The 56915-nt window shown below is 66.7% G+C and carries 50 protein-coding genes, 1 tRNA gene and 2 rRNA genes (2 of these 53 only partly in view); 26 read left to right on the top strand and 27 right to left on the bottom strand.

Going from position 1 to position 56915, the window contains the following annotated elements:
- The 5 genes from NUW51_RS11075 to NUW51_RS11095 all read left to right on the top strand — a co-directional run.
- A 23S ribosomal RNA gene (locus NUW51_RS11075) occupies positions 1–1032 on the top strand (it extends 1762 nt beyond the left edge of the window).
- 103 nt (positions 1033–1135) lie between these two features.
- A 5S ribosomal RNA gene (rrf, locus tag NUW51_RS11080) occupies positions 1136–1250 on the top strand.
- A gap of 143 nt (positions 1251–1393) precedes the next feature.
- A tRNA-Met gene (locus NUW51_RS11085) sits at positions 1394–1470 on the top strand.
- A 177-nt stretch (positions 1471–1647) separates the two neighbouring features.
- Positions 1648–2118, top strand: a complete 471-nt coding sequence (locus NUW51_RS11090) for an MAPEG family protein (RefSeq protein ID WP_265587579.1) — start codon at positions 1648–1650, stop codon at positions 2116–2118.
- Between the two features lie 58 nt (positions 2119–2176).
- Positions 2177–2821: a YceI family protein gene (locus tag NUW51_RS11095; protein ID WP_265587580.1), complete on the top strand. Its 645-nt coding sequence runs from the start codon at positions 2177–2179 to the stop codon at positions 2819–2821.
- A 47-nt stretch (positions 2822–2868) separates the two neighbouring features.
- On the opposite strand, the gene NUW51_RS11100 is transcribed toward NUW51_RS11095, so the two are convergent.
- The 12 genes from NUW51_RS11100 to NUW51_RS11155 all read right to left on the bottom strand — a co-directional run bounded on the left by NUW51_RS11100 (position 2869) and on the right by NUW51_RS11155 (position 14326).
- Entirely contained in the window at positions 2869–3117 is a 249-nt protein-coding gene (locus tag NUW51_RS11100) for a hypothetical protein (protein ID WP_265587581.1), read from the bottom strand.
- A complete protein-coding gene (gene hemN, locus NUW51_RS11105; RefSeq protein WP_265587582.1) occupies positions 3107–4426 on the bottom strand; it encodes an oxygen-independent coproporphyrinogen III oxidase in 1320 nt (439 codons plus the stop codon). The genes NUW51_RS11100 and hemN overlap by 11 nt, the downstream gene beginning before the upstream one ends.
- An 8-nt stretch (positions 4427–4434) precedes the next feature.
- Entirely contained in the window at positions 4435–4623 is a 189-nt protein-coding gene (ccoS, locus tag NUW51_RS11110) for a cbb3-type cytochrome oxidase assembly protein CcoS (RefSeq protein WP_265587583.1), read from the bottom strand.
- Positions 4620–6755, bottom strand: a complete 2136-nt coding sequence (locus NUW51_RS11115; RefSeq protein ID WP_265587584.1) for a heavy metal translocating P-type ATPase — start codon at positions 6753–6755, stop codon at positions 4620–4622. Before NUW51_RS11115 ends, ccoS begins: the two co-directional genes overlap by 4 nt.
- On the bottom strand, positions 6755–7201 hold the full coding sequence (locus tag NUW51_RS11120) for a FixH family protein (protein ID WP_265587585.1): 447 nt from the start codon (positions 7199–7201) through the stop codon (positions 6755–6757). Before NUW51_RS11120 ends, NUW51_RS11115 begins: the two co-directional genes overlap by 1 nt.
- Positions 7202–7203: 2 nt before the next feature.
- Positions 7204–8691 (bottom strand): cytochrome c oxidase accessory protein CcoG, encoded by a 1488-nt coding sequence (ccoG, locus tag NUW51_RS11125; RefSeq protein ID WP_265587586.1) that lies wholly within the window; start codon positions 8689–8691, stop codon positions 7204–7206.
- Complete coding sequence (gene ccoP, locus NUW51_RS11130) at positions 8672–9637, bottom strand: cytochrome-c oxidase, cbb3-type subunit III (protein ID WP_265587587.1); 966 nt, start codon at positions 9635–9637, stop codon at positions 8672–8674. Before ccoP ends, ccoG begins: the two co-directional genes overlap by 20 nt.
- On the bottom strand, positions 9630–9803 hold the full coding sequence (locus tag NUW51_RS11135; protein ID WP_322597091.1) for a cbb3-type cytochrome oxidase subunit 3: 174 nt from the start codon (positions 9801–9803) through the stop codon (positions 9630–9632). The genes ccoP and NUW51_RS11135 overlap by 8 nt, the downstream gene beginning before the upstream one ends.
- Positions 9803–10537 (bottom strand): cytochrome-c oxidase, cbb3-type subunit II, encoded by a 735-nt coding sequence (gene ccoO, locus NUW51_RS11140; RefSeq protein ID WP_265587588.1) that lies wholly within the window; start codon positions 10535–10537, stop codon positions 9803–9805. Before ccoO ends, NUW51_RS11135 begins: the two co-directional genes overlap by 1 nt.
- 10 nt (positions 10538–10547) lie before the next feature.
- Complete coding sequence (gene ccoN, locus NUW51_RS11145) at positions 10548–12188, bottom strand: cytochrome-c oxidase, cbb3-type subunit I (RefSeq protein ID WP_265587589.1); 1641 nt, start codon at positions 12186–12188, stop codon at positions 10548–10550.
- 75 nt (positions 12189–12263) lie between these two features.
- Entirely contained in the window at positions 12264–13115 is an 852-nt protein-coding gene (locus NUW51_RS11150) for an aldo/keto reductase (protein ID WP_265587590.1), read from the bottom strand.
- 35 nt (positions 13116–13150) lie between these two features.
- A complete protein-coding gene (locus NUW51_RS11155; protein ID WP_265587591.1) occupies positions 13151–14326 on the bottom strand; it encodes an acetyl-CoA C-acetyltransferase in 1176 nt (391 codons plus the stop codon).
- Between the two features lie 124 nt (positions 14327–14450).
- On the opposite strand from NUW51_RS11155, the gene hppD reads away from it, so the two are divergent.
- Positions 14451–15548 carry a 4-hydroxyphenylpyruvate dioxygenase gene (gene hppD / locus NUW51_RS11160; RefSeq protein ID WP_265587592.1) on the top strand — a complete coding sequence of 366 codons (1098 nt, stop codon included), beginning with the start codon at positions 14451–14453 and terminating at the stop codon, positions 15546–15548.
- Between the two features lie 4 nt (positions 15549–15552).
- Here hppD and NUW51_RS11165 read toward each other — a convergent pair whose 3' ends face one another.
- Positions 15553–17064 carry an SLC13 family permease gene (locus NUW51_RS11165; RefSeq protein WP_265587593.1) on the bottom strand — a complete coding sequence of 504 codons (1512 nt, stop codon included), beginning with the start codon at positions 17062–17064 and terminating at the stop codon, positions 15553–15555.
- A 29-nt stretch (positions 17065–17093) separates the two neighbouring features.
- Here NUW51_RS11165 and NUW51_RS11170 point away from each other — a divergent pair, with 29 nt between their 5' ends.
- The 5 genes from NUW51_RS11170 to NUW51_RS11190 all read left to right on the top strand — a co-directional run bounded on the left by NUW51_RS11170 (position 17094) and on the right by NUW51_RS11190 (position 24454).
- Positions 17094–17519 carry a VOC family protein gene (locus NUW51_RS11170; RefSeq protein ID WP_265587594.1) on the top strand — a complete coding sequence of 142 codons (426 nt, stop codon included), beginning with the start codon at positions 17094–17096 and terminating at the stop codon, positions 17517–17519.
- 91 nt (positions 17520–17610) lie between these two features.
- Positions 17611–19635, top strand: coding sequence for a M13-type metalloendopeptidase (locus NUW51_RS11175; RefSeq protein WP_265587595.1), 2025 nt, complete (start codon positions 17611–17613; stop codon positions 19633–19635).
- A gap of 142 nt (positions 19636–19777) precedes the next feature.
- The gene (gene katG, locus NUW51_RS11180) at positions 19778–21997 is read left to right on the top strand and encodes a catalase/peroxidase HPI (protein WP_265587596.1); all 2220 of its coding nucleotides are present in this window, start codon (positions 19778–19780) and stop codon (positions 21995–21997) included.
- A gap of 170 nt (positions 21998–22167) precedes the next feature.
- Positions 22168–22797: a hypothetical protein gene (locus tag NUW51_RS11185; protein WP_265587597.1), complete on the top strand. Its 630-nt coding sequence runs from the start codon at positions 22168–22170 to the stop codon at positions 22795–22797.
- A gap of 115 nt (positions 22798–22912) precedes the next feature.
- The gene (locus NUW51_RS11190; protein ID WP_265587598.1) at positions 22913–24454 is read left to right on the top strand and encodes an alanine/glycine:cation symporter family protein; all 1542 of its coding nucleotides are present in this window, start codon (positions 22913–22915) and stop codon (positions 24452–24454) included.
- A 76-nt stretch (positions 24455–24530) separates the two neighbouring features.
- Here the strand turns inward: NUW51_RS11190 and NUW51_RS11195 are convergent, their stop codons facing one another.
- Complete coding sequence (locus NUW51_RS11195) at positions 24531–24956, bottom strand: Lrp/AsnC family transcriptional regulator (RefSeq protein WP_265587599.1); 426 nt, start codon at positions 24954–24956, stop codon at positions 24531–24533.
- A gap of 101 nt (positions 24957–25057) precedes the next feature.
- Here NUW51_RS11195 and NUW51_RS11200 point away from each other — a divergent pair, with 101 nt between their 5' ends.
- On the top strand, positions 25058–26440 hold the full coding sequence (locus tag NUW51_RS11200; protein WP_265587600.1) for a pyridoxal phosphate-dependent decarboxylase family protein: 1383 nt from the start codon (positions 25058–25060) through the stop codon (positions 26438–26440).
- Here NUW51_RS11200 and NUW51_RS11205 read toward each other — a convergent pair.
- Complete coding sequence (locus tag NUW51_RS11205) at positions 26431–27633, bottom strand: ammonium transporter (protein ID WP_265587601.1); 1203 nt, start codon at positions 27631–27633, stop codon at positions 26431–26433. The genes NUW51_RS11200 and NUW51_RS11205 overlap by 10 nt on opposite strands.
- A gap of 106 nt (positions 27634–27739) precedes the next feature.
- On the bottom strand, positions 27740–28618 hold the full coding sequence (locus NUW51_RS11210) for an arginase family protein (protein ID WP_265587602.1): 879 nt from the start codon (positions 28616–28618) through the stop codon (positions 27740–27742).
- A gap of 40 nt (positions 28619–28658) precedes the next feature.
- On the opposite strand from NUW51_RS11210, the gene hutI reads away from it, so the two are divergent.
- The 5 genes from hutI (at position 28659) to NUW51_RS11235 (ending at position 35325) form a co-directional block, all read left to right on the top strand.
- Complete coding sequence (gene hutI / locus NUW51_RS11215) at positions 28659–29858, top strand: imidazolonepropionase (protein WP_265587603.1); 1200 nt, start codon at positions 28659–28661, stop codon at positions 29856–29858.
- Positions 29859–29867: 9 nt separating this feature from the next.
- Positions 29868–31538 (top strand): urocanate hydratase, encoded by a 1671-nt coding sequence (hutU, locus tag NUW51_RS11220; RefSeq protein WP_265587604.1) that lies wholly within the window; start codon positions 29868–29870, stop codon positions 31536–31538.
- Positions 31535–33034 (top strand): histidine ammonia-lyase, encoded by a 1500-nt coding sequence (hutH, locus tag NUW51_RS11225; RefSeq protein ID WP_265587605.1) that lies wholly within the window; start codon positions 31535–31537, stop codon positions 33032–33034. The genes hutU and hutH overlap by 4 nt, the downstream gene beginning before the upstream one ends.
- 165 nt (positions 33035–33199) lie before the next feature.
- On the top strand, positions 33200–34264 hold the full coding sequence (locus NUW51_RS11230; RefSeq protein WP_265587606.1) for a serine hydrolase domain-containing protein: 1065 nt from the start codon (positions 33200–33202) through the stop codon (positions 34262–34264).
- Positions 34261–35325: a serine hydrolase domain-containing protein gene (locus tag NUW51_RS11235; protein WP_265587607.1), complete on the top strand. Its 1065-nt coding sequence runs from the start codon at positions 34261–34263 to the stop codon at positions 35323–35325. The genes NUW51_RS11230 and NUW51_RS11235 overlap by 4 nt, the downstream gene beginning before the upstream one ends.
- On the opposite strand, the gene NUW51_RS11240 is transcribed toward NUW51_RS11235, so the two are convergent.
- The 6 genes from NUW51_RS11240 to serS all read right to left on the bottom strand — a co-directional run bounded on the left by NUW51_RS11240 (position 35322) and on the right by serS (position 44179).
- Complete coding sequence (locus tag NUW51_RS11240; RefSeq protein WP_265587608.1) at positions 35322–38780, bottom strand: error-prone DNA polymerase; 3459 nt, start codon at positions 38778–38780, stop codon at positions 35322–35324. The two genes, NUW51_RS11235 and NUW51_RS11240, sit on opposite strands and share 4 nt — an antisense overlap.
- A gap of 125 nt (positions 38781–38905) precedes the next feature.
- Entirely contained in the window at positions 38906–40504 is a 1599-nt protein-coding gene (locus NUW51_RS11245) for a DUF6504 family protein (RefSeq protein WP_265587609.1), read from the bottom strand.
- Positions 40404–41195: an ImuA family protein gene (locus NUW51_RS11250; RefSeq protein WP_265587610.1), complete on the bottom strand. Its 792-nt coding sequence runs from the start codon at positions 41193–41195 to the stop codon at positions 40404–40406. The genes NUW51_RS11245 and NUW51_RS11250 overlap by 101 nt, the downstream gene beginning before the upstream one ends.
- A gap of 110 nt (positions 41196–41305) precedes the next feature.
- A complete protein-coding gene (locus NUW51_RS11255; RefSeq protein ID WP_265587611.1) occupies positions 41306–42151 on the bottom strand; it encodes an alpha/beta hydrolase family protein in 846 nt (281 codons plus the stop codon).
- A 59-nt stretch (positions 42152–42210) separates the two neighbouring features.
- On the bottom strand, positions 42211–42930 hold the full coding sequence (locus NUW51_RS11260; RefSeq protein ID WP_265587612.1) for an alpha/beta fold hydrolase: 720 nt from the start codon (positions 42928–42930) through the stop codon (positions 42211–42213).
- Complete coding sequence (gene serS, locus NUW51_RS11265; protein ID WP_265587613.1) at positions 42917–44179, bottom strand: serine--tRNA ligase; 1263 nt, start codon at positions 44177–44179, stop codon at positions 42917–42919. Before serS ends, NUW51_RS11260 begins: the two co-directional genes overlap by 14 nt.
- Positions 44180–44295: 116 nt before the next feature.
- Between serS and NUW51_RS11270 the strand changes: the two genes are divergently transcribed.
- The 6 genes from NUW51_RS11270 (at position 44296) to crcB (ending at position 50729) form a co-directional block, all read left to right on the top strand.
- Positions 44296–44694 carry a hypothetical protein gene (locus NUW51_RS11270; RefSeq protein ID WP_265587614.1) on the top strand — a complete coding sequence of 133 codons (399 nt, stop codon included), beginning with the start codon at positions 44296–44298 and terminating at the stop codon, positions 44692–44694.
- Positions 44695–44699: 5 nt separating this feature from the next.
- Positions 44700–48200 carry a DUF4132 domain-containing protein gene (locus NUW51_RS11275; protein WP_265587615.1) on the top strand — a complete coding sequence of 1167 codons (3501 nt, stop codon included), beginning with the start codon at positions 44700–44702 and terminating at the stop codon, positions 48198–48200.
- 68 nt (positions 48201–48268) lie between these two features.
- Positions 48269–49078 carry an alpha/beta hydrolase gene (locus NUW51_RS11280; RefSeq protein WP_265587616.1) on the top strand — a complete coding sequence of 270 codons (810 nt, stop codon included), beginning with the start codon at positions 48269–48271 and terminating at the stop codon, positions 49076–49078.
- Positions 49079–49084: 6 nt separating this feature from the next.
- Positions 49085–49315, top strand: coding sequence for a BLUF domain-containing protein (locus tag NUW51_RS11285; protein ID WP_265587617.1), 231 nt, complete (start codon positions 49085–49087; stop codon positions 49313–49315).
- A 77-nt stretch (positions 49316–49392) separates the two neighbouring features.
- Positions 49393–50373, top strand: a complete 981-nt coding sequence (locus NUW51_RS11290) for a DUF808 domain-containing protein (protein ID WP_265587618.1) — start codon at positions 49393–49395, stop codon at positions 50371–50373.
- The gene (crcB, locus tag NUW51_RS11295; protein ID WP_265587619.1) at positions 50373–50729 is read left to right on the top strand and encodes a fluoride efflux transporter CrcB; all 357 of its coding nucleotides are present in this window, start codon (positions 50373–50375) and stop codon (positions 50727–50729) included. Before NUW51_RS11290 ends, crcB begins: the two co-directional genes overlap by 1 nt.
- Here crcB and NUW51_RS11300 read toward each other — a convergent pair.
- From NUW51_RS11300 to NUW51_RS11315, 4 genes are all read right to left on the bottom strand, one after another.
- A complete protein-coding gene (locus NUW51_RS11300) occupies positions 50726–51835 on the bottom strand; it encodes a DUF3616 domain-containing protein (RefSeq protein WP_265587620.1) in 1110 nt (369 codons plus the stop codon). The two genes, crcB and NUW51_RS11300, sit on opposite strands and share 4 nt — an antisense overlap.
- 35 nt (positions 51836–51870) lie before the next feature.
- Positions 51871–52380 carry a flavin reductase family protein gene (locus tag NUW51_RS11305; protein WP_265587621.1) on the bottom strand — a complete coding sequence of 170 codons (510 nt, stop codon included), beginning with the start codon at positions 52378–52380 and terminating at the stop codon, positions 51871–51873.
- The gene (locus tag NUW51_RS11310) at positions 52358–53182 is read right to left on the bottom strand and encodes a phenylalanine 4-monooxygenase (RefSeq protein WP_265587622.1); all 825 of its coding nucleotides are present in this window, start codon (positions 53180–53182) and stop codon (positions 52358–52360) included. The genes NUW51_RS11305 and NUW51_RS11310 overlap by 23 nt, the downstream gene beginning before the upstream one ends.
- A gap of 251 nt (positions 53183–53433) precedes the next feature.
- Positions 53434–53679, bottom strand: a complete 246-nt coding sequence (locus NUW51_RS11315) for a 4a-hydroxytetrahydrobiopterin dehydratase (protein ID WP_265587623.1) — start codon at positions 53677–53679, stop codon at positions 53434–53436.
- 80 nt (positions 53680–53759) lie between these two features.
- Here NUW51_RS11315 and pcaF point away from each other — a divergent pair, with 80 nt between their 5' ends.
- Genes pcaF through NUW51_RS11330 form a run of 3 tightly spaced genes read left to right on the top strand, consistent with a single transcriptional unit; the run spans position 53760 to position 56609 of the window.
- Positions 53760–54962, top strand: a complete 1203-nt coding sequence (gene pcaF, locus NUW51_RS11320) for a 3-oxoadipyl-CoA thiolase (protein ID WP_265587624.1) — start codon at positions 53760–53762, stop codon at positions 54960–54962.
- Complete coding sequence (paaD, locus tag NUW51_RS11325) at positions 54959–55414, top strand: 1,2-phenylacetyl-CoA epoxidase subunit PaaD (RefSeq protein ID WP_407696342.1); 456 nt, start codon at positions 54959–54961, stop codon at positions 55412–55414. Before pcaF ends, paaD begins: the two co-directional genes overlap by 4 nt.
- 16 nt (positions 55415–55430) lie before the next feature.
- Positions 55431–56609, top strand: a complete 1179-nt coding sequence (locus tag NUW51_RS11330; protein WP_265587626.1) for a cation:proton antiporter — start codon at positions 55431–55433, stop codon at positions 56607–56609.
- 134 nt (positions 56610–56743) lie between these two features.
- On the opposite strand, the gene NUW51_RS11335 is transcribed toward NUW51_RS11330, so the two are convergent.
- Positions 56744–56915 carry the final stretch of a chorismate synthase gene (locus NUW51_RS11335; protein ID WP_265587627.1) on the bottom strand. Its footprint extends 848 nt past the window's final position, so the window shows 172 of its 1020 coding nt (coding positions 849–1020); its start codon lies beyond the right edge, outside the window; it ends in the stop codon at positions 56744–56746.

The following is a 56915-nucleotide window of genomic DNA, read 5'->3' on the forward strand; positions in this document are numbered from 1 at the left end:
CTTGAAGGTTAAAAGGAGGAGTGCAAGCTCCGAATTGAAGCCCAAGTAAACGGCGGCCGTAACTATAACGGTCCTAAGGTAGCGAAATTCCTTGTCGGGTAAGTTCCGACCTGCACGAATGGCGTAACGACTTCCCCACTGTCTCCAACACCTGCTCAGCGAAATTGAATTCTCCGTGAAGATGCGGAGTACCCGCGGTTAGACGGAAAGACCCCGTGCACCTTTACTGCAGCTTCAGAGTGGCTGTGGGAAACATTTGTGTAGGATAGGTGGGAGGCTTTGAACTTTCGGCGCCAGTCGGAAGGGAGCCATTGGTGAAATACCACCCTGATGTTTTCTACAGTCTAACCTCGAACCGTTATCCGGTTCAGGGACCCTCTGTGGCGGGTAGTTTGACTGGGGCGGTCGCCTCCTAAAGAGTAACGGAGGCGCGCGATGGTAGGCTCAGGACGGTTGGAAACCGTCTGCAAGAGTGCAATGGCATAAGCCTGCCTGACTGCGAGACTGACAGGTCGAGCAGAGACGAAAGTCGGTCATAGTGATCCGGTGGTCCCTCGTGGAAGGGCCATCGCTCAACGGATAAAAGGTACGCCGGGGATAACAGGCTGATAACCCCCAAGAGCTCATATCGACGGGGTTGTTTGGCACCTCGATGTCGGCTCATCACATCCTGGGGCTGGAGCAGGTCCCAAGGGTTTGGCTGTTCGCCAATTAAAGTGGTACGTGAGCTGGGTTCAGAACGTCGCGAGACAGTTTGGTCCCTATCTGCCGTGGGCGTCGATACTTGAAAGGAGTTGCCCCTAGTACGAGAGGACCGGGGTGAACATACCTCTGGTGGACCTGTCATCGTGCCAACGGTGCAGCAGGGTAGCTATGTATGGACGGGATAACCGCTGAAAGCATCTAAGCGGGAAGCCTCCCTTGAGATAAGGTATCATCGAGTCGTGGAAGACCACCACGTTGATAGGCCGGGTGTGGAAGCGCAGTAATGCGTGGAGCTAACCGGTCCTAATTACTCTTTTCGCGCTTGAGAGTCCCACCATCATCGACAGCCCTTTGGCTGGACATGATTGCGGTATCGCTCAGCAAGATAACGCCCCAAGATTTCTAGATACTCCATACGACGATCCCATAGCTTGGTGACCATAGCGTCCGTGACCCACCCGATCCCATCTCGAACTCGGCCGTGAAACCGGACAGCGCCGATGGTACTTCAGCTTAAGCTGCGGAAGAGTAGGTCGTCGCCAGGCTTTGCGATCGCCGTGTGGAGTGCCCATTCTCAATGTTATACGAAACCGCTGCTGGATCCCTGGCGGCGGTTTTCGTGTTTAAACGCTAGGCCAACGAATCAGCCCGCATGAAGCGTGCCGATTTGACAGCTCAGCTGGTGTGCCGCGGGGTGGAGCAGTCCGGTAGCTCGTCAGGCTCATAACCTGAAGGTCGTAGGTTCAAATCCTACCCCCGCAACCACCACAAGACCCGCCCTTGAGGCGGGTTTTTGCGTTTTGGGCCGCGCCAGCGCCCACGCTCGGATCTTGAGCCACACTTGAACGGACACGCCGTTTCCCCACGCCCCACGCCCGTTCGACCCGGCCACTTGCCTTCCCTGCCCCCATGATTCAGGCTCTCTTTCTGGGGGGACAAACCATGCATCAATTGACGTTCGACAATCCCGTGTTCGCGACCTTCGCGGCAAGTGCGGCCGCGCTCTCGCTGCTCGCGATCCTGACCGCGTGGATCGTGGTGTTGCAGACGATGCGGCACAAGGGCGGCTTTCGTGCCCCCGAGGACCTGAAGCGCACCCCACTCAATCTCCGGCCCAACGCGAACCAGACCGCGCCGATCGAGGCGGTCGAGCGCTATCGGCGCATCATGCTCAATCATCTCGAGAACTTGCCCTTCTTCTTCATCTTGGGCTTGCTGTTCGTCCTCACCGGCCCATCGCTCGGCCTCGCGCAATGGTTGTTCTGGGGTTATGTCGCCAGCCGTATGGCGCACTTCCTCGCTTATGCGACCGCGCAGATCCACGATGTGCGCGCGACCTTCTGGACGATCGGATCGGTCATCCTCGTCGCCATGGCGCTGATGGTCCTGCAGGCAGCGATCGCCGCGCTGTAGGAACAAGCGGGCCGCCCAAACCCTTGTTGTTTCATCTGATGATCAAAGGGGACGGTCCATGAAATCCATTGTCACATTCACCATCGTCGGCGCGAGCGCGCTGATCGCTTCGACGCAGCTCGGGGCGCAGCCTGCCGGTGCACCGGCGAGCCCGACCGAGGCGGCAGCAGTCGCCGCCGGCACCTATGCCACCGACCCCGCCCACACGCTGGTGCGCTGGTCGGTCAGCCACTTCGGCTTCAACCCCTATTGGGGCAGCTTCGGCAATGTCGCGGGGACGCTCGAGATCGATCCGTCGAACGTGGAAGCCGCGCGGCTCGACGTCTCCATTCCGATCGACAGCCTGTCGGTGGTGAGCGAGGGCCTGCGCGAGCATATGCTGCGCCCGGGAAGCGATGGGGCAAGCCCCGACTTCTTCGGCCCCGACGCGGGCGAAGCGCGCTTCGTGTCGACAAAGGTCCGCCGCACCGGGCCGACGAGCGCGCTCATTCATGGCGAGTTGACAATGCTCGGCACGACGCAGCCTGTGGCCATTGCCGCGCAATTCACCGGCGCCGGCGCCAATCCGATGAGCCAGGCGGAGACGATCGGCTTTACCGGGCGCGCGCGTATCCTGCGCTCGCAATTCGGCCTCAACTTCGCGGTCCCCGCCATTTCCGACGAGGTCGACCTCGAGATCAGCGCGGCGTTCGAACGTCAGTAGGGCGCGCGCGCATCCCTCCGACGCATCGGCGGCAGGCAACATCGTGGTCAAGCGACCGGTTCGTCATCCTCGTCGTCATGCGCGCGCGCCGGTCTCTCCTCGTCGCGGCAGCACACGGCGTGACAGGCCGAGGGCGATTTGACCGGGTGGGGCGCCTGGTCGGGCATCGGCGGGCCATGGCGACCCGCCTCCTCGCCCTGCGCCATCGCCCCGCAATGCTCGGGCGCCATGCCATAGGGCGATAGCGCGAGCGCGACGCTGACGAGGCTCGCGCCGAAGGATCGATCACACAGCACTGGAAAATTTCCGCTGCGATTGAAGTCGCCACGGGTCGAGCAGCGCCGCCATCGCGCGTGCATAGGGCCAGCCGTCCTTGCCGATGACCAGCCGCCCGCCGTCGAGCCGGGCCAGACCGTGCGCGACGAAGGGGCAAAGCGCCGAGGTAATCCGCGCCCAATCGGGGAGCAGCTCGAGCCGGGTCGATCCGGTGCACAGGAACCGTTCGATCACGCGGGCCCGAAGGCTGTCGAGCGGCCCGAGTGCGATCCCGCGATTGCCCGAAAGCAGACCGTTGGCGGCGCGCAGCCCGTAACGCCCGCTGTTCTTCTCATTCTGGACCAGCAAGCCGGGCAGGCGGCTGATCGCGCTCGCACCCATGCCGATCAGCGTGTCGCATGGATCGTCGGTATAGCCCTGGAAATTGCGACGAACGCGGCCGAGATCGGCGGCCTTGGCGAGCGCATCGTTCGGGCGTGCGAAATGGTCGAAGCCGATGGCACGATACCCCGCCTCAACCAGCTGGTCGCGGGCGGCCTCGGCCTGTTCGAACCGGGCCAGCGGTCCCGGCAGTCGATCGGCAGGGATGGCGCGCTGGCGCGGGACGATATGGGGGACATGGGCATAGCCGAACACGGCGAGCCGGTCGGGACCCATTGCGACCGCACGCCCGATATTGTCGGCGAGCATGGCGGCGTCCTGCCCCGGCAGCCCGTACATCAGGTCGAAATTGAGACTGGTGACGCCCGCCTCGCGCAGGGACGATGTCGCCACAGCGATCATCGGCTCGGGCTGCACGCGCCCGATCGCCGCCTGGATGGCAGGATCGAACGTCTGGACCCCGAGGCTGGCGCGCTCGAAGCCGATGCGCGCCATCGCTTCGGCAAAAGCGGGGGTCAGCGATCGCGGGTCGATCTCGATGGACCAGCTCGCATGATCGCCGCCGAACGCATCGGCCAGGTGCTGCGCGAGCGCCTCGAGCTGTTCGGGGGAAAGGGCGTTGGGGCTGCCACCGCCGAGCGCGACGCGGACCACGCGGCCCCTTCCCTCGAGCGCGGCCGCGACGAGATCGATCTCTGCATGGAGCCCGGCCATATAGCGGTCGAGCCGCGCGCTCCTGTTGGCCGCGCCGGTGTTGCAGCCGCAGTAGAAACAGATTTTCTCGCAAAAGGGGATGTGGAGGTAGAGCGAGACGGGATCATGTTCGCGGACCCGTGCGAGCGCGGCGCGCTGCTGCTCGGGCGTCATGTCGTCGTGAAATTCGGCGGCCGTCGGATAGCTGGTGTAGCGCGGGACGGGCGTGGCGAGGAGGTCGGGAAAGTAGGGCATGGACCGCGCTATGCCTCGCGCGACGGGGCCTCGCCTTGATCGTCGTCAAAACTATCCTCCTCCTCGTCGATGAGGATGCGCGCGGCGGCGCCGTCGAGGTCGTCATATTGCCCGCTGCGCAAGGTCCAGAAGAATGCCGCGAGCCCGGCAAGACCGGCGAGCAACGCGATGGGCAGGAGATAGCCAAGCGCCGTCATCGCGCCGCCCGCGCGAGCCGCAACGAATTGGCGACGACGATGAGACTCGATCCCGACATGGCGATGGCGGCGACGAGCGGGGTGACCTTGCCCGCCAGCGCGAGCGGCACCGCGCAGACATTGTAGATGATGGCGAGCGCGAAATTCTGGCGAATGACGCGCATCGTGGCGCGCGCCCCGCGCACCGCGCGCGGCACTGCGTCGAGGCCCTCGCCGAGGAAGAGGAAGTCGGCGGCGGTCTGGCCGACGTCGCTGGCCGAGGCGGGCGCCATGGACACGTCGGCGCGTTTCAATGCCGGCCCGTCGTTGAGACCGTCGCCGACCATCAGCACGCCGTGGCCATCGAACTGGAGCGCAACGATGCGCGCCTCCTTTGCCCCCGGGTCGACCCCGCCACGCGCCGGAATGCCGAGCGCGCCCCCGACGCGTTCGACGCTCGCGGCTCGGTCCCCCGACAGCATCTCGCTCGCCACCCCGAGCCGCGACAGGCTGGCGAGGCTGGCGCGCGCTTCGGGGCGCAGCTGGTCCTCGAACCTAATGAGCGTCGACGCGCCGCGGGGCAGTTCGGCGAAGGCGGCCAGCGCCTGTGTCTCGCTGTCGGCGACGCGAAGGCCGACCCAATCGGGTCGACCGAAACGGTAGAGGCGCCCCCCGATGCGCGCTTCCAGCCCCTGTCCGACATGCTCGTCGATGCTGTCGAGCGTGGCGGGAACCACGTCTTCGAGGCGACAGCGGATGGCGCGGCTCAAGGGGTGGGTGCTGGCCGCGACCATGGCGGCAAGAACGGCGCGATTCTCTGGACCCAGCGGCAGGCTGAGGGGGCGCAGGTCGCCCCGCGTCAGCGTCCCCGTCTTGTCGAACAGCGCCCGCGTGACGCCGGCGAGCCGCTCGAATGCGCTGCCTTCGCGCACGAGGATGCCGCTGCGCATGAAGGCGCCCGCCGCGACGACCTGCGCGACCGGCACGGCGAGGCCGAGCGCACAGGGACAGGTGATGATCAGTACCGATACCGCGATCAGCAGCGCCTGATGCGCCCCCACGCCCGCCAGCATCCAGCCGATGAAGGCGAGCAGTGCGAGGCTATGCACCAGCGGTGTGTAGAGGCGCGCGGCGCGGTCGGCGATGCGGACATAGGCCGAGCGGCTCTCGCTGGCGCGCTCCATCAGGCGCGCGATCTCGGCGATGGCGGTGGCCTCGCCCGCAGCGGTGACACGCATCTCGATGGGAGCGGCAAGGTTGATGGTGCCGGCGAGCAGGTCGGCGCCGCGGTCTACCGTAACAGGCAAGCTCTCGCCGGTGACAAGCGAACGATCGACCTCGCTATGGCCTTTCTGGAGCCTACCGTCGGCGGGGATGCGCTCGCCCGCGGCGACGAGAAGGCGGTCGCCGGGGGCCAAGGCCTCGACCGCGACGATGCGGGTCGCGCCGCCGGTTTCGAGGAGCAGCGCCTCGCGTGGGATCCGGCGCATCAGCGTGGCGACCGCGCTTTCGGCGCGCGCGCGCATAATGCTGTCGAGCACGCGCCCGATCAGGAGGAAGAAGAGCAGCATGACGGCGCTGTCGAAATAGGCGTGGGGCGCGTGGGTTGCAGTCTCGTAGAGGCTCATGCCGGTCGCCAGCAGGACGCCGATCGAGATGGGCACGTCCATGTTGGTGCGCCCCCGCTTCAGCGCGGCAAGCGCGGAGGAGAAGAAGGGGCGGCCTGCATAAGCGACGGCGGGCACGGCGATGAGCGCGGAGAGCCAATGGAACAGGCTGCGCGTGATCCCCTCGGCTCCGGCCCAGACCGAGACCGAGAGGAGCATGATGTTCATCATCGCAAAGCCTGCGACCGCGAGCGCCTTCACCAGCGCGCGGGTCTCGGCGATGCGCGGGCTCTCGATGGTCTCGCCGGCATAGGGGTGGGCGTCGAAGCCGGTACGGGCGAAGGCGTCGGCGATGGCGTCTTCGGGAAGATCGGCCTCATGCTCGACCCGGACGCGGCGCGCCGACAGGTTGACGCGCGCGCCCGTGATCCCCTTGGTCGCGGGCAGCTCGCGCTCGATCCGCGCGATGCAGGCCGCGCAGCGCATGCCCTCGACCGACCAGAGCGAGCTGGCGGTGGGGATGAGCGAGGCGCGCGGTGCGTCCATCAGGCGCCCAGCGGCAGGAGGAAGCGCGCGCCGCCGCGGGGGCCCTCGGCGGTAACGCGCACGCTCCACCGGCCCTCGCCGACCGCTTGCTCGCTGAGGAAGAGATTGTCGCCCAGCGGGACGAAGGTCAGCGCGACATCCTCGCTCTTGCGCAGCCGATGCTCGGCGCGGCCTTCGAGCCCGCTGGCATCGGGGCCGGTGATGCGCACTTCGACACGGCCATCGCTACGCCAGGTCGCGCCTGCGTCCCAGCCCAGTGCGTCCTGGCGTTGCTGCGCCTCGGCCCACTCGTCATGCGCCTGGCCCGCGACATAGCTGTTGTCGACGACCGTACCGCCGAAATTGCCGATCGCGAGGCGCGCCATGGTGAAATTGACCGCCATGACGACCCCGAAGAAGGCGACGAGCACCAGCGCCATCTTGCGTCCGGTAAAAGGTGTTTTCATCGCTATCGCCCCTCGCGGTTGAAGTTGGTTGCAGCGCTGGCGGTGCCGCCCTCCTCGTCGAGCGCGGTGGCTTCGAAGAGGATGTCCTGCCGCGCGGGCCCCTCGCCGGGTGCGGCGAGATAGACGGTGGTGCGCTGGACCGCATCGGCAGGCACCTCGACAGTGAAGCGGGTCGCCGCCTCTTCGCGAGTCTGGCGGTCGGTCCACAGCTCGACATCCTCGAGCCCCGACACGCCGACCGAGAAGATGCGCGGGCGCTGCTGCATATTGCGCAGCTTGACGACATAACCGTTGCGCACGTCACCGTCGGACAGGGTCATGCTGAGCGGATTGCGGATCTGCCCCGCGTCGAGCTCGATGCGGGTGCGGTTGGAAACGGCGAACAGCATGGCGAGTCCGATCGCCGCCCAGATGCCGAAATAGAGGAAGGTGCGCGGGCGCAGCAGGCGCTTGAGCGGCGGCTCGGCTGGCTGGCCCGATGTCGCCAGCTTCTCGTCCTCCACGGTGGTGTAGCCGATGAGCTTGTCGGGCCGCCCGACCCGCCGCATGACCTCGTCGCAGGCATCGATGCACAAGGCGCAGGTGATGCAACCGATCTGCGGCCCTTCGCGAATGTCGATGCCGGTCGGGCAGACCGCGATACAGGCCTTGCAGTCGATGCAGTCGCCCTGCGGCAGGAGCGCGGCGGGATCGTCGGCCTCGAGCGCGGCGGCTTTCGCCCGCTTGACCCCGCGGGTCCGCGGTTCGCCGCGCCAATGCTTGTAGGTGACGAGCAGGCTCTTGTCGTCCATCAGCGCGGTCTGGATGCGCGGCCAGGGGCACATATAGATGCACACTTGCTCGCGCATGAAACCGCCGAAGATGAAGGTCGTCATCGTCAGGATGAAGATCGAGAAATAGGCGGTGGTGGGCGCGCTGCCATCGACGAGCTGGAGCGCGAGCGTCGGCGCATCGGCGAAATAGAAGACCCAGGCCCCGCCCGTCAGCACCGCGACGAGCAGCCACAGGCTCCACTTGGTCAGCCGCTTGGCCGCCTTGCGCGGTCCCCAGGGCGCTTCGTCGAGCTTATATTGCTCGCGCCGCCCGCCATCGACGAAGCGCTCGATGTGCATATAGAGGTCGGTCCACACCGTTTGCGGACAGGCATAGCCGCACCAGGCGCGCCCCACAGCCGAAGTGACGAGGAACAGCCCCAGCGCGGCCATGATGAGGAGCCCCGCGACATAATAGAATTCATGCGGCCAGATCTCGATCTGGAACATGTAGAAACGCCGGTTGGCGATATCGACGAGCACGGCCTGGTCGGGCGCATAGGGGCCGCGGTCCCAGCGGATCCACGGGGTCACATAATAGATCGCCAGGGTGACGATCATGATCGCCCATTTCAGCCGCCGGAACGACCCGTCGATGCGGCGCGGGAAGACCTTTTTGCGCGCCTCGAAGAAGCGGTTGGTCTCGCGGTCGGTGAGATTAGCCGGCTGGTTGTTCATTCTGGATCACCGGGTCGGGGGCATCGCTGCCGGTGGATTGGACTTCTGCATCGGAGACTTGCGGCACGAAGGCCTCGCCCCCGCCCAGCGAATGGACATAAGCGGCGAGCATCTTGACCGTGACGGGGTCGAGGCGCCCCGACCAGCTCGGCATGATGCCGTAGCGGCTGTTGGTCACGGTTTCGGTGAGGCTCGCGCGGTCGCCGCCGTAGAGCCAGATGGCGTCGGTCAGGTCGGGCGCGCCCATCGAGCGGTCGCCGCTGCCGGTCGCGCCGTGGCAGGCGGCGCAATTGTCGGCGTAGAGCTGGCGCCCGCGCAGGCTGCTCTCGCTCGAGCTTTCCGCGCCGGAAATGAAGCGGACATGGCTCACCACATCGGCGATCTGGGTGCGGTTGAGGATGCCCATCTTCCCGAAGGCGGGCATCTCGCTGTAGCGCGTGTCGTCATTGCCGGGCTCGCGGATGCCGACCTCGAGCGTCTCGTGGATCGACTGGAGGTCGCCGCCCCACAACCAGTCATCGTCGTTGAGGTTGGGATAGCCCTTCGAGCCCGCCGCACCCGAACCGTGGCACTGAACGCAATTGACCTTGAAGGCCGAGCGCCCGCCCTCGACCGCAAATTGGAGGAGGCGGCTGTCTTCCGGAAGGCGCTCCAAGGGGATTTGCGCCAGCGCGGCGGTCATCGGCGCCTTGCGCGCGGTCTCGGCGGCCATTTCCTCGGCCAGCTCGCCACGGCTCGACCAGTCGGCGGTGCCTTGCGAAAAGCCGGTGATGCCGGGCCAGGCGGGATAGACGACGGTGTAGCCGATGGCCCAGATGATGGTCGCATAGAGCGTCCACAGCCACCAGCGCGGCATCGGCGTATCGAGCTCTTCGATGCCGTCCCATTCATGGCCGACGGTCTCGGTGCCGGTCGGCTCGTCGATGCGCTTCTTCTCGTCAGCCATGGGTGCGGCCTTCCTGTTCGTCGTCATGGTCGAAGATGCTATGCTTGGCGTCATGCGCGGCAGCCTTGCCGCCCGGGCGCCAGCCCCAGCCGATCAGGCCGAGGAAGAGGAGCGTCATGAAGAGGAGCCCCCAGCTGTCGGCGAAGGTGCGGAGGAACTGGTACATCAGCGCTCCACCTCCTGCGCTTCGACCTGGCTGAAGTCGACATGGGTGCCGAGCTGCTGGAGATAGGCGACCAGCGCGTCCATCTCGGTGATGACGCTCGGCTGGAGGTCATAGTCGCGCGCCTCGGCGTCGGGGTAGCGTGTCGTCAGCCCGGCGACATCGCCGCGCCCCGTCGCCTGCGCGCGAAGGTCGGCCACCGCGCTGGCGATATGTTCCTCGCCATAGGGAACACCGACCGCCGCATTGGCCTCGAGATGGCCCTCGATCGACTTGGGATCGAGCAGCTTGTCCCTGAGAAAGCCATATTGCGGCATGATCGATTCCGGCACGACCGACTGCGGGTCGGCGAGATGCTGGACGTGCCATTCGTCCGAGTAGCGTCCACCGACGCGGGCGAGGTCGGGCCCCGTCCGCTTGGAGCCCCACAGGAAGGGATGGTCGTACTTGCTCTCGGCGGCGAGGCTGTAATGGCCGTAGCGTTCGACCTCGTCGCGGAACGGGCGGATCATCTGGCTGTGGCAGGTATTGCAGCCTTCGCGGATGTAGATGTTGCGCCCTGCCAGCTCGAGCGGCGCGAGCGGGCGGACCCCGTCGACATCCTCGACCGTGGAGTCGAGATAGAAGAGCGGGGCGATTTCCACGATACCACCGATCAGGACGGCGACGAGGGAGAAGCCGGCGAGGAGCGTGATATTCTTCTCGAGCTTCTTATGCTGCTGAACGATTTTTCGCATGGGTCTTTCCTCAGGCGCGTACGCTGGCGGGGATGGGGCGGTCCGCGACGGGGTCGTAGGCGGCATCGGTCATCGGCGCTTCGTCGCGCAGGCGGCCCTTCACGGTCATCCAGATGTTGAAGACCATGATGAGCGCGCCGGCGAAGTAGATGAGCCCGCCGCCCATGCGCATGATGTAATAGGGGTTCATCGCGGCGACGACGTCGGCGAAGGCGTAGACGAGATAGCCGTCGGCCCCATATTCGCGCCACATCAGGCCCTGGGTGATCCCCGCCACCCACATCGAGGCGGCGTAGATGGCGATGCCGAGGATGGCGAGCCAGAAGTGCCAGTTGATCATGCGCAGCGAATACATCCGGCTGCGGCCCCACAGGCGCGGCACGAGATAATAGAGGCAGGCGAAGGTGATCAGCCCGTTCCAGCCGAGCGCGCCCGAGTGGACGTGGCCGATGGTCCATTCGGTATAGTGCGACAGGCTGTTCACCGCCTTGATCGACAGCATCGGCCCTTCGAAGGTGCTCATGCCGTAGAAGGCGAGCGCGGCGACCATCATGCGGATAATGGGGTCGGTGCGGATCTTGTCCCATGCCCCGTTGAGGGTCATCAGACCGTTGATCATGCCGCCCCAGCTGGGCATCCACAGCATCACCGAGAAGACCATGCCGAGCGTCTGCGCCCAGTCGGGCAGCGCGGTGTAATGGAGGTGATGCGGGCCGGCCCAGATGTAGAGGAAGATTAGGCTCCAGAAGTGCACGATCGACAGCCGGTAGCTGTAGACCGGGCGCTCGGCCTGCTTGGGCACGAAGTAATACATCATCGCGAGGAAGCCCGCGGTCAGGAAGAAGCCGACGGCGTTATGGCCATACCACCATTGCGTCAGCGCATCCTGCACGCCGGCGAACGCGGCATAGCTCTTCGACCCCAACAGGCTCACCGGAACCGCGAGATTGTTGACGATGTGCAGCATCGCGATCGTCAGGATGAAGGCGAGGTAGAACCAGTTGGCGACATAGATATGCGGCTCGGAGCGCTTCACGATGGTCCAGACGAAGACCACGGCGTAGGCGACCCAGACCACGGTCAGCCACAGGTCGACATACCATTCGGGCTCGGCATATTCTTTCGAGCTGGTGGCGCCGAGGAGGTAGCCTGTCGCCGCCATCACGATGAACAGCTGGTAGCCCCAGAAGACGAAGCGGGCGAGGCCGGGGAAGGCGAGCCGCGCGCGGCAGGTGCGCTGGACGACGTAGAAGCTGGTCGCGAGCAGGGCATTGCCGCCAAAGGCGAAGATCACCGCGCTGGTGTGCAAGGGGCGCAGCCGCCCGAAGTTGAGATAGGGCTCGATATTGAGCCAGGGGAAGGCGAGCTGGGCGGCGATGAAGACGCCCGCGAGCAGCCCCGCGATGCCCCAGAAACTCGTCGCGATCACGCCCCAACGGACGACCTGATCGTCATAGCGAGATGCAAGATCGCGCGCGGTCGGCTGGAGAATGCCGACCTGCCCCGCCGCCACGAAAGTGGCGATGAACGCGGCGGTCGCGAGGACCAGCATGTGAAACGAAAAGATCGAATCCTTCGCCGCCGCCGCAGCGATGACGAGAAGGACGCCGGCCCAGAGCCAGGCGAAGCTGCGTTGAAAAGCGGTATCCATAAATGCCTCCCGGAATGGAAAGGCATTAGGTCAGGCGCGCCGACAGCGAATTGACCGCGGTCAAAGCCGCTTGGCTCAGCGGATGGGCAGCGGGGTGCCGGGGTCGGGGAGGGGCGCGGTGGCGGTGATCGCCTGCATCATGGCGGGAGGCAACGGCGCGGCGCGCACGGCGGCGGCAAGATCGTCGAGATGCGCCTTGTTCGCGGACTTGGGAATGGGCGCGGCGAGGCCGAGGCTGACGTGCCAGGCGATGGCGAGCTGGGCGAGGGTCAGTCCGGCCTCCTCGGCAACGTCCTCGAGCCCGTCGATCTGGCGCATCGGGCCGACCTCGAGCGGCGAATAAGCGATGGCGGCAATCTCCCGCTCCGCCATGAAGGGGAAGAGACCGGCTTCGGCGGCGCGATGCGGGATATTGTGCATCACCTGGTTTGCCGCGACCAGGTCGAGGAGCTGGCGGTCGGCAAGGTCGGCGAGCGCGTCCTCGTCGAAATTGCTCACCCCGAAGGCACGGATCCTGCCCTCGTCCATCAGCCGCCGCGCGCCCTCGAGCGTCTCCTCGAACGGCACGTCGCCGGGCCAGTGCAGGAGGTAGAGGTCGAGTTGCTCGATCCCCAGCCGGTCGAGCGAGGCGGCACAGCTCGCCAGCATCGCATCGGGGTCGGCATTCCACGGGTAGAATTTGGAGACGAGAAAGAGGGTGTCGCGGTCGCTATCGGCTATGGCCTCGCCGAGCACCTCCTCCGCACCGCCATCGGCATACATCTCCGCCGTGTCGAAATGGGTGAAGCCCAGTTTCATCGCATGACGCAGCGCCTCGACTTCGCGAGCGCGCTGCGATCCGTCCTCACCCATGTGCCAGGTCCCGATACCGACGGCTGGGATTTCAATATCGGCGGCGGCGGGGCGGAAGGGGTCGAGGTCGAACATTGGGTCTCAACGCCGCGAACCGGTGCGGGTTTCCCCTAAAGCGCCTCGACGATGGTGGCGTTGGCGATGCCGCCGCCCTCGCACATGGTCTGGAGCCCGAAGCGCTGGCCGTTCTGGCGCAGCGCATAGATCATCGTCGTCATCAGCTTGGTGCCCGACGCGCCGAGCGGATGGCCGAGCGCGATCGCGCCGCCGCGCGGGTTGAGCCTGGCCATGTCGGCACCCGTCTCCTCGAGCCACGACAGCGGCACGGGGGCGAAGGCCTCGTTGACTTCATAATGGTCGATGTCGGCATGGCTGCGCCCGGCGCGTTTCAACACCTTGGCGGTGGCGGGCGCCGGCTCCATCAGCATGACGACGGGGTCGCCCGCCGTGACCGCCAGCGCGTCGATGCGCGCGAGCGGGGTGAGGCCGTTCGCCTTCAAAGCGGCCTCCGACACCACCAGCACGCCCGAGGCGCCGTCGCAAATCTGGCTGGCATTGCCCGCCGTGATGACACCGCCCGCGCTGATCGGATTGAGGCTGGCGAACCCCTCCATCGAGGCGTTGGCGCGAATGCCTTCGTCATGGGCGTGAGCGATGCGGTTGCCCTCCTTGTCGAGCCCGTCGAGGACGAGGATCTCGTCCTGGAACGCCCCCGCCTCGGTGGCTGCGGCGGCGCGCTTGTGGCTTTCGAGCGCGAAGGCGTCGAGCTGCTCGCGGCTCATACCGTAGCGCTCAGCGATCATCTGCGCGCCGGTGAATTGCGAGAAGGTGGGGACGCCGAAGCGCTCCTTGATCGATGCCGGGAAGGGGTCGGCGGACAGGCCTGCCTGCGCCACCGCCATGATCGGCGTGCCCATGGGAACGCGCGTCATGCTCTCGACCCCGCCCGCGATCACCATGTCCTGCGTGCCGCTCATCACCGCCTGCGCAGCGAAATGGAGCGCCTGCTGCGAAGAGCCGCATTGGCGGTCGACGGTCACGGCGGGCACGCTCTCGGGCAGCGAGGAGGCGAGGACGCAGTTGCGTGCCACGTGAAAGGCCTGTTCGCCCGCCTGGGACACGCAGCCCATGATGACATCGTCCACCGCAGCGGGATCGACCCCGCTGTCGGCCACCAATGCATCGAGGATCGCCGCGCCCAGGTCGGCAGGATGCCAGTCGCGCAGCGCGCCCTTGCGTTTCGCGCCCGCGGTGCGGCGCGCCGCGACGATATAGGCCTGGCCCATTCGATCCTTCTCCCTTGTCGTTCGTTGATCATCTGATGGACAAGCGCGCTGCGATTGTCGATGCCGCGCCCGCTATGCTAGGCGCCCCGGCAAGATGATATTCCCATGGAGAGGGACGAGAAAAATGGCTGATCTGTTCGACAACCCCGCCGGCCTCGACGGCTTCGAATTCGTGGAATTCGCCGCGCCCGAAAAAGGCCTGCTCGAGCCGGTGTTCGAGGCGATGGGCTTCACCCATATTGCCAACCACCGCTCCAAGGACGTCCAGCTTTGGCGCCAGGGCGGGATCAACCTCATCACCAATTACGAGCCCGACACCCATGCCGCCTATTTCGCCGCCGAACATGGCCCCGGCGCCTGCGGCATGGCGTTTCGAGTGCGCGACATCGCGACCGCCTGGGACCATCTGATGGAAGCGGGCGCGCAGCCGATGCCGAGCGAGACGGGGCCGATGGAACTGGCCATCCCCGCGATCAAGGGCATCGGGGGCAGCTATCTCTATCTCGTCGACCGCTATCCCGACGACAATGGCGAAGGCCTCAGCATCTACGACATCGACTTCGATTATATCGAGGGTGTCGACCGCCACCCCGAGGGGGCCGGTTTCAAGGTCATCGATCACCTCACCCACAATGTCTACAACGGGCGCATGGCCTATTGGGCGGACTATTATGAGAAGCTCTTCAACTTCCAGGAAATCCGCTATTTCGACATCAAGGGCGAATATACCGGCCTGACCTCCAAGGCGCTGACCGCGCCCGACGGCAAGATCCGCATCCCGCTCAACGAGGAAGGCGAGGGCGGCAAGGGCCAGATCGAGGAATATCTGCGCGACTTCAACGGCGAGGGCATCCAGCATATCGCGCTCATCTGCGGCGATCTCTACAAGGCGTGGGACAAGCTGAAAGACCTTGGCGTGCCCTTCATGACCGCGCCGCCCGAAACCTATTACGAGATGCTCGACGAGCGCCTGCCCGGCCATGGCGAGCCGGTCGGCGACCTTCGCGCGCGCGGCATCCTCATGGACGGCACGATCGAAGACGGCCGCCCGCGCCTCCTCCTCCAGATCTTTGCCGAGGCCAAGATCGGTCCGGTGTTCTTCGAATTCATCCAGCGCAAGGGCGACGACGGCTTCGGCGAGGGCAATTTCAAGGCATTGTTCGAGAGCATGGAGCGCGACCAGATCCGCCGCGGTGTGCTCAAGACCGAAGAAACCGCCTAGGCGATCAGCCGAGCACCTCGGGCACCAGCAGCAGCGCGATCGCGCTGATCACGGCCACGCTCATGATGTTGAGGAGGACGCCGGCGCGGATCATCTGCGCGGTCGTCACCTTGCCCGAAGAATAGACGATCGCATTGGGCGCGGTAGCCACCGGCAGCATGAAGGCGCAGCTCGCCGCCAGCGTCACCGGCACGATCAACAGCAGCGGGTCGTGCCCGGTCTCGCCCGCGATCGCCGCCATCACCGGCAAGAAGGTAGCGGTGGTGGCGAGGTTGGACGTGAATTCGGTAAGGCTGATCACGAGCGCGCAGGCCGCCACGACGAGCAGCGCAATATGCCAGCCCGCCAGCGGCGCGAGCTGGCTGCCGATCCATGCCGATAGGCCGCTTTCGCTCATCGCGCCCGCCAGCGCGAGCCCGCCGCCGAACAGGACGAGCACGCCCCACGGCATGCGCTTCATTTCTTCCCAGTCCATCAACGCGCCGGGGCGTGACCCGGCGGGAATGAGGAAGGCGAGGAGCGCGGCACTCATGGCGATGGTGGTGTCGGTGACAACCGTAATGCCGGTAAGGCTGGCAAAGGGCGCGCGCAGCACCCACGCTGCAACCAGCGCCAGAAACAGCATGGCGACGCGCTTCTCTGCCGTCTCGGCGGGGCCAAGATCGTCGTGGAGCCGCTCGATCTCCGCGCGCGCGCCCGGCGTGGTGTGAAAGTCGACGCGAAAGGCGAGACGGGTCAGGACCCACCAGGCGATGGGCAGCAGGATGATGGTGGCGGGCAGCCCCACCAGCATCCACTGCGCGAAGGGAATGGCAAGGCCGTAGGTCTCGTCGAGAAAGCCCGCCATCAGCGCATTTGGCGGAGTGCCGACCAGCGTGGCCACCCCGCCGATGGTCGCGCCATAGGCCACGCCGAGAAGGAGCGCGGCTTCGAACTGGACGCGTTGTTCATCGCCGAGCTCGGGCAGGCAGCGGCGCATCGCCAGCGTGATCGACAGCGCGATCGGCACCAGCATCAGCGTGGTCGAGGTGTTGGAAATCCACATCGACAGGAGCGCGGCCGCGAGCATGAAACCGGCGACGAGCGCGCGCCCGTCGCTGCCGATACGCCGCACCATCTTCAGGGCGATCCGCTGGTGCAGCCCGCAGCGTTCGATCGCCAGCGCGACCACGAAGCCGCCGAAGAAGAGGTAGATGATCGGATGGGCGTAGCGCGCGGCGGTGGCATTCATGTCCATCGCGCCCGCGATCGGGAAAAGGATGAGCGGCAGGAAAGCGGTGGCGGCAGGCGGGATCGCCTCGGTCATCCACCATGTTCCCATCAGGACGGCGGCAGCCGCCGTGAGACGCGCTTCTTCGCTCAACCCCGGGGGGTCGAAAAAAAGCGCGATGGCGATGGCAGCGATCACGCCGCCGAAGCGACCGATGAGCTGCGTGCGGCTGGGCGCATCACCGCGCCGATATTGGCTGTCCCCCGTCATGCCGGTGACGGTGGAAAAGCGCGCCGCCGCTGTCAAACGCGATCACGCCGCGCTATCGAACGATCATGAACGACATGCCCCCCTTCCACCTCGCCTTCCCCGTCGATGACCTTCAGGCCGCACGCCGCTTCTATGGCGGTCTCCTCGGGTGCCGTGAGGGTCGGTCGAGTGACAGCTGGATCGACTTCGACCTGTTCGGGCATCAGGTGGTTGCGCATCTTGACCCCGCGCACGATAGGTCGGCGCGGACCAGTGCGGTCGACGGCGATGCCGTGCCGATCTTTCATTTCGGCGTGGTGCTCGATTTCGCCGCCTTCGACGTGCTGGCCGAGCGACTGCGCGACGGGGGCGCCGATTTCATCATCGAACCGCGCGTCCGTTTTGTCGGCCAGCCGGGCGAACAGCGCACCATGTTCGTGCGCGATCCCGCCGGCAATGCGCTCGAATTCAAGGCCTTTGCCGACCGCGCGGCGCTATTCGCCACCGGTTGAGCGCTCGTCGTCGCGTTCCGCCGTTCGTCGAAGACAACTGTAGCCGGTGCCGCGATCTGATATCGAAGCAGAAACTTCGATAGGGGATCTCATGCGTGCCATCCGTTCGACCGTGCTTGCCGCGGCCATTCTGACGAGCGCCGCAGCTGCGGCTCGGGCGAATCCGACCCCGTCAGGCGAGATACCCGCGCTCGACCTGTCGATCATGGATCGCAGCGTCGATCCGGGGGATGACTTCTATCGCTATGCGGCGGGCATCTGGCTCGACACCACATCGGTGCCCGACGGACGTCGTTCCTTGAGCGGCGCCAATGCGGTGGCGATCGATGTCGACAGGACGTTGGCGGCGATCGTCGAGCAGGCCGTGGCGAGCGACCCTGCGCCCGGGACACCGGCGTGGCGGATCAAGACGCTGTACGACAGCTATGTCGCGGGCGACGGCACCTCGCCGGTCGCGCAGCAGGCGGTCGCCGACGGCGTGGTTACGATCCAGAAGCTCGACACGCATTACGATGTCGCGCGCTTCATGGCCGATCCCTATTCGAACAGCATCGCCGGCGTCTATAACTGGATCGACGCGGGCAATCCCTCGCGCCGCGACATCACCATCGACCAGCAATTCTTCTTTCAGGGCGCATTGGGGCTCGGCGACCGCAGCGCTTATCTCGATGCGGAGAAGGCCGAAGCACTGGCCGCCTATCGCGATTATATGGCGGCGACCTTCGCGCGCACCGGTCTTGCCGATGGGATCGCGCGCGCCGATGCGGTGGTCGCCTTCGAAACCGCGTTGGCCGAGGCGATGTGGACGCCCGATCGCATGCGCGACCGCGAGGCCAATTACCGACCCATGACGATGGCCGAGCTCGACGCCTATGCCCCCGGCTTTTCATGGCGCGGCTGGCTCGATGCCGTCGGGATCGACCGACCCGAGCGCGTGATCCTGCGGCAGGACAGCGCGCTCCGGGCCGCCGCGCGGATTTTCGCCGATACACCGGTCGAGGTCCTGAAGGACTATCTCGCCTTCCATTGGGTCGACAATCACTGGTCCTTTCTCGGCGCGGACCTGCGCGAACCCGCGCTCGTCTATCATTATGACGATCCGTCGCAGCGCGCCTCGACCGAGCAGCGCGCGATCGGCATGGTAGCGCGCTATCTCGGCGACGACCTGTCGCAATTGTGGGTCGCGGAAAACCTCGACGCGGCGCGGATCGAGCGGGCGCGCGCCATGGGTCGCGAGATGGTCGCCGCGACCGGCGACTGGCTCCGACAGGCGGCGTGGCTCAGCGAGGAAACGCGCACGAAATCGCTCGACAAGCTTGCAGGCTTTACCCTCAAGCTCGGCGCACCCGAGGCCTATCGCCCGGTGCCAGCCGATGCCGTCAGCTCGGACTTTTACGAAAGCGCGCGCGCGCTCAAGATGACCGCTGCCGACCTCGATTGGGACGGCATCGGCCAGCCGCTGCCCCCGCAATATTGGTATGCCGCCAAGCCGTTCACCGTCGATGCCGCAAATGCGCCCGACCGGCGCACGCTGACCATCACCCCGGCGGTCATCGACGGCGCGCTACGGGGACAGGACCCCGCGGTCATCTATGCGAGCGCCTTCGTCATCGGCCATGAAATCGGACACAGCTTCGATGACCAGGGATCGAAGTTCGACCCCGACGGTATCCTCCAGCCATGGTGGACCGAGGCCAGCCGCGTCGCTTACGACGCAGAAGTCGCCAAGATGGCGCGCCAGATCGAGGCGTGGGAATTTGCGCCCGGGGTGACGATGAAGCCCGAGCAGGTCATGGGCGAGGCGCTCGGCGATCTCATCGGGCTGCGCATCGCCGAACGAGCGCTCGACAATTACCTTGCCGCCAACCCCGACGAGGCGGGCGCTGACGCCAGTGGCTATACCGCCAAGCAGCGCTTCTACCTCAGCTATGCGCAAGGTTTTCGAACCGTCTGGAAGCCCGGCGCGCTCGAAGAATATGTCGCCACCCAATATCATCCGCCCGGCGAGTTTCGCGCCATCGGCATCCTGCGCAATATGGACGGCTGGTACGACGCCTTCGACATCGGACCCGAAGACGACCTCTGGCTCGCTCCCGAGGCTCGCGTTCGCCTTTAACGACTGATTGCGTCACGGCCTCGCCGTTCCATCGAAGTTTCCGATCAATCTGACCAATGTTGTTGATTGGACGGAACGAACGGGGAGGCGCACCCTTTGGCCTGACAGACATCTGAGTCGATATCAGGAAAGGGGATTTGCCATGGACGCCAAGACCGGGACGACGGGGGGCGGCTGCCCCTTCCACGGAGACGGGGGCGTGCGCTCGCTCCTTGGACGCCAGAACCGCGACTGGTGGCCCGACCAGCTCCAGCTCGACATCCTAACCACGGGGGCCAAGTCGGCCAATCCGCTGGGCGAGGATTTCGACTATCAGAAGGCCTTTCTCGAGCTCGACTATCAGGGCCTGAAGAACGACCTCAAGGCGCTGATGACCGACAGCCAGCCGTGGTGGCCGGCCGATTATGGGCATTACGGCCCCTTCTTCATCCGCATGGCGTGGCACGCGGCGGGCACTTATCGCACCGGAGACGGTCGCGGCGGCGCCTCCTCGGGCCAGCAGCGCTTCGCGCCGCTCAACTCGTGGCCGGACAACGGCAACCTCGACAAGGCGCGCCGCCTGTTGTGGCCGATCAAGCAGAAGTACGGCAACAAGATCAGCTGGGCCGATCTGTTCGTGCTCACCGGCAATGTCGCCATCGAGAGCATGGGCGGCCCCGTCTTCGGCTTCGGCGGCGGGCGTGCCGACGTGTTCGAGCCCGAGATGGTCTATTGGGGCTCGGAAGAGAAATGGGTCGATGAAGGCGTCGAGACGCGCATCATCCCCGACGAGGGCAAGGCGCTCGAAAACCCGCTGGCCGCGATCCAGATGGGCCTCATCTATGTCAACCCGGAAGGCCCTGGCGGCAATCCCAACGACTGGGAAGGCATGGCGCGCGACATGAAGGAAACCTTCGCGCGCATGGCCATGAACGATGAGGAAACCGTCGCGCTGACCGCCGGCGGTCACGCCTTCGGCAAGGCGCATGGCGCCAAGCCGATCGACACCTTCTCGGGCGCGCCCGAGGGCGAAAACCTCCATCGCATGGGCTTCGGCTGGCTCACCGATCCAGAGGAGATCGGCAAGGGCCATATCACCACCTCGGGCATCGAGGGTGCGTGGACGCCGAACCCGACGCAGTGGGGCGGCGACTATTTCCGCCTCCTGTTCAAATATGAATATGAGCTCGTCCAGTCGCCGGCGGGCGCCAACCAGTGGCAGCCGATCGACCCCGATCCCGAGGACATGGCGCCCGACGCGCGCGACCCTTCCAAGAAGGTGCCGACGATGATGACGACGGCGGACATGGCATTGAAACGCGACCCCGACTATCGCAAGATCTCGGAGCGTTTCCGCGACGACCAGGCCGCATTGGACGATGCCTTCGCACGCGCCTGGTTCAAGCTGACGCACCGCGACATGGGCCCCAAGGTCCGCTACCTCGGCCCCGACGTGCCCGATGAAGACCTCATCTGGCAGGACCCGACGCCTGCTGGCGCCAAGCCCTCCGACAGCGACGTCACGGCGTTCAAGTCCAAGATCCTCGATGCCGGCCATTCGGTCGCCGAACTGGTGAAAGCGGCTTGGGCCTCTGCCTCGACCTATCGCAAGTCCGACCATCGCGGCGGTGCCAATGGCGCCCGCCTCCGGCTTGAGCCGCAGAAGAATTGGGCGGTCAACGATCCCGACGAATTGTCGAAGGTGCTCGCCAGCATCGACAGCCACCGCGGTAATTTGTCGATGGCCGATGCCATCGTGCTCGCGGGTGCGGCGGCGATCGAAAAGGCGGCCAAGGATGGCGGCTTCGACGTCAGCGTCGACGTCACGACCGGGCGCGGCGATGCGAGTCAGGATCAGACCGATGCCGAGAGCTTTGAGCCCCTGCAGCCCTTTGCCGACGGGTTCCGCAACTATCTCAAGACCAAGGCGCAGGTGAAGACCGAGGACATGCTCGTTGACCGGGCCGAGAACCTCAATCTCTCCATGCCCGAGATGACAGCCCTCCTCGGCGGCATGCGGGCGCTGGGGGCGGTCAGCCACCACGCCAAGCATGGCGACAAGATCGGCGTCCTCACCGACCGGCCGGGGACCCTCTCCAACGATTTCTTCGTCAACCTCCTCGAGATGGGCACCATCTGGGAAGTGGTCGATGACAGCGGCGACGAGGAATTCGTCGGCAAGTGCCGCGAGAAGGGCAGCGAGAAATGGCGCGCGACCCGCACCGATCTCGTGTTCGGCTCCAACTCGCAGCTGCGCGCCATCGCCGAGGTCTATGCCGAACGCGGTAACGAGGCGAAGTTCGTCAAGGACTTCGTGGCGGCGTGGACCAAGGTCATGGACGCCGACCGCTTCGATCTCGCCTACGCCAAATATCACGGCTAGTCGTCGGACCGCCCCGTCTTGGGGTAGTTGCAAGGAGGCGCCCCGTCACTGACGGAGCGCCTTTTTGCGCGCGCCTAGACCGCCGCGCTGGTCTGCCGGTAAAGCTTTCTGCAACATATGGTTGGCAGAAGCCCCATGATCCGCAAAAACCGCTGTTTCAGGAACCTCGCATGACCCTTTCCCGCGCCGCCTGCACGCTTCTGGCCGCGAGCCTGATCGCCACGCCTCTCGCGGCGCGCGAGATCGCCTTTCGCGTCGAGGCGCGCACCGTGCACAGCTATGAGATCGAGATTTGCGATCCCGAGGTCGAGCTGATCGCCGATGGCGATGACGATACCGATCTCGATTATCGCATCACCGATTCCACCGGCGCGGTGGTGCACGAGGACAAGGGCGGCACCGACCGCGCCGCGGCACGGCTCGTCAACCTCAAGAGCGCGGGCTGCACCGCCTACGATCTCGAGGTCACCAACCTCGGCAATGTCTTCAACCTGATGAAGGTGACGCTCGGCGCGCCGTCGGGCGCCACGTCGGACGATGGCCGCGATCGCCGCGTCACCTTCGAGAACAAGCGCGACGAGGCGATCTATTTCCTGCGCTGGTCGCGCGGCGAGGAGCCGCGCTGGGGCGAGGATCGGCTGGGCGACGAGGTCATCATGGGCGGCGGCAGCTGGACCGGCACGGTCGATGACGGTGGCAATGCCTGCGTCTACGATTTCAAGATCGAAACCGCGAGCGACGAGGTGGTGATGCGGATGGACGTGGACGTCTGCGAGGCCCGGCGGATCGTCATCGACTAGGCCTTCTCTCGGGCGCAGCCTTCCCCCCTGTGGCGCAAATGCGCCTTGCCAGTGGCCGCTGCGCCGCTATCGTCGGCGCCGAACCGTAACAATAGCGCTCGGGGAGGGCGTATCCATGGCAGCAACACAACAGGTCTCGCTGATCGATCGCGTGACCAACATCTCGGACTTCATCTGGGTCGGCACCTGGAATGGTGCCGAAATCATCCCCGTCCCGCCGATGGTCATCATTTTGCTCGGGATCGGGTTGTGGATCATGGTCGGCCTGCGCTTCTATCCGATCCTCGGATTGGGCAGCGCCTTCAAGGGGCTGTTCGCGGGCCGCAAGGGCCAGGGTGCGGGCGAAATCTCTCCCTTTGCCGCGCTGTCGACGGCTTTGTCGGGACAGGTCGGCACGGGTAACCTTGCCGGCGTCGCCACCGCCATCACGCTGGGCGGCCCCGGCGCGATCTTCTGGATGTGGATCACCGCGCTGTTCGGCATGGCCCTGGCCTTTGCCGAGGGCAGCCTCGCCATCCGCTTCCGCTCGCAGTCGGCGAGCGGCAATTATCGCGGCGGCCCGATGACCTACATCCTGATGGGGCTGGGCAAGAAATGGACCTGGCTCGCGGTGCTCTTCTGCCTCGGCACGCTCTTCTCGGCGGTCGTCACGGGCAACTCGATCCAGGCCAATTCGATCGCCGACAGTTTCGGCGAGATCTTCGGCATGCAGGAATGGCTCGCCGGCCTCATCGTCGCCATCGCGGTGTTCATCGTCATCATCGGCGGCATCAAGTCGATCGGCTCGGTGGCCGAAAAGGTCGTGCCCTTCATGGCGGCGGCCTATATCGCCATGGCGCTGCTCGCGATCCTGCTCGACATCCAGGACATTCCCGAAACCTTCGCGCGCATCTTCCACGGCGCGTTCAACGTGCAGTCGGCCTCGGGCGGCTTTGCCGGGGCGGCCATCATCATCGCGATGCGCGCGGGCGTGGCGCGCGGCCTCTTCTCGAACGAGGCCGGTCAGGGTTCGACCCCGATCGCGCACGCCGTCGCACAGAATGACGACCCTGCCAGCCAGGGCCGCTTCGCGATGCTCGGCACCTTCATCGACACGATCGTCATCTGCACCATGACCGCGCTCGTCATCCTCACCGTGGAAGGCAATTTCACGGGCGGGGGCGAAGCGGTGAAGCATGCCTGGCAGTCGGACCTCAACGGGTTCGAGATGACCTCGGCGGCCTTCGGCGCGGCCTTCCCGGCGCTGGTGCTGGGCGTGCCGATCGGCTCGCTCGTCGCCTCGGTGGCGCTGATCCTGTTCGTCTTCACCACGCTCCTCACCTGGAGCTATTACGGCGAACGCGCGATCACCTTCCTCTACGACCGCGTCCCCGGCGCCAGCCTCAAGGGCGAGCAGGTGCTCCACGTCCTGTGGCGTCTCCTGTGGTGCGTCGTCATCTACATCGGGGCGAGCGTCGACCTTGAGCTCGTGTGGCGTCTCGGCGACATCTCGAACGCGGCGATGGCGCTGCCCAACCTCATTGCGCTGGCAGCATTGTCGGGCGTCGTGTTCGCGCTCGCCAAGGGCGACAAGACGGCGGGCAAGACGCATGACGTGGCCGAGGTCACCAACCTCGCGCGTGACGACGATGCGCCGCCGCCGGGGGTGGGCCACTAGGCCTGCGAACCGACAGCTTGAACAAGGGAAAGGCCGGGCATCGCTCCGGCCTTTTTCGTTGGCGAGTGCGCGTCGACTAGCGCGGCACGCGGGTCGACAGGATCGTCGCGGTCGAGATGGACGCCACCCCTTCGGTGGCCGCGATTTTCTGGCGCAGCGCGTTGATGGCGCTCGTCGTCGCGGCGCGCGCGTGCAGCACGATATCGTCCTCGCCCGTCACGCAATGGACCCGGGCGACATGATCATAAGCGGTGATCGCCTCGGCAAACGCGTCATTGTCCTGACCCGCGGCAAAACGCACCGTGAGCATCGCCTCGACGAGCCCCGCCGCCTCGGCATCCACCTCGGCGCGATAGCCGCGAATGACGCCGCGCTCCTCGAGCCGCGCTATCCGGTCGTGCGTCGCGCTGCGCGACAGGCCGGTGACGCGCGCCAGCGCGGTCATGCTGGCGCGGGCATTGCGCTCTAGGGCAGCGATCAGCCGGGCGTCGATCTCGTCCATGAGGCGCAGCGCTAGCAGCGCTGGGGCGGGGCGACAATCGTCCGGCCGCGCCGACGCCTTGCCGGTGGCAGCGCTCGGCCATGCGCTCTATTTCGCAAGCCATGACCCATCACTTCGACGCCGCAGGCACCGCCGCCCTTTCCCGCCGCCTCGCGACCGCGCTCGCCCCGATCGAGGAGGGACGCGCGAGCGCCTCGCCGAGCTTCGACGAGTCCGCCTTCCTCGCCGACCTCGCCGCACAGGATTTCGCAAACCCGCGCCCGCTCGAAGAGGTCGAGGATTGGGTCATCCGCGCCTTCGCGAGCGGCAATGTGCAGATGACGCATCCCGGCTATGTCGGCCTGTTCAACCCCGCGCCCTTCGAGGCGGCGAGACGGGCCGACCTCATCGCGGCAGGATTCAATCCTCAACTCGCGGTGCGCAGCCATGCCATCGCCGCCGCCGAGGTGGAGGCGCATGTCGTGCGCGCATGGACCCGGCGCATCGGCTGGGGTGAAGGCGCGGACGGCCATTTTACCAGCGGCGGGGCGGAGGCCAATGCGACAGCGCTGCAAGCGGCGCTGATGCACGTCGCGCCGCAGATTGCCGAAGAGGGCATGGCGGCGATTGCCGAACCGCGCTTCTATATCAGTGCCGAGAGCCATCTCGCCTGGCTCAAGATCGCGCATCAGGCGGGGCTGGGGCGACGTGCGGTGGTGCTGGTGCCGACCGACGGGGTGGGACGAATGGACGCGAAGGCGCTGGCGGATGTCATCGCCGGGGACCGTGCGGCGGGCCGTACCCCGCTGATGATCGCGGCGACCGCGGGTACGACCAATGCCGGCGCCGTGGATCCGCTCCATGCCTGCGCCGACATCGCCGCGCGAGAGAGGCTCTGGCTCCACGTCGATGCGGCATGGGGCGGGGCGCTGCTGGCGTCGAACCGGCTGCGCGACACGCTCGACGGGATCGCGCGCGCCGACAGCGTGACGCTCGATGCGCACAAATGGCTCGGCGCGACGATGGGCACGGGCATGTTCCTCACCGCGCATCCCGAGCATCTCGCCAAAGCCTTCAACGTGGCGACGAGCTATATGCCGAGCGCCGATGCGGGGGTGGATCCCTATCTCAACGGTTATCAATGGTCGCGCCGCGCGCTCGGCCTGAGGCTCTACATGGTGATGGCGCAGCTCGGCTGGGACGGGCTTGCCGCGCATGTCGAACAGGCGGTCGCGCGCTGCGACAAGCTCGCCGCGCGGCTCGAGGCCGAAGGCTGGGTCCGGCGCAACGGCAAAGCGATGGCGGTTGCCTGCATGGTACCGCCCGATGGCGGCGCGGAGGTCGCCACCATCGTAGAGCGCGTCATCGCAAGCGGCCAGGCCTGGCTGTCGCTGGCCCGCTTCGAGGGCGAGCCGGTCCTGCGCTTCTGCCTCACCAACGGCCTGACCGACGAGGCGGCGATCGAGCGGATCGCGGCGGCGATCCTCGAGGCGGCTCAGTTATAGGCGCGCTCGCCATGCTCGGCGAGGTCGAGCCCCAACTGCTCGTCTTCGCTGTCCACCCGAAGCGGCATGACCGCACGGAGCGCGAACAGGATGAGCGCGCTGCCCCCGCCCGACCAGGCGATGGCGATGGCCACGCTGGCGACCTGCACGCCGAGCTGGGGCAAGAGCGCATAATCGCCCTGTCCGCCGAGCGCGGGGAGCCCCGCGACGACGAGGCCGATCGAGCCGATGATGCCGCCAAGGCCGTGGATGCCGAAAACGTCGAGGCTGTCGTCGAGGCGGAGCTTGTGCTTGGCCACCCCGACGAAGCCGTAGCAGCCGAGGCCCGAGACGGCGCCCAGCAGCAGCGCGCCGAGCGGGCCCGAGACGCCTGCCGCCGGCGTGATGGCAACCAGCCCCGCGACCGCGCCCGAGGCGCCGCCGAGGAGGCTGGCCTTGCCCGAGCGCACGCGCTCCGCCGCCATCCACGCCAGCACGCCTGCGGCAGGCGCGATGAAGCTGTTGAGCATGGCCAGCGCGGCGAGCCCGCCAGCGCCCAGCGCCGAGCCCGCGTTGAAGCCGAACCAGCCGACCCACAGGAGCCCCGTGCCGATCAGCGCCAGCGCGAGGCTGTGCGGGGGCATGGCGTCCTTCAGGAAGCCGCGCCGCTTGCCGACGAAAGCGACCGCGACGAGGCCCGCGATCCCTGCATTGATATGCACCACCGTGCCGCCCGCAAAATCGATCGCGTCCATGCCGAGGATGAGGCCGCCGTCAGCCCAGACCATGTGCGCGATGGGGGCGTAGACGAGGGTGAGGAAGGCTGCGGCGAAGGCGAGCATGGCGGAAAAGCGCATCCGCTCGACCACCGCGCCGACGATCAGGGCGGCGGTGATGGCGGCAAAGGTCATCTGGAAGGCGGCGAAGAGCAGCGTCGGGATCGTGCCGCTGGCATCGTCGGGGCCGACGCCGACGAGACCCGCGAGCTTCAAGTCGCCCACGAACTTTCCTGTCCCTGAGAAAGCGAGGCTGTAGCCCCACAGCACCCACAGGATCATGACCAGCGCGGCGACCCCCATCACCTGGCTCATCACCGACAAAAGGTTCTTGGCGCGCACCAACCCGCCATAGAATAGCGCCAGCCCGGGCAGGATCATGAGCATGACAAGCAATGTCGCGGTCAGAAGCCAGGCGGTATCGCCGCTGTCGATCATGTGGATGCCCCCCGGATATGTTGCACCTGCGAAGCCTAGCCTGCGGGCGTGGGGAGACAATTAAAATGGCGGGCGAAGTGAACTTTTCACCAGCAAGAACAGCGCCCTAGCGCGCCTCGAAACCCGCGATCGCCTCGGCCATCCATCGCCCCGCGACGAGGCTCGACAGGTCGGTGGCATCGAGCGGCGGGTCCCATTCGACCAGGTCGATGATGCGGACCCTAGGCTCGGCGGCGAGACGGCGGACGGCGGCGAAGAAATCGCGCGCCTGCATCCCGCCCGGGCGGGCGCCAGGGGCGGCAGGAAATTGCGCGCGGTCGATGACGTCGATGTCGCAATCGACAAGGATCGCCTCGCAATGGGCGACATGGGCGAGCGCGGCTTGGATCGCCTTTTCCATCCCCACCGCCTCGGCCTCGGCCAGCGTGATGACCCTATTTCCTGCCGCCAGCGCGTCATCGTGCATGGCCTTGGAATTGGCGAAGGGGAGGAGCCCGACCTGCGCCACATTGGCGCCGGGCAGTCCGTCCTCGAGCAACGCGCGCACCGGATTGCCGTTCAACAGCCCGTCCTCCATCCCGCGCATATCGAAATGCGCATCGAGGGTGACGAGCCCGACCTTATCCAGCGGCAGCCCGAGCGCATGGACGCAGGGACGCGTCACCGCATTATTGCCGCCGATGACGAGGCTGAGGTCGTGCGCATCCACGCTGGTTGCGATGGCGTCGATCATCGCACCGGTGACCTCCTCGATCGTCTCGCTCTCGAGCATCACGTCGCCATGATCGGTGATGCGAGCCGTCAGCTCGCGCCTCGTGTCCACGTCATAGCGCCCGATGCGCCGCAATACCTTGCGCAGCGCGGCGGGGGCGAGGTCGCATTGTCCCGGCGTCACCGAACCGATGCGGAGCGGCACGCCGACGAGCCCGACAGATGCATCTGCGGCGGAATCGACCAGGAGGTCGCCAAGATTGGGCCAGCTCATGGCTTGACGAATAGCAGGGTGAACGCGCACTGCCAGCCTCATGGGGGAAGTGATTTATACGGGTGGCGGCATCGCCACCATGGAGCGTCGTGACGGCGACCCGCTCGGGCGCATTGCCGACGGCGCGGTGCGCGTGTCGAACGGGCGCATCGTCGCGGTGGGCGCGCGCGACGACGTCGATGCGGCCGATGCCGAGGTGATCGACCTGTCCGGCCAGTGGCTCACCCCCGGCCTCATCGACTGTCACACCCATCTCGTCTTCGGCGGCACGCGCGCGCAGGAACATGCCATGCGCCGCGCGGGCGCCACTTACGAGGAAATCGCCGAGGCCGGTGGCGGCATCCTGTCCACCGTCCGCGCGACCCGCGAGGCGAGCGAGGAAGACTTGCTTGCCGCCGCCCGCAAGCGCCTCGAGGCGTTGGCAGCCAGCGGCGCAACCACGGTCGAAGTGAAGTCGGGCTATGGCCTCGATGCCGACAGCGAAGTGAAGATGCTGCGCGTCGCCCGCGCGCTCCACGGCCATGCCGGGGTAAGCGTCGTGCCGACCTTTCTCGCGCTCCACGCCCTCCCGCCCGGCGTCGATCGCGCCGACTATGTCGAGGAGGTCGCGACCCGCACCATCCCGCGCATCGCCGCCGAGGGGCTGGCGCGAAGCGTCGATGCCTTTTGCGAGCGCATCGCCTTCACGCGTGAAGAGGTCGAACGCATCTTCACCGCCGCGGAGCGCGAGGGGCTGCCCGTGCGCCTCCATGCCGAACAGCTTTCCAATTCGGACGGCGCGGCGATGGCCTCGCGCTTCAAGGCGCTGTCGGCCGACCATCTGGAACATCTCGACGAAGCGGGCGCGGGGGCGATGGCGGAGGCGGGGACGGTGGCGGTGCTGCTGCCCGCCGCTTTCTATTGCCTGCGTGAGACGCACCGGCCGCCGGTCGAGCTCTTGCGCGAGACGGGCGTGCGCATCGCCATCGCCACCGACTGCAACCCCGGCACCTCGCCCACGCTCTCGCTGCCACTGGTCATGAACATGGCGGCGACCATCTTCGGCCTGTCGCCGGAAGAAGCGCTGGCAGGCATGACGATCCATGCCGCCGCCGCATTGGGCCTCGACGACCGAGGCCGCATCGCGGTCGGCCAGCGCGCCGACCTTTGCGCCTGGGATGTCGAGACGCTCGATGAACTCGCCTATTGGATCGGGCTTCCCGGTCCGGCCCGCCGCTTCGTGGCGGACGATGAACGATAAGGACCCCGCATGACCGACCCGCGCCGCGACAATGCCCGTGTGATCCACGCCCGCACCGGCCCCCACAAGGTAGCCAAGCATTGGACCACCGAGGCGGCCGTGCGGATGCTCCAGAACAATCTCGACCCCGCCGTGGCGGAAGCGCCCGAGAGCCTCGTCGTCTATGGCGGCATCGGCCGCGCCGCGCGCAACTGGGCCTGTTATGACAAGATCGTCGAGACGCTGGAGCGTCTGGAAGAGACCGAGACACTGCTCGTCCAGTCGGGCAAGCCCGTCGGCGTCTTTCCCACCCACAAGGATGCACCGCGCGTCCTCATCGCCAATTCCAACCTCGTTCCCAAATGGGCGACGTGGGAGCATTTCAACGAGCTCAATGCCAAGGGCCTGATGATGTACGGCCAGATGACCGCGGGCAGCTGGATCTACATCGGCAGCCAGGGCATCGTGCAGGGCACCTACGAAACCTTTGCCGAAATGGGCCGCCAGCATTTCGGCGGCGACCTGTCGGGCAAGTGGGTGCTGACCGCCGGCCTCGGCGGCATGGGCGGGGCGCAGCCGCTCGCCGCGGTCATGGCGGGCGCGCATTGCATCGCCATCGAATGCCAGGAAAGCCGCATCGAAAAGCGGCTCGAGACGCGCTATCTCGACCACCGCGCCGACAGTATCGAGGAAGCGCTCGAGATCATCGGCAAGGCCACCGCGCCCACCAGCGTCGGCGTGCTCGGCAATGCCGCCGAACTCCTGCCGCAGATGGTGGAAAAAGGCATCCGCCCCGACGCGGTCACCGACCAGACGAGCGCGCACGACCCGGCCAACGGCTATTGCCCCGCCGGCTGGAGCGTCGCCAAATGGATCGAGATGCGCGAGAGCGATCCGGCCCTCGTCGCGGCAGAGGCGCGCAAGTCGATGGCGGTGCACGTCCGCGCCATGCTCGCCTTCCACGAAATGGGGATCCCCACCTTCGATTATGGCAACAACATCCGCCAGGAAGCCTTTGACGAGGGCGTGGAGAACGCCTTCGACTTCCCCGGTTTCGTCCCCGCCTATGTCCGCCCGCTCTTCTGCCGCGGCGTCGGTCCGTTCCGCTGGGCCGCGCTCTCGGGCGATCCCGAGGACATCGCGAAAACCGATGCCAAGGTGAAGGAGCTGATCCCCGACGATCCGCACCTCCACCGCTGGCTCGACATGGCGGCCGAGCGCATCTCTTTTCAGGGTCTGCCCGCGCGCATCTGCTGGGTCGGACTGGGCCAGCGCCACCGCCTGGGCCTCGCCTTCAACGACATGGTGAGGAACGGCGAACTCAAGGCGCCCGTCGTGATCGGCCGCGACCATCTCGATTCAGGCTCGGTCGCCAGCCCCAATCGCGAGACCGAGAGCATGATGGACGGGTCGGACGCGGTATCCGACTGGCCGCTCCTCAACGCGCTCCTCAACACCGCGGGCGGCGCGACCTGGGTGTCGCTCCACCATGGCGGCGGGGTCGGCATGGGCTATTCGCAGCATTCGGGGGTGGTGATCGTCGCCGACGGCAGCAAGGATGCCGACGAACGCCTCGCCCGCGTCCTGTGGAACGACCCCGGCACCGGCGTCATGCGCCATGCCGATGCGGGCTACGACATCGCCAGGGAGTGCGCGCGCGAACAGGGCCTCGACCTGCCGATGCTGGAGAACGGCCAGTGATCACGCTCATCCCCGGCAACGTCTGCCTCCACGATTTGAAGCGCCTGTGGGAAGGTGCGCCCTGCCAGCTTCACGATGGCGCCAAGGCCGACATCGAGGACAGCCACGCCGTCGTCACCCGCATCGTCGCGGGCGGAGAGACGGTCTATGGCGTCAACACCGGTTTCGGCCTGCTAGCGAGCGAGAAGATCCCGCCCGAACGGCTCGCCGAACTGCAGCGCAACCTCATCCTCTCGCACAGCTGCGGGCTGGGCGCGCCGCTGCCGACGCGGGTGACGCGGCTGATGATGATCCTCAAGCTGATCGGGCTGGGGCGCGGCGCCTCGGGCGTGCGGCTGGAGCTCGTCGAGGCCTTGCAGGGGATGGTCGATGCCGACGCGATCCCGCTGGTGCCGAGCCAGGGCAGCGTGGGCGCGAGCGGAGACCTCGCCCCGCTCGCGCACATGACCGCCGCGATGCTTGGCGAGGGCTGGGTCGAACTGAAAGGCGCGAAGATGCCCGCCGCCGAGGCGCTCGAGGCGATCGGCATGGCGCCGGTCGAACTGGGCCCGAAGGAAGGGCTGGCGATGATCAACGGCACGCAGGCCTCGACCGCGATCGCCTTGGACGCCTTCTTCAAGGGCCAGCGCGTGTTCGACGCGGCGATGGTGGCGGGCGCCATGTCGGTCGATGCCCTGAAGGGCAGCGTGAAGCCGTTCGACGAGCGCATCAGCGAATTGCGCGGCCATCGCAGCCAGGAGTTCGTCGCCCACGCCATGCGCGACTGGCTCGAAGGCAGCGAGATCGTCGACAGCCACCACCGCTGCGGCAAGGTGCAGGATCCCTACAGCTTCCGATGCCAGCCGCAGGTGATGGGCGCCTGCCTCGACCTGATCACCAAGGTCGCGCAGATGCTCGAGGTGGAAGCCAATGCGGTGACCGACAATCCGGTGCTCTTCGGCGCCGAGGGCGAAGAGGCCGACGAGGCGATTTCGGGCGGCAATTTCCATGCCCAGCCGGTGGCCTTCGCGGCCGACATGCTGGCCATGGCGCTCTGCGAGGTCGGCAGCCTGTCGGAGCGCCGCACGAGCGTGCTGGTCGATCCCAAGATGAGCGGACTGCCCGCCTTCCTGATCGACGATGGCGGGGTGAATTCGGGGCTGATGATCCCGCAGGTCACCGCCGCCGCGCTAGTCAGCGAGAATAAGGCGCTGGCCCATCCGGCGAGCGTGGATTCGATCCCGACCAGCGCGGGGCAGGAAGACCATGTCTCCATGGCTCCGATCGCGGCGCGCAAGGCGGGGCAGATTGCCGAAAATGCGGCGGGCGTGATCGCCGTCGAACTGATCGCGGCGGCGCAGGGGGTCGACTATCACGCGCCCCTGAAGACCAGTCCCAAGCTGCAGACGATCCATGCAAAGGTGCGAGAGCATTCGGCCTATCTCGAAAGCGACCGCTATTGGGCCGACGAAATGGCCGCGCTCCAGGCAGCGGTGCTGGCGGGCGAAATCGCCTGACGGAAAACGGCGTCACATCGCGCCGACTTGGCGGAAATCGACGCGGCGGCGTTCGTTTTCAGCTGAGAACGCCGAATTTTGCGGATCGCCGCCCGGCACCTTTACCGGACCCCGTCGTGGGCCATAACTCTCTCCGCGTGGGTGGCGTAAGGGGGAGTGAAATCGATGTTCGAGCTTGTTGAGGCCCTCTTTCTGGCCCCTGAGGCGGCGCCGGTCGAGCCGATCGCTTTCACGCTTCGACCCGACCCCGTGGCCATCAACCACGCACTCGAAAAGCGCAGGGTCCCCGCGCTCGCTTATGCGAGCATGCGCGATTGCCGGCTGGAAACGGTCGGCTATTTCGGGATCGTTGACAAGGCGGCGCAGCGTCCCGCGGGGCCCGACACGCTATGGGAAGCGGCCTCGCTGACCAAGTCGGTCTTCGGCTATCTCGTCATGCGACTGGTCGAGGACGGCAAGATCGAGCTCGACGCCCCGCTCGCCGACGACATGGATGCGCCGCGCATTGCCGACAAGGCGCGCTATGCCCGCCTTACGCCCCGCCTCATCCTCCAGCACCAGAGCGGCCTGCCCAACTGGGCGGACGATGTGGACAACAAGATTCAGCTGACCGAACCACTCGATTTCATCGCCGAGCCGGGTGAGGGGTTTCACTATTCGGGCGAGGCCTACCAGCTGCTTGCGATCCACGTGCAGAACCGCACCAACATGACGCTGCACGAGATCTTTCGTCATTACCTCGGGGAGGTGATGCCTCGAAGCAGCTTCGAGCGCACCCCCGACGGCATGGTCCCCGCCATCGGCTATTTCCCGATTGGCGAGCGTGAATTTGCCATCCCTGCCTTTCCCTCGCGCCCTGCGGCGGCGCCCGGCGGTCTGGTGACCACACCGACCGACTTTGCCGCCTTCATGGGACATCTCTGCCGCGAGGAAGGCCTGTCGCCGGCGGGCTATGAGGAGATGCTGGGGGTGCGCAACAGCATCGAACCCACGCCGCAGGATCGCCGCCGCCGGATCCACACCAGCGGCTATGGTTTCGGCTTCGCGGTCGAGCGTTACGGCGACCGCGAGACCATCTACCATTATGGCCACAACGGCAATTTCGAGGCGCTTTATCTCTATGATCGAATGGCGCGTGACGGGATCGTCTATTTCACCAATGCCAAGGGCGGGGATGCGGTGATCCACGATGTCGCGGGTCTCTATCCGTGGGAAGAGGCGGAGGAATGAGGCCGCTTGCTCGCCTCCCTTTGCTTCTCCTGTTTCTGGTTGGCCTCGTCGCGAGCCCGGCGCATGCGCACGACCTCGCCGCCGATCTCGACGCGATCGCGCAGCGTCATTTCGAGGAGGCCCGCCTGCCTGGCCTTGCCGTCGCCGTAGTAAATGACGGGCGGCTGGTCTATCAGGGCACCTTCGGCGACGCGCGTCCGGGCGTGCCGCTGACCCCCGCGCATGCCTTTCACGTGGCCTCGCTGTCCAAACCCTTCGTGGCGACGGCGATCATGTTGCTGGTCGAGGAAGGCCAGTTGGGGCTCGACGACCCGGTCGTGCGCCACCTCCCCTATTTCCCTTTCGACCCAGCCATCACGGTTCGACAGATGTTGAGCCATAGCTCGGGGCTGCCAGACGTGACGGATTATGGCTGGGATCGCCCGGACTATGATGACGCTGCCGCCGAACGCTATGTCCGCTCGCTGGAGCGCGGGACGGCGCTGTTCGTGCCGGGCGAGGATCGGGTCTATTCGAACATGGCTTTCGATGTTCTCGGCGACCTCATCGCCAAGGTGTCGGTCGTGCCGTTCGAACAATATGTCGAGACGCGGCTGCTCCGCCCCGTGGGGATGCTGACCAGCAGCTTTTTTTATCCCGACATCCCGTTTGCCAACCGTGTATTCGGTCATGAGGGCGAGGAGCGCCGCCGGGTCGCTCACCATCCCTACAACCGGCCGCATGCGCCCTCATCGACGCTCAATGCCTCGCTCGGCGACATGGTGCAGTGGATGCAATTCAATTTGCAGCGCGGGGTGGTCGGAACCCGAGAGATCCTCGGCAAGGACAGTTTCGAGGGGCTCTGGTCGGCGCAAAGTGCTGATGGGCGCAACGGGTTGAGCTGGTTTCGCTATGCCGACGGCGATCGATGGTCGGTCTATCACGGCGGCGCCGACACGGGCTTTCGCGCGCGCATCAGCCTCTATCCCGACGAGGGGATGGGCATCGTGATCCTGTCCAATTGGGACGGGTTCGATTACGGCCCACTCTACTTCGAGTTGCTGGGCGCGCTCGCCGACTAGCGGAAATTGCGTCCCTTGGGAATGCAATCGACATTGCGCGGGTGGATGCCGGTGGTGCGGCCGGCGTGTTGGCCGGGGAGCGTGCCGCTGCCGCCGCCCATGACTTCGTCGCCGCGTCCTCCATGGGGCGCCCACGCTCCGCCGCCGTCGCCGCGACCCTGGGTGGGGGCGAGAAGATCGTCCGACAGGTGCGAGAGCAGCGCGGTGTCGTCCTCCAGATGCGCCGCGATGACGTGGACGACGGCGTCGTCATGCTGGACGATGCCCGTCACTTTCAACAGCCGCGCGCCCATGACGATGGGGCGATAGGCCTCGAACGCATCGGGCCAGACGACGAGATTGGCGACGCCGGTTTCATCCTCGATGGTGGTGAAGCACACGCCCTTGGCGCTGCCCGGGCGCTGGCGGATGAGGACGAGCCCCGCGAGGCTGACCCGCCGCCCATAGCGCATGTCGCGAAGCTCGCCCGCCGTCACGCAGCCGCGCGCCGCATAATGGCCGCGCAGGAACTGCATCGGATGCGCCTTCAGGCTCAGCCGGGTCGTCTGGTAATCGGTCACCACCTGTTCGGACGGCGGCATGGCGGGCAGGCGCACCTGCTCGACCTCCCAGCCCTCGTCGCGCGCATCGGCCGCCTCGAACAGCGGCAGCGCGGGCGCGCCCTTCAGCGCCTTGGCGTCCCATAGCGCGGCGCGGCGATCGAGCTTCATCGAGCGAAAGGCATCGGCCTCGGCGAGCTTCTCGACCCCCGCGACCGAAATCCCCGCGCGCTTCTTCACCTCCTCGACGCTGGCATAAGGCGTGGAGGCGCGCGCTGCGACAATTCGGGTGGCGTCGTCGAGCCGGAGGCCATCGACCTGCCGGAAACCGAGCCGCAGCGCCATGCGCGGGCTCGGTATCGGTAAGCTGTCGGGCGCCCAGGCACCGGTCGGCAACGCGGTCGAGCCCCAGCTGCGGTGCTGCGCCACCGGCTCCCTATCGGTCGGCTCGAGCGTGCAGTCCCAGTGGCTGTGATTGACGTCCACCGGCCGCACCTCGACCCCATGTTCGCGCGCGTCGCGGACGATCTGCGCGGGCGCGTAGAACCCCATCGGCTGGCTGTTCAATAAAGCGGCGGCGAAGGCGGCGGGATAGCGCCACTTTAGCCAGCTCGACACGTAGACGAGCAGCGCGAAGCTCGCCGCATGGCTCTCGGGGAAGCCATATTCGCCGAAGCCGCGGATCTGGTGGAAGCATCGCTCGGCGAATTCTGGGTCGTAGCCGCGCTCCACCATCCGTCCGACCATCTTGTCCTGCAACAGGTCGATGGTGCCTCTGCTGCGGAAGGTCGCCATCGCCTTCCTCAGCTGATTGGCCTCGGCGGAGGAGAATTTCGCCGCATCGAGCGCGATCTTCATCGCCTGTTCCTGGAACACGGGCACGCCCAGGGTTCGCCGCAGGATACGCTCCAGTTCGTCCGGCGGGCCATGATCGGGGTCGGGGCAGGGGTAGACGACGGGCTCGCGCCCCTGCCGCCGCTTGAGGAAGGGATGCACCATGTCGCCCTGGATCGGGCCGGGGCGCACGATCGCCACCTCGATGACGAGGTCGTAGAATTCGCGCGGCCTGAGGCGCGGCAGCATGTTCATCTGCGCGCGGCTTTCGACCTGGAAGACCCCCAAACTGTCGCCCTCGCACAGCATGTCGTAGACGCCCGGCTCCTCCTTGGGGAGCGTGGCGAGATCCCACGTCTCGCCATGATGCGCCGCGATGAGGTCGAACGCCTTGCGGCAACAGGTCAGCATGCCGAGCGCGAGGACGTCGATCTTGAGGATGCCCAGTTCCTCGATGTCGTCCTTGTCCCATTCGATGAAGGTGCGGTCGGGCATGGCGCCATTGCCGATCGGCACCGTCTCGGTGAGCGGGCGCTGGGTCAGGATGAAGCCGCCGACATGCTGGCTCAAATGCCGCGGCATGCCGATCAACTGCTCGGCGAGCGCGACCGTGCGCTTCAAATGCGGATCGCTCAAATCGAGCCCTGCCTCGGCCACGCGTTCCTCGCGCATCTCGCTTTCCATCGAACCCCAGAAGGTGCCCGCGATCGCCGCGCACACATCCTCCGACCAGCCCATCACCTTGCCGACTTCGCGGATCGCCATGCGCGGGCGATAATGGATCACCGTCGCCGCGATCCCCGCCCGCTCGCGCCCATATTTGGCGTAGATATGCTGGATCACCTCCTCGCGCCGCTCATGCTCGAAATCTACGTCGATATCGGGCGGCTCCTTGCGCTCCTCGCTGATGAAGCGCTCGAACAACAGGTCGGTGGTCGAGGGGTCGACCGCGGTGATGCCGAGGCAGTAGCAGACCGCGCTGTTGGCCGCGCTGCCCCGCCCCTGGCACAGGATCGGCGGGTCGAGCGAGCGCGCGAAGGCGACGATGTCGTGGACGGTGAGGAAGTAGCGCGCGAAGTCGAGTTTCTCGATCAGCGCCAGCTCCTTCTTCAGCTGGGCGATGATGGCGGGTGGCACCCCCTCGGGCCAGCGGCGGCTGGAGCCTGCCCAGGTGAGATGTTCGAGATGCTGCTGCGGGGTGCGCCCGCCGGGACAGGTTTCCTCGGGATATTCGTAGCGCAGTTCATCGAGCGAGAAATGGATCGCGTCGGCGAACGCGCGGGTGGCGCGAATGGCGTGCGGCCAGCGCTCGAACAGCGCCGCCATCTCGCCCGGCCCCTTCAAATGCCGCTCGGCATTGGCGTGGAGGCGCCAGCCCGCGGTCTCGAGCGTCACCTTCTCGCGGATGCAGGTCATCACGTCCTGCAGCGGGCGCTTTTCGGGGGCATGATAATGCACGTCATTGGTGGCGAGGATCGTGCAGCGATGGGCGCGGGCGAGGCGGTCCAATCGCTCGATGCGGGCCACATCGTCGCCGCGATAGAGGTAGCTCGCGGCGACATAAGCGAGTCCCGGCAGCGCGGCGACCAGCGCGGGCAGCGCCTGTGCAAAGGCATCCACGTCCTCGCCCGGCAAGGCGATGAAGGCGATGTCGGCGCACCGGTTCGCGATTTCGGAAAGCAGCAGGTCGCATTCGCCCTTGGCGCTGCGCATCTTGCCCATGCTGAGCAGCGCGGAGAGATTGGCATAGCCCTCGCGGCTGACCGGATAGGCGAGCAGCTCGGGCGCATCCACCGGGCACAGGCGGCAACCGATCAGCGGGCGCAACCCCGCCGCCTTGGCCGCGCTGTGGACACGCACGACGCCCGCCAGCGTATCGCGGTCGGCGACCCCGATCGCGTCCATCCCCTTCTCCAGCGCGCTCAGCACCAGCTCGATCGCATCCGACGCGCCGCGCAGGAAGGAGAAGGGGGTGGTCACGCCCAATTCGACATAGGGCGCGCGCGGGATCACCGGACGCGGCGCGCCGTCGTCGAGGATCAGCTTGCGCTTGGAAAAGGAGGCGGGGCTGGCGTCAGGCATGAGCTATCGCGTCGCCCCAGCGAAGGCTGGGGCCCATGCCGGCGAGGTTTCGCCACCATCGCCGGTTGCCGCGCCGACATGGATCCCAGCCTGTGCTGGGATGACGGCAAGGGGGCACTGCCCGCTCATCCGAACAGGCCGTGGATGTACCAAACCGGATCACCCCCGCGCCCGTCCCCGAACAATCCCTCGCGAAAGATCCAGTAGCCGCGCCCCGCCTGGTCCTCGACGCGATAATAGTCGCGCAAGCGCGCAGGCCGATATTCGCGCCACCATTCGGGCGAGATGCGCTCGGGCCCCTCGACGCGCTTGATGTCATGCACCGCGCGGCGCCAGACGAAGCGGCGCGGCAACCCCTCGGGGGTGGCGTAGAGCACGCTGATCGCCTCGGGCGTATCGAGCAGGCGCTCGGGGCGCGGGGCCTGTGGGGGCGGCGTTTCTTCTGCCGGTGCATCGGCGAGCGCCGACTGCCAGCCTGCCGAGCGCTCGGGCATGTGCGCGGGCACGCGGCGTGGACGGCTGACGGCCTGGGGCCCGAGCCGCGTCGCGATGCGATCGACGAGGCGCCCGACCGCCACGCCCGCCGGTTCGCCGCCGTCCAACGCGTCCTGCGCGGGGTCGAGCGGCTCGGCCCAGGCCGCGGTCAGCGCAAAGGCGTCGAAACCGAATTCGGGGTCGAGCGCTTGCACTTTCTCCGCCAGCAGGCGCTTCAGATGCGCGGCCTCTCGGGTCGCCAGTGCGGTCGAGGCCTCGACGCTGGCGACCGATCCGTCGACGCGAAAGCCCGCGAGCGTGATCGTGCGCGCGCCCAGCCGCCGCGCCTCCAATTGCCTTGCGAGGTCGGGGACGAGCAGGTCCAGCGCCTGGGCGGCGGCCTGCGGATCGTCGACCGGTTCCTTGAGGCGGAGCCTCGCGGTGGGCGGCGGGTCGTCACGCTCGGTGGTCAGCGGATCGCTGGCACGGCCCAGGGCGCGGTCGAGCGCATCGAGGGGATTGTCGGCGGTGCGAAACCGACGCGCGAGGCTGCGCCGTTCGATCCCCGACAGGCTGGCGATGGTCTTGAGGCCGAGACGGTTCAGCGTCTGGACCACATGGGGCGGCAGGCGCAGCGCCGACACCGGCAGCGGGGCGAGTTGCGCGGCCAATTGCCCGCTCGCCAGCTTGCGATCGATCTTGTTGCGGGGCGGGGTGTGTGCCGAGCCCGCAAGCTCCCCCCGCCCCGCTCCCTCGCGGGAATGATGCGCCAGCGCCCAGGCGGCGAGCGGCGTGTCGGCGATCGCGGTGCGCGCGGTGAGGCCGAGGCCGGCAAAGCGCGCCTCGACATCGTCGAGCAACTGGCGCTCGCCGCCCCACAGGTGGGCGATGCCGCTGGCGTCCAGTCGCAAGGCATCGGCGCCGTCGCGCTCGACCAGCGGCGACCAGCGCTGCGCCCAGCGCGCCAATCGCGCCATGAGCTTGTCATCGCCGATGAGGTCGCAGGCGATGACGGTGGCCTGCGGATCGATCGCGCGCGCATCGGTGAGCCGCATGCCGGCGCGAAGGCCGAGAAGCGCGGCATTGTCGCAGGTCGCATGCACCAGCGTACCATGCGGCCCCTCGCGGGTGAGCAGGATGCGCGCGCCTTCAGGAGGCGTGTCGCCATGCTGGCTCGCGATTTTCCGCCAGCGCTCGATCGACAGGCGCGGCAACCAGATGGCGAGCGTCCTTGCTCGCACCTTCCTCATCGATCCACTCCCATTGGCCGGGCGCCCGCCCGCGCGCGCGAAACAGGTCGAGCGATAGTCGCGATCGCCCCGGGGCTTTCAGATTGTAGGGATGCGCGCCCGACGGGCGGCTTTCGACCCGCCAGCGCCAGCGCGCGCCTGACAGGTTCGCCGCGCCTGCCCCCAGCCGGACCAGCCAGCAGGGCACGCCATGCGCTTCGGCGGCAAAGGCGAGGCGCCGCGTCGCGGTGAAATCCAGCCGCGCATGCTCGCCCCACGCCTCGCCCACGACCCCGCTCAGGGCCGAACATCGCAACGCCTCCTCCATGACCCAGAGCAATTTGGGCGTGTCGGGGGTGCAGACATGGACGAGCGGAAGGGTGCCGTCCCCGAGGCCGGGGGGATGGATGCGCCCGGCCTCGAGGATGGCCATCCGTTCCTGTACCCACAGGAGCGGACGATCCGGGCTTGCCTGCGCGAGCAGGAACCGCACCCAGCCCGCATCGCGCGCATGGGTCGGGAAGATCTCGCTGAGCGTTGGCTGGTGGGGGAGCGGGATGCGTGCCCGGCCGAGCAGGTCATCGGGTGCACCCCCGCGCTCCTCGCCTTCCCCCTCGGGAAGGTCGGATGGAGGCCGCACGAGCCCCCGCGCGGCGCCGTCGGGCAGCGCCACGGGAAGCTCGCCGGCGCGGATGGAAAGGCCATCTGCCACACGACTCGCCGTCACCTTGTTCTTGTTATGTTCTACTTCGCCCAACAAGCGGGCCGGAGTCAAATCTGGCGGAAAAGCAGGACCGGATCGAAGGCTTTCGCCCTGCCGCTTCAGGCGTGACGCGGCGACTCGGGTGCCGTGCGACCTGCACGTTTCCCGGTGCGTTTCCCGGCGCGATCATACGCGCGCTGCTGGCGACGCGTGCGCGCGGGCATCTCGCCCTCCATCTCGCACACGAACTGGTTCACATGCGCCATGATCCGGCTCAATGCCGGGCGCCAGACGGCAAAGCCCATGTGATGCGTGTCGATCTCCACGGCGCGATCCGAATGGCATTCGTCGCCGCGCGCGGCGCGCGGCGCGACGATGCCGTCGCGGCGGCTCCAGAAGGCCATGGTCGGTACCGGCGGCTTGTCTTCGAGGCGGGGGAAGGGCGGCTCGTTGACGTCATGCCCCGCGACCCATTCGTAGAGCCAGCGGACATTGTTGTTGCTCTTGAGGTCGCCGCAGAAAGGCGAGGCGAGGGTGACCACCGCGCGTACTTTGTCGGGCGCGTGGCGCGCCAGTTCGCGAGCATAAAGGCCGCCGAGGCTCCAGCCGAGGACCAGTACCTTGCGGCCCTCGCCGATGGCGTCGAGCCGCGCCTCGAGCGATTCCAGCAGCCCGGCATAGGCGCCCTTGTTGACGCCCAACTGCCACGGATGCGCGCGCCAGCCATAGCGCCCCAGCGCACCGCGGATCTGGCTGGTCGACCGGTCGGAGGAGAGAAAACCGGGAAGGACGAGCGCGGGCGGGCCGTTATCGGGCCCGGTCGGCTCGGTCGGGCCCCAGGCCGAGGCGAAGCGCGGAAATTGCCACAGCACTTCGCGCGTGCGTTCCCATGCCGACGGCGCGATGTCGTCGGGATGGATGCGATCCTGCGGGTGTACCGCAGGCGGGGTGCGCTGCGTGGCCATGTCTCCCATGTGGGGTCGATAAAGCCCCGAAACAAGTTAAGTTCCCGATAAAAACCGGGCTATTTGGGGACGAAGTCGGCGATTTCGCGGGTCACGATCCGCAACATCGGGCGCGACAGGCCGATGCGCAGGTGGCCGCAGGGCAGCTTGACGCAGCGATCGCTTTCATGCGGCAACCCGCATTGCGCGCGCTGGGCGAGGAGCCCGTCCTTCTCGGCCACCAGCGACAGCGTCGGCACCGGCGGCTTGTCGCTAATCTGTTCGACCGGCGGCGCATCGACCGGATGGCCCGCGACTTTCTCGTACAGGGGCCAGACATTGTTCAGCTTGGCATGGCCCGAAAAGGGCGAGGCGAGCGTGACGACGGCGCGCACCTTGTCGGGCACCGCGCGCGCCACTTCGCGCGCCACCACGCCGCCGAGGCTCCAGCCGACGAGCAATGCCTTGTCATCGCCGCGAATGGCGTCGAGCCGCGCGATCATGTCCTCGAGCATGCCCTCATAGGCGCCATTGTTGCGCCCGCGCCCCCAACCATGGACCCGCCAGCCATCGCGCGCGAGGAAACGGCGCAATTCGAGCGTCGTACGGTCATTGGCAAGAAAGCCCGGGATCACCAATGCTGGCGGCCCGTTGCGGGGGCCGCGCGCGTCGAGGTGCCCGATCATCCGCCCCATGCGCACCAGTTGGTTGGCGCTGTCGATCAGCCGCCGCGTGAAGTGCGGGACGTCCTCGCCCTCGCCCTCCTTCAGCGTCGAGCGCCGATCCTCAGAGATATTCATCGCCATTCATCAGGTGGCGGATGCCCTCGGGCAGCTTGACGCGCCCATCCTCGGTCTGATGGTTCTCGAGGAGCGGCACGAGGATGCGCGGGCTCGCCAACGCGGTATTGTTGAGCGTATGCGCGAACACGACCTTGCCGTCCGAATTGCGATAGCGAAGCTTGGCGCGGCGTGCCTGCCAGTCGTGCAAGGTCGAACAGCTGTGCGTCTCGCGATATTTGTTCAGGCTCGGCACCCAGCTCTCGAGGTCGTTCATGCGATATTTGCCGAGCCCCATGTCGCCGGTCGAAGTCTCGATCACCTGATAGGGGATGTCCATCGCGCGGAGGAGCTTTTCCGCCGCGCCCAAGAGCTTCTCGTGCCATTCGGCGGAAACGTCCTCGTCGGCCTGGCAGATGACGAACTGCTCGACCTTGACGAATTGGTGAACACGCAGCAGCCCGCGCACGTCGCGTCCCGCGCTGCCCGCCTCGCGGCGAAAACAGGGGCTGTAGCCGACATAGAGGATCGGCAGCTGCGCTTCCTCGAGGATCTCGCCCGAGTGGAGGCCCGTCAGCGCCACCTCTGCTGTGCCGGCGAGGAACAGGTCGTCCTTTTCGAGCTCGTAGGTTTCCTCGCGGTGTCCGGGGAATTGCCCTTGGCGAATGAACGCATCTTCGCGGGCATAGGCGGGCAGGGTGATCGGCTCGAACCCATTGCCCATGATCTCTTCCAGCGCCCAGGCCATCAGCTTCTGTTCGAGCAGCGCAAGGCGTCCCTTGAGGCAGTAGGTGCGGCTGCCCGAGACCTGCGTGATGCGGCTGAGGTCGGCCCAGTCGTTCTTCTCGAGGAGCGCGACATGGTCGAGCGGTTCGAAGTCGAAGGTGCGCGGCGTGCCCTCGGTGCGGATGACGACATTGTCCTCTTCGCCGGGGCCGACAGGCGCGCCTTCCCACGGGATACCCGGCATCTGCAGCATCATCGCCTCATAGGCGGCGACCTTGTCGGCCAACCCGGCTTCGAGTTCGGAAGCGCGCTTGCCCGCGTCCTTGGCCTGCTTGCCGAGCGCAGCCTTTTCATCGGGCGCGGCATCCTTGAACATGCCGCTGATCCGATTGCGCTCGGCGCGCAGCTGGTCGATCTCGGTCTTGGCCGAGCGGATTTCGGCGTCGAGCGCGAGGAGCGCGTCCACGTCGAGGTCGACATTCTTGGCGGCGATGGCCTCGCGCACCGTGTCGGTCTGGGTCTTGATGAAGTCGATCGAAAGCATGGCTGCCTCCTGCCTTGCCCAAGGGGGCGTTGGCAAGGGCGAAGCGCGCCCCGACCATTGACAATTTCGCAACCGAAATGCGCTATGCCTCGCGTGAATCGTGGGGGGATCAAGTCATGGCGTTCCTGTTTTTCGATGAGCATCTCGGGACAGCGGTTCCGGCAGGCGAGGCGCGGTTCGACGCGGCGCGGATCACCGTGCGCGACCTCATTCGCGCCAGGGTCGAGCTCGAACTCGAAAAAATGCGCGATCACAGCCAGTCGGCAAACGGCCGCTTTGCGGGCAGCGCGGCGGAAGAAGCGCTGAACGGCCCGCGCCTGTTCGGCGGCGGCGCCTCGGCCATCGCGCTGAGCGATCCGGACGCCTGCATCCGCGATGCCGAAAAGGCGTTCGAGCTCGGCCGCTACTATCTCTTCCTCGGCGATGAACAGGCCGAGGATCTCGATGCACTGATCGATCTCGACAAGACGGGCGAGGCGACCTTCGTCCTGCTCACCCCGCTCCAGGGAGGCTGACCCTCATGTTCCGCAAGATCTTCGGTCTCGGCCCGCGCGCCGAGCGTGTCGAAACGCCTGCACCCGGTCGCCCCGTGTTCGGACGCAAGGTCGGCGGCGACGCCGCACCGCGATCGCGCGCCGAACGCGTCAGCGCCAACCCGACGCCGCGCCCGCTGCGCGTGCCGGCACCACACAGCAAGCTGATGGACGGGGTGATCGCCGAATTCGAACGCGATTCGGGCGGGTCCGAGCGCATGCATGTGCGCCGCAACGAGGTCAGCCGGATGCTGCTCGACGGGACCGATCCGCTCGATGTCTACGAAGAGCTCGTCCTCGGGACGACGCAATTGTTCGGCAAGCAGCGCGACCATTATGTCCAGAATGGCGTGCTGCAGGTCGTCTACAACGTGAAGAAGGAAGCGGTCCCGGCCTTTTCGCGCTGGGCTCCCGATGCGAGCCGGGTCGCGCGGATGCTGGTCGCGCTGCTCCCTGTCTATGCCCAGATTCCGCTGCAGGCTTCGCGCTATGACGAGGTGCTCGACTTTCTCGTCCGCCGCGCCGCCACGCTGGGCGAGCCCGCGTTGCGCGGCAATCTGATCCTCTTCTTCGACGCCATCGTGCAGGCCAAGGACAATGGCCAGGTGGCGAACCGCAAGAAGGTCGACGAATATCTGCCGCTCCTCGGCATGGTCGAGGAGGATGTGCCGACCCTCGCAAAATGGAAGGCGCAGCGCCCGCAGTTCAAGGCCGAGCGCGAGGCGCTGGTCGCCTTTGGCGGCGATATCATCGGCCCCGCGATCGGCGACCTGTTCACCGGCATCCACCTCAGCCAAAAGCGCGATGCGACCCCGGCGGTGCAGGCGCTCTACGATGCCAGCCCCGCCGTGCATGGCGAGGCCTTGGACAAGCTGCTCTCGATCAGCTGGAACGGGCGGACCTACGATCCGAAGAAGCATCTCGCCATGCGCGACGGCTTCGGCGCGCATGAACTTTACGAGCCGATGGTCGCCACCCCGCCTTTCGCGACGCTCATCCTCCAGCTCGCCATGCTCAAGCATGAGCTCGCTGACGCGGACGATGTCCACGCCCGCCTTCTCGGCCTGATGAAAGCAGTCCTGCCGCGCACGCGCGAGACCAATCGCAACCTGCTGAAGAAATTCCTCAAGACCGTCGCCGCCCATCCGCAGGGCCGCACCCGCAAGGCGCTGGAGGCCCTGATCGAGTGTCCGCAATATGCCGCGTGGAAAGGCGATCTCGTCAAGACGCTCCGCGATGCCAGCCAGAATGCCGAAACCATCGTGCAGGCCGAACTGCCGCCGCTCGCCATGCCCGAAATCGACATCTTCGAATTTAATGCCGCGCAGACGCTCGAACGGCTGTTCGGCGATTATTTCGACGTGCGCCTGCATCGCGGCGACCATCGCGATTTCCTCGCCGCCGGGGCCGAGGTGCACCAGCTGATCGAGGCGGGCGACCGCCCCGCCGCGAAGGAAAAGCTCAAGCAGATGGCCAGGCGCGGCTGGATCAAGGGCGCGCGCTCGACCAACTGGCTGGTGCCCGATTTCGGCGTCTATGTGACTGAGACCTTCAAGACCATCGCCAGCTTCCACGAGCAATTCTCGCGTGTCGCGCCGATCGCGGCGCTGGGCGGCGAGATCCCGATGCGGCTGCAGGGGCTGGCCGCCCAGATCGCCAACAAGAGCGCCCCGACCAAGGCGTGGATGAAGGAAGCCAAGGCGATGGTCGCGCTCGCGCCCAAGGACGCGTGGGTCGCCGCGATCGCCGCCATGCTCGACGGCGAGACGCCGCACCGGACGCTCTATGGTGACAATCAGTTCGGCTCGCTGCGCACGCTTCTCTATGTCGCGAGCCTGCTGCCCGCCGACGACATGGGGCCTGTGCTGACCGATTATGCGCTGAAGCGTTGCTACGTCTCGAAGCGCTTCGTCGGGATGGCGAACGAAAAGCTCGGAAATGCCTGCGTCTGGGCGCTGGCCGAGATGGACGGGGGCATCCCCTATCTCGCGCGCATCCTGTCGCGCACCAAATATCCCAAGATCCGCAAGATGGTCGACAAGAAGCTCGATGCCGCCGCGACCAAGGCGGGCATGAGCCGCGCCGACTTGGACGAGGCCACGGTGCCGACCCACGGGCTGGCCGAGGACGGCACGCGCACCGACGAGCTGCCGGGCGGCGAGGCGGTGCTGGCGCTCGAAGGCCGCAAGGTCGTCATCCGCTGGGTGGGCGAGGCGGGCAAGCAGCTCAAATCGCCCTCGACCGCGATGAAAGAGGACAAGGCGGCGATCAAGGAGGTGCGCGCCGACGCCAAGGAGATCGAAAAGGATCTCGCCGCGCAGGCCCACCGCCTCCAGCGCCTTTATCTCGACGACCGGTCGTGGACGAGCGCGCAATGGACCGAGGCCTATCGCGACCATCCGCTGATGCGTCCGATGGTGAAGCATCTCGTCTGGTGGGTTGAGGCCGATGGCCAGCGCACCGCCGCCATGCCCGATGGCGACGGCGGAGCCTTACGCGACGCGGCGGGCGAACCCGTGGCGCTGCCCGACGAGGCGACCATCCGCCTGTGGCACCCGATCGACGCCGAGGTCGCCGAGGTCGAGGCGTGGCGCGACCGGCTCGAGGAAGGCGAGATCACGCAAGCCTTCGCGCAGGTCTGGCGCGAGGTCTACGCGCTGACCGACGCCGAGCGCACCACGCGCACCTATTCGAACCGCTGGGCCGCGCATATCCTCAGGCAGGGGCAGGCAATGACGCTTGCGAACCTCAACGGCTGGACGACGACGCGGCGCATGGGCTTCGACATGCCCAATGACGACCCGTGGCACCTCCATCTGCCCGCGCACAATCTCAACGCCGAATATTGGGTCGAGGGCGCGGGCGGGCGCGACGATATCCAGGCCAGCGAGAGCGGCGCCTATCTCTATCTCTCGACCGACCGCGTAGTCTTCCACCGTGTCGCCGAGGATGCGACCGACAGCGCGGCCGGCCCGCCGAGCCTCGATGAAGTGCCCCTGGAAGACGTGCCACCCGTCATCTTCTCGGAGGTCATGCGGACCTGCGACCTGATGACCTCGGTGACCTCGATCGCCGCCGATCCCGCCTGGCTCGACCGCGGCGCCGATGTCGCACATCCGACCCAGTGGGGCAATGTCGCCGAAACCTATTGGCGCCGCGTCAACGAGGGTGAATTGTCCGAAGGCGCCAAGCGCCGCCGCGCCATGCTCGAACGGCTCATCCCAAAGCTGCGTTTTGCCAAGAAGCTCGAATTGACCGACCGGACCCTCAAGGTCACCGGCACCCGCCACGTCTACGACATCCACCTCACCTCGGGCGCGGCGAGCCGGAGCGGGCGGCATATCTGCATCGTCCCCAAGACCGAAGCAGGCAGCCGCCTGTGGCTACCGTTCGAGGGCGATCGCACATTGTCGATCATCATCTCCAAGGCGCAGCTTCTGGTGAATGACGACAAGATCACCGACCCGGTGATCCTCGGCCAGATCTGACGGGGTTGGCAGGACGGGCGCGCTTGCTAAGAAGCGCGTCCTTCCCGACTTGCTCGAAAGTCCGATCGATGCGTTTTCTCCCGCTGCTTGCCGCCCTGTTTCTTGCCGTTCCCGCTGCCGCGCAGGACCGCGAGGAAACGGTCATGGCCGGCGAGCGCTACGCCCGGCTTTACCACTGGGACCCGGCAGGCGAGCCGGTCGGCACGATCCTGTTCGGTCATGGCCACGGCAGCCATCCGGCGCGCTATGACGCGCTCCTGTCGGGCTGGCGCGATGCCGGGTGGCACGTCGTCGCGGCGCTCCATGTCGACAGCCTCGCCCATCCGGCGCGCGCCGATTACGACCTCCAGTCGGCTTTCATGGCGCGGATGGAGACGATGCAGGCGCTGCGCCAGCGGATCGCCTTGCAGTCGCCTGACGCGCCCATGGTCCTGGCCGGGCACAGCTTTGGCAGCTTCATGGCGCTCCTCGGCGCGGGCGCGCAGACGCGCTTCGGCCCGCCGCTCGAGGGGCCGCCGGTGGCCGGGGTCATTGCTTTCTCGACCGCCGGGCTGATGCCGCAGGTCATCGCCGAGGACGCCTATGCGGGGCTCGATGTCCCGCTGCTGCTCATCACCGGCACCGCCGATGCCGACCCCGCCTATGCGCCGCGCTGGACCGACCATCGCCTCGCCTTCGACACCGCATCGCCGGGCGACAAGATGCTGGTCGTCGCGGACGGCGGCCATGATCTTGCCGCGATGGACCAGCCGGTGGCGCCGACGCTCGCCACCTTCACCCGCCTGTTTCTCGCCGCGCACGGCCGGGGTGATGAGGGCGCCGCGGCGCTTCTCGAGGAACTCGGGAGCAGCGCGCGCATCGCCATCGAACGGCGATAACCGCCGTTGAACGCACATCATTATGCCGAGATCGCCGAGGATCCGCGCCAAAGCAATTGCGCGGTGCTGCGCGAGCGCACGACCGGTTCGCGCCTGTGCAAGAATTGGGCGATGGGCTTCAAGCGTTCCGACAGCCCCGAGGCAGCCAATGACGACGAGGCGGTCCGCGCGCTCGTCGGCGCCATCGAGGACGTCGACATCCAGGCCCAGTTCCGCGGCTTCCTCGCCACCAACTAAAGCCCGTTCGGGCCCTTTACGGAACGAAACACACCTGCCACCCCTTCTCAGGCCACACAGCTTGGGAAGGGGTTTTCATGCCATCAGGTCTTGTCGCATTGCTCGATGATGTCGCGATGATCGCGCGCGCCGCTGCCGCCAGCGTCGACGATGTCGCGGTCGCGGCGGGCAAGGCGGGCTCCAAGACCGCGGGGGTCATCATCGACGATGCCGCCGTCACCCCGCGCTATGTCACCGGCCTGGATCCCAGCCGCGAATTGCCGATCATCGGCAAGATCACGTTGGGGAGCCTCAAGAACAAGCTCGTTTTCCTGCTGCCCGCCGCCTTGCTGCTCAGCGAATTCGCGCCCTTCCTGATCATCCCCATCCTGATGCTCGGCGGCGGTTTCCTCGCTTTCGAGGCTACCGAAAAGATCATCGAAGCGATCACCGGCGACCATCATGGCGAGGCCACGCTGGCGGCCGCCGAGACACCCGAGGAACTCGAAAAGCGCCAGGTGTCGGGCGCGGTGCGCACCGATCTCATCCTGTCCGCCGAGATCATGGCGATCACGTTGAACGAGCTGACCGCCAGCGGGCTGGTCGACAATCTGTGGATGCGCGCCGGCGCGCTCGCCATCGTCGCGGTGGCGGTCACGCTGGTCGTCTATGGCGCCGTCGCGATCATCGTGAAGCTCGACGACATCGGCCTTCATCTCGCCCGCAAGGAAGGCGTTGCGAAGCGCTTCGGCAAGGCGCTCATCGCCTTCGTGCCCAAATTGTTGAAGGCGCTGTCCGTCATCGGTACCGCCGCCATGCTTTGGGTCGGCGGCTCGATCCTCCTACATGGCTTCCACGAATTGCACGTTCTGGATTTCCTCTACGAATGGAATCACGACGCGGCGGTCGCGGTCGCGGGCGACAATGGAGCAGGCGTGTGGATCATGGAAACGCTGGGCGCGGCGCTCACCGGGCTCGTTTTCGGCTTCCTCATCGTCCAGGTCGTCACCCGCCTGTTCGGCCATCACCCGCTTCACGGCGGGGGCGAGCCCGTCAAGGATGCAAAGGCGGCTCACTGATGCACGCGCTCGCGGTCTTCCTCGGCGGCGGGCTGGGCGCGCTGGCGCGTTATGGCGTGGGCAAGTGGACGCTCGCCTGGTTCGGCAGCGGCTTTCCCGTGGGTACGCTGGCCGTGAATATCGTCGGCAGCCTGATGATCGGCCTAGCGGTCGGGGCCTTGGAAGGCGTCGGCCAGCCCGCCAAGCTCTTCTTCGTCACCGGACTGCTCGGCGGCTTCACCACCTTTTCGGCCTTCAGCGTCGACACGCTCACGCTTTGGCAACGGGGCGAGGCGAGCACCGCGCTCGCCTATGTCGCCGCCTCGCTGATCCTCTCGCTCGGCGCTTGCTGGGCCGGCTGGGCACTCGCCCGCTAGAGCTGGAAGACGTCGCCGAGGATGGTGCCTTCCTCCTCGTCGAGCCGCCCCGGATTGGGGCTGTCATAGACTACCAGCAACCGCCCATCTTCCGGGTCGCCGACCCAGTCGATCCCCTCGGGGTGGTCGGCGCCCACCTTGACCGGAATATCGATCAGCCGCTCGGGGCAATGGACGCGCAATTTCTCGTCATGCTCGGGCGGACAGTCGGCCCAGCCTTCCCACTTGTAGAGCACGCAGCGCCCGTCGAGATCGCCCACCGGCCCGGCGAGAATATACAGATCGCGCCCGCGCGTGCACAGGTCGCGAACACCCAGCCCGCCCAGTTCGACCAGCCGGATGCGCAGCGGCTGGTGCAAATGGAGGCGCCCTGATTTCTTGAACTTGAAGCAGGGCTCGACCAGCACTGCATAGGTCTGGATCACCGGCCCGCGCAGCCCCAGTGCCACCCGCTCCTCGCCCGCCGCGGCGATGCCCTCGATGTCGATCCCGCCTTCCTTGGCGGCCATCGAACAGGCGGGGCCGAGCAGCCGGTTCTCGCACAACAGACGGCGCAGCTTGGAGCCATTGGCACCCGATTGCTTGATCAGTCCCGCGCGGCGCTCGCCGTCGTTGCGGACCGGTTTCACATGGCCGTCCATGTCAGGGACGAGCGGGATACGCGCCAGCACACAGCGCGCCCGCGTATCCTTGAGATCGCCCACCTTGGCGATGTCGATGCGCCCGTCCTCGTCGGCATCATCCTTTGGGTCGGGCCGGGTGCGGCTGTGGCTGCCCGTCACCCACAGCCAATCGTCGGCGACCGCCAGCCCCTCGATATCCATCTCCTCGCCGCCGCGAACCATGTCGAGATAGTCGGACAGCTCGAAGCGGCGATGGTCGCCCGCCTCGCCGTCGTCGCCGAGGATCAGGCGCTCGACCGAATGACATTCGTCCCCGGCGACGAAGATCGCTCGGCCATGGGTGGCACAGGCCGACAGGTCGAAGATCGGATGCTCGCCATTCTCCGCCGGATCGCCCTTGAAGCGCAGCCTGAGCTGGCCGACGGGCTCTGCCGGGGCGGGGGGATCGGGGGCGTCGAAGGTCTGGGGATCGAGCAGCTTCATGCCCCGATCAACCGCGGTGGAGCGAGCCCCGTTCCCTAATCGTCGAAGTGAAGGCGGCGATAGCGGCCCTTGTAATAGAGCAGCGGATCGGGTCCCTCCTCGAAGCGCGCCCGTTCGACCCGCCCGACGAGGATCCAGTGATCGCCGCCGTCATGCACCGCATGCGCGGCACATTCGAACATGGCGAGGCTGCCGGTCAGGAGCGGCGCGCCGCCCAGGCCCTCTTCCCACTGCGTCTTGCCGAAGCGGTCGCCCGCCGGGGTCGAGAAGGTGATCGACGCCGGACGCTGCTCGGTGCGCAGGACATTGACCGCGAAATGATCGGCGTTGCGCAGCGGATCGGCGCTGGTCGTCACCTTGGCCGGGCACACGATCAGCAGCGGCGGATCGAGGCTCAGCGAGGTGAAGCTGTTGGCGGTCAGCCCATGCGGTTCGCCATCGGCGTCGCGGCAGGTGACCACGGTGACGCCGGTCGCGAAACTGCCAAACGCATCGCGAAGGATGCGCGGGTCTCCGTCTTCCTCAAATGTGCGCCATCCGCTCATCCTCTGCCGCATAGCGAGGCGCTTGCCCCGCGCCAAGGCTTGCGAGGTCATCGAGCGTCAGGTCGCCGAGCAGCGCGCAACTGTCCTCGACGCTGTCCGAGAGGAAATAGAGCGGCTGGAAGCGGTCCGAGCGATAGGCGGTGTTCGCCGCGTCCTTCAGGGTAAAGCGCGGGCGCGGCAGGTCGGCGACCAGTGCGTGCTCGGCTTCGCCAAAGGACGACGCCAGCCCCGCGCCCCACAGCTTCAACCGTCCCTCCTCGCGCGCCAGCCCGAATTCGATGGTGTGCCAATAAAGGCGGCTCATTTCCTCGCCGAGCCCGCTCGCGCAGGCTGCCTGTCCCAGATGCCCCATCGCCTCCATCGCATCGGCGACCGGCTGGTAGGCGAGCAGCGGCACATGGCCGAAGATATCGTGGAAGCAATCGGGCTCCTCGAGATAATCGAGATGCCGCCCGTCGCGGATGAAATTGCCGATCGGGAAGCGCTTGTCGGCCAGCATGGCGAAAAAGGCGTCGTCGGGGACGATCCCCTCGACGGGCACCAGCCGCCAGCCCGACTGGCCCTCGAGCCGGTCGCTGAGGCGCTCCAGCCGGGGGATGCCGGGTTCCTGTAGGCCCAGCCGCACGATGCCGCCGATGAAGGCGTGGACGAAATCGCCGCGATGCCGCGCCATCTGCCGTTCGAACAGGCGGTCCCAAGTGGCATGGTCGGCGGGCATGAAGCGCGCCCAATTTTCCGGCACGAGATAGGCGCGCCAGTCGACCTTGGGTGCCTTGTTCCGGGCAATCGGGGACTGAAACATGATCTCGTGCCTTCCTTCGCTGATCCCAAACACAAAAAACCCGCCGAGGCTGGAGCCTGGCGGGCGGTGGTTTCGGGATGATGTCTTCTAGATGATCAAACCGTCTCCACCGCGCGCCCGGCAATATAGGTCGCTCGCACCGTGAGGTACGCGACCGACATGCAGGGAAGGGCGGCGAATTTGGTCATCAGGCGCTTACCATGACCTAGCTTGATCCATGTTGCAAGTGCGAATGTCGGTATGGAGACGGTTCACTGCAGCAAGGCGTCGATCGCGGCGGCCAGCTTCTCGTCCTTCTCGGTGATGCTGTTGCCCGCATCATGCGTCGTCAGCCGCAGCGTCACGCGGTTCCAGACATTGTGGATCTCGGGATGATGCCCGTGGCGCTCGGCGAGAAGCGCGACGCGGGTGAGGAAGGCGAAGGCTTCCGAAAAATCCTCGAAGGCGAAGGTGCGGACCAGGGCATCCTCGCGCTGGTGCCAGTCGTTGCTGTACATGGACACCGAGCCTAGCGGGTTGCGCGGCCTGCGCAAGCTCGGCACATGGGCCGTCCAGAGGCGGCGAGACAGGAGACTTCATGACCGACGCTTTCATCTGCGATGCCATCCGCACCCCCATCGGCCGTTTCGGTGGGGCGCTGTCGAGCGTGCGCGCCGACGATCTTGCCGCCGTGCCGCTGGCTGCGCTGAAGGCGCGCAATGCGGGTGTCGACTGGGCGATGCTCGACGATGTCATCATGGGCTGCGCCAACCAGGCGGGCGAGGACAATCGCAACGTGGCGCGCATGGCGGCGCTGCTGGCCGGGCTCGGCGACACCGCGCCCGGCACGACCGTCAACCGCCTGTGCGGCTCGGGGCTGGACTGCGTCTCGATGGCCGCGCGGTCGATCAAGGCGGGCGAGGCCGATCTGATCATCGCCGGCGGCGTCGAATCGATGAGCCGTGCGCCCTTCGTCATGCCCAAGGCGGAAAGCGCCTTCTCGCGCAACAGTGCCGTCTATGACACGACCATCGGCTGGCGATTCGTCAACAAGCGGCTACAGGCCGAATATGGCATCGACTCGATGCCCGAGACCGCCGAAAATGTCGCCGAGCAATATGGCGTGAGCCGCGAGGACCAGGACGCCTTCGCGCACGAAAGCCAGGTCCGCGCCGCCCGCGCGCAGGAGAGCGGGCGGCTCGCCGCCGAGATCGTCGGAGTGGCGATCCCGCAACGCAAGGGCGATCCTCTGCTCGTCGAGGTCGACGAACATCCGCGGCTGTCGAGCGTCGAGGTGCTGTCAAACTTGCGCCCCATCGTGAAGCCCGATGGCACCGTCACGGCGGGCAATGCGAGCGGGGTCAATGACGGCGCCGCCGCGCTGATCATTGCCTCGGAAGCCGCCGTGAAGCGGCATGGGCTGACGCCGCGAGCGCGGGTGCTGGGCGGGACGGTGGCAGGCGTGCCGCCGCGCATCATGGGGATCGGCCCGGCACCGGCGAGCGCGAAATTGATGGAGCGGCTCGGGCTGCATATCGACGATTTCGGCGTGATCGAACTCAATGAGGCCTTTGCGGCGCAGGGGCTCGCGGTGATGCGCGAGCTTGGGCTTGCCGACGATGCGCCGCACGTCAATCCCAATGGCGGGGCCATCGCGCTCGGCCATCCGCTCGGCATGAGCGGGGCGCGGCTCGCGCTTACCGCGGCCGAGGAATTGCAGCGCTCGGGTGCCGAAAAGGCGCTCGCCACCATGTGCATCGGCGTGGGGCAGGGCATCGCGCTGGCGCTCGAGCGGGTGTGACCTTGGACCAAGACGCCATCCTCGCGGTGCTGGCGCAGGTGCCCGATCCCGAGATCCCTGCGGTCTCGGTGCTCGACCTCGGCATCGTTCGCGGGCTCGAGGAAGTTGGCGACAGGGTCAAGGTGATCATCACCCCCACATATTCGGGCTGTCCCGCCACCGTCGCTATTGAGGAAGCGGTTCGCGCCGCGCTCGATGCCAACGGTCTTCGCGACGTCGTCATCGAGAACCGTCTCGTGCCGCCCTGGTCGACCGACATGATCAGCGCGGAGGGCCATGCCAAGTTGAAAGCCTATGGCATCGCGCCGCCGACCCGATCCGACGAGGTCGAATGCCCCCAATGCGGTTCGATGAACACGAGGGAAATTAGCCGCTTCGGTTCGACGCCCTGCAAGGCGCAGTGGCAGTGCAAGGACTGTCTCGAGCCCTTCGATCGGTTCAAATGCCACTAGGGCGGCGATCTTCGAGATGAGCGGACCGACCGCCTTTCTCGTCGCCATGCTGGCGATCTACACGCTACCGTGGCTGGCGTGGCGGGCGCTGGGACGGCGCAGCTGGGCGCCGCTGGTGGTGGTGCAGATCGTCGGCGGGGTGCTCGCCGGGCCGGCGCTCCTGGGCGCGGTGGTGCCGGGCGTTCATGAGGCGGTCTTCACGCCGCAGGTGCTGGGCACGCTGGGCGGGATCGCCAGCTGGGCGGTGATGCTGTTCGTCTTTGTCGCGGGATTGGAGCTCGACCTGCCCGACGCCTGGGCCAAGCGGCGCGATACGGGCACGACGGCAGGGCTGGCGCTGCTGGTGCCCTTCCTGCTGGGCGCAGGGGCCGCCATGCTGGTCATGCGCGATCCCTTGTGGATGGGGGACAATGCGGCGCGCTGGCAGTTCCTGCTCGGTATCGGGCTGGCCTGCTCGGTCACCGCGCTGCCTATCCTCCTGCTCTTCCTCGAGAAACTCGGGATCCTGCGCTCGCCGCTCGGGCAGCGGGTGTTGCGTTATGCCAGCCTCGACGACCTCGTCGTCTGGGCTCTCCTCGCGCTCATCCTCGTCGATACCGAGATGCTGGGGCGCCAAGCGGTGTTCGCCGGGCTGTTCGTCGCAGCGACGCTGGCGGCGCGGCGGCTGTTCGCCGGCCTTGGCGAGAAGGACCGGGCGCCGGTGGCGCTCATCTGGCTGCTCATCACTGCCTTGGGCGCCGACTGGGCGGGGCTTCACTATATGGTCGGCGCCTTCCTCGCCGGCGCGGTGCTCGAGGCCGAATGGTTCGGCATTTCGGTAATCGATGAATGGCGCGACCGCATCCTGACGCTCCTCATGCCGGTCTTCTTCCTTTCAACGGGTCTCAGGACACGCTGGGAAATGGGCGGTCTCGACGTGGTGCTGGTGGCCGGCGCGCTCCTCGTCGCGGCGGTGGCGGGCAAGCGGCTGGGGGTCATGCTGGCGGGACGGATGCTCGGCTGGCGAGAAGGCGAGGCGCGGCTGGTCGGCTGGCTCCTTCAGACCAAGGCGCTGATCATGATCATCTTCGCCAACATCCTCCTCGATCGCGGCGTGATCAGCTCGACCGCCTTCACCGCGCTCCTCCTGATGACGGTGGCCTCGACGATGCTGGCCATGCCGATGGCTGAGCGGGCCTTGAAGCGGACTGGCTGACCCTCGATCCTGTTGGACGAAATCGGGGGCCTGTCCACTTCATCCACTTCGGGAACTTCAGGGGCGGCTGAGAAGAAAGAGCGCGGTCACCTTACCGCCAACCGGCCCTGTAGGACAGCGCTGTCACCGCCCGCTCAACCGCCGCATTGGGCACGGTGGAGAAGCAAATGGTCGGCCAGCACCAGCGCCATCATCGCCTCGGCGACGGGTGCGCCGCGAATGCCGACGCAGGGGTCGTGGCGCCCGCGCGTCGCGGCGTCGACTTCCTCGCCCTGCCGGTTGATGCTGGGGACGGGGGTGCGGATC

The sequence above is a fragment of the Sphingomicrobium arenosum genome, assembly GCF_026157085.1.
Lineage (GTDB): Bacteria > Pseudomonadota > Alphaproteobacteria > Sphingomonadales > Sphingomonadaceae > Sphingomicrobium > Sphingomicrobium arenosum.

What these genes read in the sequence shown, in the direction of transcription:
- NUW51_RS11090 (WP_265587579.1), top strand. Translation starts at nt 1,648, where the DNA reads ATGCATCAATTGACGTTCGACAATCCCGTGTTCGCGACCTTCGCGGCA.
- NUW51_RS11095 (WP_265587580.1), top strand. Translation starts at nt 2,177, where the DNA reads ATGAAATCCATTGTCACATTCACCATCGTCGGCGCGAGCGCGCTGATC.
- hemN (WP_265587582.1), bottom strand. Translation starts at nt 4,426, where the DNA reads ATGCCCTACTTTCCCGACCTCCTCGCCACGCCCGTCCCGCGCTACACC.
- ccoS (WP_265587583.1), bottom strand. Translation starts at nt 4,623, where the DNA reads ATGACGGCGCTTGGCTATCTCCTGCCCATCGCGTTGCTCGCCGGTCTT.
- NUW51_RS11115 (WP_265587584.1), bottom strand. Translation starts at nt 6,755, where the DNA reads ATGGACGCACCGCGCGCCTCGCTCATCCCCACCGCCAGCTCGCTCTGG.
- NUW51_RS11120 (WP_265587585.1), bottom strand. Translation starts at nt 7,201, where the DNA reads ATGAAAACACCTTTTACCGGACGCAAGATGGCGCTGGTGCTCGTCGCC.
- ccoG (WP_265587586.1), bottom strand. Translation starts at nt 8,691, where the DNA reads ATGAACAACCAGCCGGCTAATCTCACCGACCGCGAGACCAACCGCTTC.
- ccoP (WP_265587587.1), bottom strand. Translation starts at nt 9,637, where the DNA reads ATGGCTGACGAGAAGAAGCGCATCGACGAGCCGACCGGCACCGAGACC.
- NUW51_RS11135 (WP_322597091.1), bottom strand. Translation starts at nt 9,803, where the DNA reads ATGTACCAGTTCCTCCGCACCTTCGCCGACAGCTGGGGGCTCCTCTTC.
- ccoO (WP_265587588.1), bottom strand. Translation starts at nt 10,537, where the DNA reads ATGCGAAAAATCGTTCAGCAGCATAAGAAGCTCGAGAAGAATATCACG.
- ccoN (WP_265587589.1), bottom strand. Translation starts at nt 12,188, where the DNA reads ATGGATACCGCTTTTCAACGCAGCTTCGCCTGGCTCTGGGCCGGCGTC.
- NUW51_RS11150 (WP_265587590.1), bottom strand. Translation starts at nt 13,115, where the DNA reads ATGTTCGACCTCGACCCCTTCCGCCCCGCCGCCGCCGATATTGAAATC.
- NUW51_RS11155 (WP_265587591.1), bottom strand. Translation starts at nt 14,326, where the DNA reads ATGGGCCAGGCCTATATCGTCGCGGCGCGCCGCACCGCGGGCGCGAAA.
- hppD (WP_265587592.1), top strand. Translation starts at nt 14,451, where the DNA reads ATGGCTGATCTGTTCGACAACCCCGCCGGCCTCGACGGCTTCGAATTC.
- NUW51_RS11170 (WP_265587594.1), top strand. Translation starts at nt 17,094, where the DNA reads ATGAACGACATGCCCCCCTTCCACCTCGCCTTCCCCGTCGATGACCTT.
- NUW51_RS11175 (WP_265587595.1), top strand. Translation starts at nt 17,611, where the DNA reads ATGCGTGCCATCCGTTCGACCGTGCTTGCCGCGGCCATTCTGACGAGC.
- katG (WP_265587596.1), top strand. Translation starts at nt 19,778, where the DNA reads ATGGACGCCAAGACCGGGACGACGGGGGGCGGCTGCCCCTTCCACGGA.
- NUW51_RS11185 (WP_265587597.1), top strand. Translation starts at nt 22,168, where the DNA reads ATGACCCTTTCCCGCGCCGCCTGCACGCTTCTGGCCGCGAGCCTGATC.
- NUW51_RS11190 (WP_265587598.1), top strand. Translation starts at nt 22,913, where the DNA reads ATGGCAGCAACACAACAGGTCTCGCTGATCGATCGCGTGACCAACATC.
- NUW51_RS11195 (WP_265587599.1), bottom strand. Translation starts at nt 24,956, where the DNA reads ATGGACGAGATCGACGCCCGGCTGATCGCTGCCCTAGAGCGCAATGCC.
- NUW51_RS11200 (WP_265587600.1), top strand. Translation starts at nt 25,058, where the DNA reads ATGACCCATCACTTCGACGCCGCAGGCACCGCCGCCCTTTCCCGCCGC.
- NUW51_RS11205 (WP_265587601.1), bottom strand. Translation starts at nt 27,633, where the DNA reads ATGATCGACAGCGGCGATACCGCCTGGCTTCTGACCGCGACATTGCTT.
- NUW51_RS11210 (WP_265587602.1), bottom strand. Translation starts at nt 28,618, where the DNA reads ATGAGCTGGCCCAATCTTGGCGACCTCCTGGTCGATTCCGCCGCAGAT.
- hutI (WP_265587603.1), top strand. Translation starts at nt 28,659, where the DNA reads ATGGGGGAAGTGATTTATACGGGTGGCGGCATCGCCACCATGGAGCGT.
- hutU (WP_265587604.1), top strand. Translation starts at nt 29,868, where the DNA reads ATGACCGACCCGCGCCGCGACAATGCCCGTGTGATCCACGCCCGCACC.
- NUW51_RS11230 (WP_265587606.1), top strand. Translation starts at nt 33,200, where the DNA reads ATGTTCGAGCTTGTTGAGGCCCTCTTTCTGGCCCCTGAGGCGGCGCCG.
- NUW51_RS11235 (WP_265587607.1), top strand. Translation starts at nt 34,261, where the DNA reads ATGAGGCCGCTTGCTCGCCTCCCTTTGCTTCTCCTGTTTCTGGTTGGC.
- NUW51_RS11240 (WP_265587608.1), bottom strand. Translation starts at nt 38,780, where the DNA reads ATGCCTGACGCCAGCCCCGCCTCCTTTTCCAAGCGCAAGCTGATCCTC.
- NUW51_RS11245 (WP_265587609.1), bottom strand. Translation starts at nt 40,504, where the DNA reads ATGAGGAAGGTGCGAGCAAGGACGCTCGCCATCTGGTTGCCGCGCCTG.
- NUW51_RS11255 (WP_265587611.1), bottom strand. Translation starts at nt 42,151, where the DNA reads ATGGCCACGCAGCGCACCCCGCCTGCGGTACACCCGCAGGATCGCATC.
- NUW51_RS11260 (WP_265587612.1), bottom strand. Translation starts at nt 42,930, where the DNA reads ATGAATATCTCTGAGGATCGGCGCTCGACGCTGAAGGAGGGCGAGGGC.
- serS (WP_265587613.1), bottom strand. Translation starts at nt 44,179, where the DNA reads ATGCTTTCGATCGACTTCATCAAGACCCAGACCGACACGGTGCGCGAG.
- NUW51_RS11270 (WP_265587614.1), top strand. Translation starts at nt 44,296, where the DNA reads ATGGCGTTCCTGTTTTTCGATGAGCATCTCGGGACAGCGGTTCCGGCA.
- NUW51_RS11275 (WP_265587615.1), top strand. Translation starts at nt 44,700, where the DNA reads ATGTTCCGCAAGATCTTCGGTCTCGGCCCGCGCGCCGAGCGTGTCGAA.
- NUW51_RS11280 (WP_265587616.1), top strand. Translation starts at nt 48,269, where the DNA reads ATGCGTTTTCTCCCGCTGCTTGCCGCCCTGTTTCTTGCCGTTCCCGCT.
- NUW51_RS11290 (WP_265587618.1), top strand. Translation starts at nt 49,393, where the DNA reads ATGCCATCAGGTCTTGTCGCATTGCTCGATGATGTCGCGATGATCGCG.
- crcB (WP_265587619.1), top strand. Translation starts at nt 50,373, where the DNA reads ATGCACGCGCTCGCGGTCTTCCTCGGCGGCGGGCTGGGCGCGCTGGCG.
- NUW51_RS11300 (WP_265587620.1), bottom strand. Translation starts at nt 51,835, where the DNA reads ATGAAGCTGCTCGATCCCCAGACCTTCGACGCCCCCGATCCCCCCGCC.
- NUW51_RS11305 (WP_265587621.1), bottom strand. Translation starts at nt 52,380, where the DNA reads ATGAGCGGATGGCGCACATTTGAGGAAGACGGAGACCCGCGCATCCTT.
- NUW51_RS11310 (WP_265587622.1), bottom strand. Translation starts at nt 53,182, where the DNA reads ATGTTTCAGTCCCCGATTGCCCGGAACAAGGCACCCAAGGTCGACTGG.
- NUW51_RS11315 (WP_265587623.1), bottom strand. Translation starts at nt 53,679, where the DNA reads ATGTACAGCAACGACTGGCACCAGCGCGAGGATGCCCTGGTCCGCACC.
- pcaF (WP_265587624.1), top strand. Translation starts at nt 53,760, where the DNA reads ATGACCGACGCTTTCATCTGCGATGCCATCCGCACCCCCATCGGCCGT.
- NUW51_RS11330 (WP_265587626.1), top strand. Translation starts at nt 55,431, where the DNA reads ATGAGCGGACCGACCGCCTTTCTCGTCGCCATGCTGGCGATCTACACG.